The sequence below is a fragment of the Streptomyces sp. CB00455 genome, assembly GCF_001905445.1.
In the GTDB taxonomy this organism is placed as follows: Bacteria; Actinomycetota; Actinomycetes; order Streptomycetales; family Streptomycetaceae; genus Streptomyces.
On the sequence record NZ_LIVQ01000002.1, the window covers coordinates 57,672 to 113,420 of the forward strand.

General features: G+C 72.0%; 58 protein-coding genes and 1 pseudogene (2 of these 59 running past the window's edge). 20 read left to right on the forward strand and 39 right to left on the reverse strand.

What is annotated here, in order from left to right; all coding sequences use genetic code 11:
• Positions 1-1,361: the 5' portion of an ATP/GTP-binding protein gene (locus AMK16_RS07690; protein WP_073913353.1), read on the reverse strand. Its footprint begins 1,012 nt before the window's first position; the window shows 1,361 of its 2,373 coding nt (coding positions 1-1,361); its start codon is at positions 1,359-1,361; its stop codon lies off the left edge, out of view.
• A gap of 236 nt (positions 1,362-1,597) precedes the next feature.
• Here AMK16_RS07690 and gabT point away from each other — a divergent pair, with 236 nt between their 5' ends.
• Together gabT and AMK16_RS07700 are read left to right on the forward strand one after the other, a co-directional pair.
• Positions 1,598-2,932, forward strand: coding sequence for a 4-aminobutyrate--2-oxoglutarate transaminase (gene gabT, locus AMK16_RS07695; protein WP_073910917.1), 1,335 nt, complete (start codon positions 1,598-1,600; stop codon positions 2,930-2,932).
• A gap of 396 nt (positions 2,933-3,328) precedes the next feature.
• The gene (locus AMK16_RS07700) at positions 3,329-3,904 is read left to right on the forward strand and encodes a phosphatase PAP2 family protein (protein ID WP_338014421.1); all 576 of its coding nucleotides are present in this window, start codon (positions 3,329-3,331) and stop codon (positions 3,902-3,904) included.
• On the opposite strand, the gene AMK16_RS07705 is transcribed toward AMK16_RS07700, so the two are convergent.
• The 8 genes from AMK16_RS07705 to AMK16_RS07740 form a co-directional block, all read right to left on the reverse strand.
• Positions 3,861-5,696, reverse strand: a complete 1,836-nt coding sequence (locus tag AMK16_RS07705) for a chitinase (protein WP_073910925.1) — start codon at positions 5,694-5,696, stop codon at positions 3,861-3,863. The genes AMK16_RS07700 and AMK16_RS07705 overlap by 44 nt on opposite strands.
• 85 nt (positions 5,697-5,781) lie before the next feature.
• The gene (locus AMK16_RS07710; protein WP_443333540.1) at positions 5,782-6,270 is read right to left on the reverse strand and encodes a hypothetical protein; all 489 of its coding nucleotides are present in this window, start codon (positions 6,268-6,270) and stop codon (positions 5,782-5,784) included.
• Positions 6,271-6,501: 231 nt separating this feature from the next.
• On the reverse strand, positions 6,502-7,920 hold the full coding sequence (locus AMK16_RS07715) for an NAD(P)/FAD-dependent oxidoreductase (protein WP_073910928.1): 1,419 nt from the start codon (positions 7,918-7,920) through the stop codon (positions 6,502-6,504).
• 23 nt (positions 7,921-7,943) lie between these two features.
• Positions 7,944-8,750 (reverse strand): ABC transporter permease, encoded by an 807-nt coding sequence (locus AMK16_RS07720; RefSeq protein ID WP_199885384.1) that lies wholly within the window; start codon positions 8,748-8,750, stop codon positions 7,944-7,946.
• A complete protein-coding gene (locus tag AMK16_RS07725) occupies positions 8,750-9,679 on the reverse strand; it encodes an ABC transporter permease (RefSeq protein ID WP_073910932.1) in 930 nt (309 codons plus the stop codon). Before AMK16_RS07725 ends, AMK16_RS07720 begins: the two co-directional genes overlap by 1 nt.
• The gene (locus tag AMK16_RS07730) at positions 9,676-10,824 is read right to left on the reverse strand and encodes an ABC transporter ATP-binding protein (RefSeq protein ID WP_073910935.1); all 1,149 of its coding nucleotides are present in this window, start codon (positions 10,822-10,824) and stop codon (positions 9,676-9,678) included. Before AMK16_RS07730 ends, AMK16_RS07725 begins: the two co-directional genes overlap by 4 nt.
• Before the next feature lie 117 nt (positions 10,825-10,941).
• Positions 10,942-12,192 (reverse strand): polyamine ABC transporter substrate-binding protein, encoded by a 1,251-nt coding sequence (locus AMK16_RS07735; RefSeq protein WP_073910939.1) that lies wholly within the window; start codon positions 12,190-12,192, stop codon positions 10,942-10,944.
• 100 nt (positions 12,193-12,292) lie between these two features.
• Positions 12,293-13,819, reverse strand: a complete 1,527-nt coding sequence (locus tag AMK16_RS07740; RefSeq protein ID WP_073910943.1) for a gamma-aminobutyraldehyde dehydrogenase — start codon at positions 13,817-13,819, stop codon at positions 12,293-12,295.
• Between the two features lie 193 nt (positions 13,820-14,012).
• Between AMK16_RS07740 and AMK16_RS07745 the strand changes: the two genes are divergently transcribed.
• The 3 genes and pseudogenes from AMK16_RS07745 (at position 14,013) to AMK16_RS37090 (ending at position 14,976) form a co-directional block, all read left to right on the forward strand.
• Entirely contained in the window at positions 14,013-14,567 is a 555-nt protein-coding gene (locus AMK16_RS07745) for an NADAR family protein (RefSeq protein ID WP_073910946.1), read from the forward strand.
• 50 nt (positions 14,568-14,617) lie between these two features.
• Positions 14,618-14,677: pseudogene (locus tag AMK16_RS37085) on the forward strand (NUDIX hydrolase); the annotation flags it as partial.
• An 89-nt stretch (positions 14,678-14,766) separates the two neighbouring features.
• Positions 14,767-14,976 (forward strand): hypothetical protein, encoded by a 210-nt coding sequence (locus AMK16_RS37090; protein WP_242438712.1) that lies wholly within the window; start codon positions 14,767-14,769, stop codon positions 14,974-14,976.
• A 726-nt stretch (positions 14,977-15,702) separates the two neighbouring features.
• Here the strand turns inward: AMK16_RS37090 and AMK16_RS07755 are convergent.
• Positions 15,703-16,461: a DUF4190 domain-containing protein gene (locus tag AMK16_RS07755; protein WP_073910950.1), complete on the reverse strand. Its 759-nt coding sequence runs from the start codon at positions 16,459-16,461 to the stop codon at positions 15,703-15,705.
• 111 nt (positions 16,462-16,572) lie between these two features.
• Here AMK16_RS07755 and AMK16_RS07760 point away from each other — a divergent pair, with 111 nt between their 5' ends.
• The 4 genes from AMK16_RS07760 to AMK16_RS37100 all read left to right on the forward strand — a co-directional run bounded on the left by AMK16_RS07760 (position 16,573) and on the right by AMK16_RS37100 (position 18,978).
• A complete protein-coding gene (locus tag AMK16_RS07760; RefSeq protein WP_073910953.1) occupies positions 16,573-17,598 on the forward strand; it encodes an adenosine deaminase in 1,026 nt (341 codons plus the stop codon).
• A 22-nt stretch (positions 17,599-17,620) separates the two neighbouring features.
• A complete protein-coding gene (locus AMK16_RS07765) occupies positions 17,621-18,310 on the forward strand; it encodes a glycerophosphodiester phosphodiesterase (RefSeq protein ID WP_079191466.1) in 690 nt (229 codons plus the stop codon).
• A gap of 132 nt (positions 18,311-18,442) precedes the next feature.
• Complete coding sequence (locus AMK16_RS37095; protein WP_073910961.1) at positions 18,443-18,637, forward strand: hypothetical protein; 195 nt, start codon at positions 18,443-18,445, stop codon at positions 18,635-18,637.
• On the forward strand, positions 18,634-18,978 hold the full coding sequence (locus AMK16_RS37100; RefSeq protein ID WP_073910964.1) for a serine hydrolase: 345 nt from the start codon (positions 18,634-18,636) through the stop codon (positions 18,976-18,978). Before AMK16_RS37095 ends, AMK16_RS37100 begins: the two co-directional genes overlap by 4 nt.
• Positions 18,979-18,984: 6 nt before the next feature.
• Here the strand turns inward: AMK16_RS37100 and AMK16_RS07780 are convergent, their stop codons facing one another.
• The 3 genes from AMK16_RS07780 to AMK16_RS07790 all read right to left on the reverse strand — a co-directional run bounded on the left by AMK16_RS07780 (position 18,985) and on the right by AMK16_RS07790 (position 22,336).
• Entirely contained in the window at positions 18,985-19,548 is a 564-nt protein-coding gene (locus tag AMK16_RS07780) for a hypothetical protein (RefSeq protein ID WP_242438662.1), read from the reverse strand.
• Positions 19,549-19,625: 77 nt separating this feature from the next.
• The gene (locus AMK16_RS07785) at positions 19,626-20,804 is read right to left on the reverse strand and encodes an ABC transporter substrate-binding protein (protein WP_073910967.1); all 1,179 of its coding nucleotides are present in this window, start codon (positions 20,802-20,804) and stop codon (positions 19,626-19,628) included.
• Between the two features lie 92 nt (positions 20,805-20,896).
• A complete protein-coding gene (locus AMK16_RS07790; protein WP_073910970.1) occupies positions 20,897-22,336 on the reverse strand; it encodes a gamma-aminobutyraldehyde dehydrogenase in 1,440 nt (479 codons plus the stop codon).
• A 169-nt stretch (positions 22,337-22,505) separates the two neighbouring features.
• On the opposite strand from AMK16_RS07790, the gene AMK16_RS07795 reads away from it, so the two are divergent.
• The 10 genes from AMK16_RS07795 to AMK16_RS07840 all read left to right on the forward strand — a co-directional run bounded on the left by AMK16_RS07795 (position 22,506) and on the right by AMK16_RS07840 (position 32,338).
• Positions 22,506-23,009 (forward strand): Lrp/AsnC family transcriptional regulator, encoded by a 504-nt coding sequence (locus AMK16_RS07795; RefSeq protein WP_073910973.1) that lies wholly within the window; start codon positions 22,506-22,508, stop codon positions 23,007-23,009.
• Between the two features lie 3 nt (positions 23,010-23,012).
• A complete protein-coding gene (locus AMK16_RS07800; RefSeq protein WP_073910976.1) occupies positions 23,013-24,374 on the forward strand; it encodes an aspartate aminotransferase family protein in 1,362 nt (453 codons plus the stop codon).
• Positions 24,375-24,554: 180 nt separating this feature from the next.
• Positions 24,555-25,358 (forward strand): ABC transporter ATP-binding protein, encoded by an 804-nt coding sequence (locus tag AMK16_RS07805; protein ID WP_073910979.1) that lies wholly within the window; start codon positions 24,555-24,557, stop codon positions 25,356-25,358.
• A complete protein-coding gene (locus AMK16_RS07810) occupies positions 25,340-26,410 on the forward strand; it encodes a hypothetical protein (protein WP_073910982.1) in 1,071 nt (356 codons plus the stop codon). Before AMK16_RS07805 ends, AMK16_RS07810 begins: the two co-directional genes overlap by 19 nt.
• 26 nt (positions 26,411-26,436) lie before the next feature.
• A complete protein-coding gene (locus tag AMK16_RS07815) occupies positions 26,437-27,528 on the forward strand; it encodes an LOG family protein (protein WP_073910985.1) in 1,092 nt (363 codons plus the stop codon).
• Positions 27,529-27,608: 80 nt separating this feature from the next.
• Positions 27,609-28,514, forward strand: coding sequence for a hypothetical protein (locus AMK16_RS07820; protein ID WP_073910988.1), 906 nt, complete (start codon positions 27,609-27,611; stop codon positions 28,512-28,514).
• Positions 28,515-28,675: 161 nt separating this feature from the next.
• Positions 28,676-29,299, forward strand: a complete 624-nt coding sequence (locus AMK16_RS07825) for a hypothetical protein (RefSeq protein WP_073910991.1) — start codon at positions 28,676-28,678, stop codon at positions 29,297-29,299.
• A gap of 128 nt (positions 29,300-29,427) precedes the next feature.
• Positions 29,428-29,658, forward strand: coding sequence for a ferredoxin (locus AMK16_RS07830; protein ID WP_073910994.1), 231 nt, complete (start codon positions 29,428-29,430; stop codon positions 29,656-29,658).
• Positions 29,648-31,054, forward strand: a complete 1,407-nt coding sequence (locus tag AMK16_RS07835; RefSeq protein WP_073910997.1) for an NAD(P)/FAD-dependent oxidoreductase — start codon at positions 29,648-29,650, stop codon at positions 31,052-31,054. The genes AMK16_RS07830 and AMK16_RS07835 overlap by 11 nt, the downstream gene beginning before the upstream one ends.
• A 39-nt stretch (positions 31,055-31,093) precedes the next feature.
• A complete protein-coding gene (locus AMK16_RS07840; protein WP_073911000.1) occupies positions 31,094-32,338 on the forward strand; it encodes a cytochrome P450 in 1,245 nt (414 codons plus the stop codon).
• Positions 32,339-32,428: 90 nt separating this feature from the next.
• On the opposite strand, the gene AMK16_RS07845 is transcribed toward AMK16_RS07840, so the two are convergent.
• The 9 genes from AMK16_RS07845 to rpsB all read right to left on the reverse strand — a co-directional run bounded on the left by AMK16_RS07845 (position 32,429) and on the right by rpsB (position 42,313).
• Positions 32,429-33,469 carry an ABC transporter ATP-binding protein gene (locus tag AMK16_RS07845; RefSeq protein WP_073911003.1) on the reverse strand — a complete coding sequence of 347 codons (1,041 nt, stop codon included), beginning with the start codon at positions 33,467-33,469 and terminating at the stop codon, positions 32,429-32,431.
• The gene (locus AMK16_RS07850; RefSeq protein ID WP_073913366.1) at positions 33,469-35,085 is read right to left on the reverse strand and encodes an ABC transporter permease; all 1,617 of its coding nucleotides are present in this window, start codon (positions 35,083-35,085) and stop codon (positions 33,469-33,471) included. The genes AMK16_RS07845 and AMK16_RS07850 overlap by 1 nt, the downstream gene beginning before the upstream one ends.
• Positions 35,086-35,180: 95 nt before the next feature.
• Complete coding sequence (locus AMK16_RS07855; RefSeq protein ID WP_073911006.1) at positions 35,181-36,281, reverse strand: thiamine ABC transporter substrate-binding protein; 1,101 nt, start codon at positions 36,279-36,281, stop codon at positions 35,181-35,183.
• A gap of 251 nt (positions 36,282-36,532) precedes the next feature.
• A complete protein-coding gene (rlmN, locus tag AMK16_RS07860; protein ID WP_073911009.1) occupies positions 36,533-37,645 on the reverse strand; it encodes a 23S rRNA (adenine(2503)-C(2))-methyltransferase RlmN in 1,113 nt (370 codons plus the stop codon).
• 93 nt (positions 37,646-37,738) lie between these two features.
• Positions 37,739-38,815, reverse strand: coding sequence for a phosphatidate cytidylyltransferase (locus AMK16_RS07865; RefSeq protein WP_073911012.1), 1,077 nt, complete (start codon positions 38,813-38,815; stop codon positions 37,739-37,741).
• The gene (frr, locus tag AMK16_RS07870; protein ID WP_030016386.1) at positions 38,815-39,372 is read right to left on the reverse strand and encodes a ribosome recycling factor; all 558 of its coding nucleotides are present in this window, start codon (positions 39,370-39,372) and stop codon (positions 38,815-38,817) included. The genes AMK16_RS07865 and frr overlap by 1 nt, the downstream gene beginning before the upstream one ends.
• A 94-nt stretch (positions 39,373-39,466) precedes the next feature.
• Complete coding sequence (gene pyrH, locus AMK16_RS07875; protein WP_073913371.1) at positions 39,467-40,246, reverse strand: UMP kinase; 780 nt, start codon at positions 40,244-40,246, stop codon at positions 39,467-39,469.
• A 162-nt stretch (positions 40,247-40,408) separates the two neighbouring features.
• The gene (gene tsf / locus AMK16_RS07880) at positions 40,409-41,245 is read right to left on the reverse strand and encodes a translation elongation factor Ts (RefSeq protein WP_073911015.1); all 837 of its coding nucleotides are present in this window, start codon (positions 41,243-41,245) and stop codon (positions 40,409-40,411) included.
• Between the two features lie 135 nt (positions 41,246-41,380).
• Positions 41,381-42,313, reverse strand: a complete 933-nt coding sequence (gene rpsB / locus AMK16_RS07885) for a 30S ribosomal protein S2 (protein WP_073911018.1) — start codon at positions 42,311-42,313, stop codon at positions 41,381-41,383.
• 249 nt (positions 42,314-42,562) lie between these two features.
• Here rpsB and AMK16_RS07890 point away from each other — a divergent pair, with 249 nt between their 5' ends.
• Complete coding sequence (locus tag AMK16_RS07890; RefSeq protein WP_073913375.1) at positions 42,563-43,039, forward strand: M23 family metallopeptidase; 477 nt, start codon at positions 42,563-42,565, stop codon at positions 43,037-43,039.
• Between the two features lie 94 nt (positions 43,040-43,133).
• Here AMK16_RS07890 and AMK16_RS07895 read toward each other — a convergent pair whose 3' ends face one another.
• The 17 genes from AMK16_RS07895 to AMK16_RS07975 form a co-directional block, all read right to left on the reverse strand.
• Complete coding sequence (locus tag AMK16_RS07895) at positions 43,134-43,691, reverse strand: TetR/AcrR family transcriptional regulator (RefSeq protein WP_073911021.1); 558 nt, start codon at positions 43,689-43,691, stop codon at positions 43,134-43,136.
• Between the two features lie 52 nt (positions 43,692-43,743).
• Positions 43,744-44,580, reverse strand: coding sequence for an RNA polymerase sigma factor WhiG (whiG, locus tag AMK16_RS07900; RefSeq protein WP_073911024.1), 837 nt, complete (start codon positions 44,578-44,580; stop codon positions 43,744-43,746).
• Between the two features lie 227 nt (positions 44,581-44,807).
• Complete coding sequence (gene dprA / locus AMK16_RS07905) at positions 44,808-46,043, reverse strand: DNA-processing protein DprA (RefSeq protein WP_073911027.1); 1,236 nt, start codon at positions 46,041-46,043, stop codon at positions 44,808-44,810.
• Complete coding sequence (locus AMK16_RS07910; protein WP_073911030.1) at positions 46,040-47,674, reverse strand: YifB family Mg chelatase-like AAA ATPase; 1,635 nt, start codon at positions 47,672-47,674, stop codon at positions 46,040-46,042. Before AMK16_RS07910 ends, dprA begins: the two co-directional genes overlap by 4 nt.
• Entirely contained in the window at positions 47,674-48,045 is a 372-nt protein-coding gene (locus AMK16_RS07915) for a YraN family protein (protein ID WP_073911032.1), read from the reverse strand. Before AMK16_RS07915 ends, AMK16_RS07910 begins: the two co-directional genes overlap by 1 nt.
• Positions 48,046-48,160: 115 nt before the next feature.
• Positions 48,161-48,469, reverse strand: a complete 309-nt coding sequence (locus AMK16_RS07920) for a DUF2469 domain-containing protein (protein WP_005311352.1) — start codon at positions 48,467-48,469, stop codon at positions 48,161-48,163.
• A gap of 55 nt (positions 48,470-48,524) precedes the next feature.
• Positions 48,525-49,031, reverse strand: coding sequence for an NUDIX hydrolase (locus AMK16_RS07925; protein WP_073911035.1), 507 nt, complete (start codon positions 49,029-49,031; stop codon positions 48,525-48,527).
• Positions 49,021-49,818 (reverse strand): signal peptidase I, encoded by a 798-nt coding sequence (lepB, locus tag AMK16_RS07930; RefSeq protein WP_073911038.1) that lies wholly within the window; start codon positions 49,816-49,818, stop codon positions 49,021-49,023. The genes AMK16_RS07925 and lepB (AMK16_RS07930) overlap by 11 nt, the downstream gene beginning before the upstream one ends.
• 43 nt (positions 49,819-49,861) lie before the next feature.
• Complete coding sequence (gene lepB / locus AMK16_RS07935) at positions 49,862-50,764, reverse strand: signal peptidase I (protein ID WP_073913379.1); 903 nt, start codon at positions 50,762-50,764, stop codon at positions 49,862-49,864.
• Between the two features lie 114 nt (positions 50,765-50,878).
• Positions 50,879-51,739 carry a signal peptidase I gene (gene lepB, locus AMK16_RS07940; protein WP_079191405.1) on the reverse strand — a complete coding sequence of 287 codons (861 nt, stop codon included), beginning with the start codon at positions 51,737-51,739 and terminating at the stop codon, positions 50,879-50,881.
• Complete coding sequence (lepB, locus tag AMK16_RS07945) at positions 51,732-52,481, reverse strand: signal peptidase I (RefSeq protein WP_073911041.1); 750 nt, start codon at positions 52,479-52,481, stop codon at positions 51,732-51,734. Before lepB (AMK16_RS07945) ends, lepB (AMK16_RS07940) begins: the two co-directional genes overlap by 8 nt.
• A gap of 44 nt (positions 52,482-52,525) precedes the next feature.
• Positions 52,526-52,876, reverse strand: a complete 351-nt coding sequence (gene rplS, locus AMK16_RS07950) for a 50S ribosomal protein L19 (protein ID WP_073911044.1) — start codon at positions 52,874-52,876, stop codon at positions 52,526-52,528.
• A gap of 132 nt (positions 52,877-53,008) precedes the next feature.
• Positions 53,009-53,830, reverse strand: coding sequence for a tRNA (guanosine(37)-N1)-methyltransferase TrmD (trmD, locus tag AMK16_RS07955; RefSeq protein WP_073911047.1), 822 nt, complete (start codon positions 53,828-53,830; stop codon positions 53,009-53,011).
• Complete coding sequence (rimM, locus tag AMK16_RS07960; RefSeq protein WP_073911049.1) at positions 53,830-54,381, reverse strand: ribosome maturation factor RimM; 552 nt, start codon at positions 54,379-54,381, stop codon at positions 53,830-53,832. The genes trmD and rimM overlap by 1 nt, the downstream gene beginning before the upstream one ends.
• 82 nt (positions 54,382-54,463) lie before the next feature.
• Entirely contained in the window at positions 54,464-54,703 is a 240-nt protein-coding gene (locus AMK16_RS07965; protein WP_030708535.1) for an RNA-binding protein, read from the reverse strand.
• A gap of 2 nt (positions 54,704-54,705) precedes the next feature.
• A complete protein-coding gene (gene rpsP / locus AMK16_RS07970; RefSeq protein WP_073911052.1) occupies positions 54,706-55,143 on the reverse strand; it encodes a 30S ribosomal protein S16 in 438 nt (145 codons plus the stop codon).
• Positions 55,144-55,448: 305 nt separating this feature from the next.
• On the reverse strand, positions 55,449-55,749 hold the 3' portion of the coding sequence (locus tag AMK16_RS07975) for a hypothetical protein (protein WP_073911055.1). Its footprint extends 296 nt past the window's final position; only the last 301 of its 597 coding nucleotides appear in the window; its start codon lies beyond the right edge, outside the window — the gene reads right to left on this strand; it ends in the stop codon at positions 55,449-55,451.

The window sequence follows — 55,749 nt, forward strand, 5'->3', positions numbered from 1 at the left end:
CCGCCGTAGAGGTCGAGGTCGTAGACGGACTCGGGGTCGCCGACGCGGACCACGACGTCGAAGGCGCCGTCCGGCCCGAGCTGGGCCCCGGTCCCGGCCGCGCCGACGGCGACGACGGCGGCCTGGCCGGCGAGCGCCTGGAGCGCGAGGGATTCGACGACGGGCCGGACCAGGCGGCGGGTCTTGCCGGTGCCGGAGGGGCCGACGGCGAGCAGGGAGGTGCCCAGCACGTCGGGGTCGAGCGCGAGGGAGGTGCCGCGGCGGGCGTAGGGGTTGCGCGGACCGTCCTCGACGGTGCCGAGCAGCACCTGGCGGGCGAGCAGGTCGTGGCGGGCGGCGCGCACGGGCAGGTCGCGCGCGCCCGACGGGTGCGCGCAGGCCCCGGCGCCCTTGTCCCGCACGGCCTCGGCGAAGGCGCGCAGCCGGGAGGGGTCGACCCGCACCGAATCCCAGGCGCGCCGGATCCGCGCGTAGTCCACGTCGTTCATCCGCCCGGCCCCGGCCTCCCCCTCCAGCCGGTCGGCCACCTCCCCGAGCCCGGCCTGCCGCACCTGCGGCCACCGCACGGGGTCGTCGGCCGGGTCCTCTGACGCGGCGTTCCGCGCGGGATCCGATGCGGGGGCGACAGGGGTAGTGGTCGGCAGCAGGCGGCGTAGCAGCCGGAACGCGCCGCCGAGCCAGGCGAAGGCCAGGACTACAGCGGCGTCGATGACGGTCTTCGCGGTGTTGTCGAGTTGCAGGTTGGCCACCTGGTCGTTCGTGTACGGCAGGAACGCGAAGACCAATTGGCGGACGGGCAGCTGGTGGTTGTCGACCAGCAGGAGGGTGACATAGGCGAAGGGAACGACAGCGATGGCCCGCACCAAGGGGCCACGCGCCACGACCAGGCGGCCCCAAGCGGCCCTCCAGCTTCCCAGTCGACCGAACCCGTAAAGGAGCGCCGCCACGAAGAGCAGCTCGTAGATCGGCTTCGCCTTCATCCCGCCCGTCCCCATCACGGGCTCCCCGTTGGCGGAGTACCAACTGTCGGGGGTGAAGAGGTTCAGCGGGGCGTCCCAGAACGGGATGTATGTGTTGCGCATGAGCGACCACACCAGGACACAGGCGAGGAAGGAGATGGCTGCGCCGCTGGCGAGCGCCCGATCCGGGGTCTGGGCGGGCTCCGCCGACTTGCGCGGGATGTGTCCGTAGCGCCAGACGCCCGGCTCGGCCCCTGGACGCTCCACGTGCAGCCAGTCGACGAGGGTCGGCCCCGATCCGGGAGCGTGCCGGGGTTTCGGAGGATGCGCGGGAGGCCCGGCAGGGCGCGGTACGCGATCAGCGCGGGTCTCCTGCCCGTCGTGCGTGCCCTCGGTGTCCATGAACCCCTGCCCCCTGACCGTGCCGTGCGATGCGGCGTTCAATCTAGTGCCCGGTCCTGGCTCGGGCCCCGTACCCGGCATGATCGGCGAGATGCGTGCCGCGCCGCTCCTATGGCCGTCGCGGACAAGGACACGCGGGGACCACTCCCGAACGGAGCATGACCTACCCGCTCCCCCGGGCCTAGCCTGCGGACAAAGACACGAGTGCGTCCGAAAACACCCCCCAGGAGCCCCCTATGACCGCTGTCCCGCAGGAGCGCCGCATCGTCACCGCGATCCCCGGCCCCAAGTCGCAGGAGCTGCAGGCCCGCCGCCTCGGCGTGGTGGCCGGCGGCGTGGGCTCCGTGCTCCCCGTCTTCACGGCCCGCGCGGGCGGCGGCATCGTCGAGGACGTCGACGGCAACCGCCTGATCGACTTCGGTTCCGGCATCGCCGTGACCTCCGTCGGCGCCTCCGCCGAGGCCGTCGTGCGCCGCGCCTCCGCGCAGCTCGCCGACTTCACCCACACCTGCTTCATGGTCACCCCGTACGAGGGCTACGTCGAGGTGTGCGAGGCGCTCGCCGAGCTGACCCCGGGCGACCACGCCAAGAAGTCCGCGCTGTTCAACTCCGGCGCCGAGGCCGTCGAGAACGCCGTCAAGATCGCCCGTTCGTACACCAAGCGCCAGGCCGTCGTCGTCTTCGACCACGGCTACCACGGCCGCACGAACCTCACCATGGCGCTGACCTCGAAGAACATGCCCTACAAGCAGGGCTTCGGCCCGTTCGCCCCCGAGGTCTACCGCGTCCCGGTCGCCTACGGCTACCGCTGGCCCACCGGCGCCGAGAACTGCGGCCCCGAGGCCGCCGCCCAGGCGATCGACCAGATCACCAAGCAGATCGGCGCCGACAACGTCGCCGCGATCATCATCGAGCCGGTCCTCGGCGAGGGCGGCTTCATCGAGCCGGCCAAGGGCTTCCTGCCGGCGCTCGTGAAGTTCGCCAACGACAACGGCATCGTCTTCGTCGCCGACGAGATCCAGTCCGGCTTCTGCCGCACCGGCCAGTGGTTCGCGTGCGAGGACGAGGGCATCGTCCCCGACCTGATCACCACCGCCAAGGGCATCGCGGGCGGTCTGCCGCTCGCCGCCGTGACGGGCCGCGCCGAGATCATGGACTCCGTCCACGGCGGCGGCCTGGGCGGCACCTACGGCGGCAACCCGGTGGCGTGCGCCGGCGCGCTCGGTTCCATCGAGACCATGAAGGAGCTCGACCTCAACGCCGCGGCGAAGAAGATCGAGTCCGTCATGAAGGCCCGCCTGACGGCCATGCAGGAGAAGTACGAGATCATCGGCGACATCCGCGGCCGCGGCGCCATGATCGCGATCGAGCTGGTCAAGGACCCGGTCTCCAAGACCCCCTTCCCGGAGGCGGCCGGCGCGCTCGCCAAGGCCTGCCACGCCGAGGGCGTGCTCGTCCTCACCTGCGGCACCTACGGCAACGTGCTCCGCTTCCTGCCGCCGATCGTCATCGGCGAGGACCTGCTGAACGAGGGCCTGGACGTCATCGAGGCCGCGTTCGCGGCCATCTGATCGAACGACTAGAACGTCCGAACGCAGCGCACGGCTCCGCTACCGGCGGTAACGGGCGGGCGCTGTGAAGAAGGTGTGGGGGGCCGATGGCGGGAGCGCGTTCCCGCTGTCGGTCCCCTTTCCGCTGCCGTACGGTTTCTGCAGATGAGTGAGACACCCCGCTCCCGGGAAACCGTGGGCGACACCGGTACCGGGCTTCCCCAGCGCCGCGCCGGGCATGCGTTCGCGCACACTCCTCACCGATCGGACAGCCGTCCGCCCCAAACCCCCCGGGGCGTACGGCGACCCGGTCCGGGCGGCCGTCCCGGAACCATCCCCCCTGTCCCGGGACGGCCGGCCACTCTCCCGGGCGCCGGTCCCCGCCGCGCCGCCCTGCACAGGGCCGCCCTCCAGGCCGTGTTCAGCCTGAGCGCCGTCGCCCTGATCACCTGGCAGGTCCTGGTCCGCGGCCCGCTGCTGGCCCCCGACGCCCGCCTGAGCCGCGCCCTCGTGCGCACCGTCCCCGACGCCGTCACCGAACGCCTCTCGGACCTCGGGAACGTCCCGGTCGCCGTGCCCGTGCTGCTCCTCGCCGTGGCGTACGCCGTCCGCCGCGGCGACCGGCTCGGCGCCGCGGCCGCCGCACTGGCCATGGCGCTGGTGCCGGCCCTGGTCGTCCCGCTGAAGGAGTGGACCGCCCGGCCCGGCCCGCTGGAGCCCTGGGCCGCCGGCTACTTCCCCTCGGGCCACACCGCCACCGCGGCGGTCGCCTACCTCGGCGCGGCCCTGCTCCTCTCCCCCTACACCCGCCGGCCGTGGCCGACGGCCGCGGCCCTCGTCCTCACGGGGGCCACGGCCGCCGGTCTGGTGCTGCGGGGCTTCCACTGGCCGCTGGACGTGGTGGCCAGCCTGCTGGTGTGCGCCCCGCTGCTGCTGGGGGTGCGGTGGTTCAGCCGCCCTGACCCGCGAAGTACGCGTCGAAGTTCCGGCTGAACTCCCAGCCTGCGAAGCGGTCCCAGTTGACCGACCAGGTCATCAGGCCGCGCAGGGCGGGCCAGGTGCCGTGGGTCTGGTAGGAGCCGCAGTCGGTCTTCTTCGTCAGGCAGTTCAGTGCCTCGTCCACCTCGGCGGGCGGGATGTGGCCGTTGCCCGCGTTCGTGGTGGCGGGCAGCCCGATGGCGACTTGTTCGGGGCGCAGCGGCGGGAAGGGGCGGGCGGTGTCGCCCGCCACCGGGAAGCCGGTGAGCAGCATGTCGGTCATGGCGATGGGGAAGTCCGCGCCGCCCATGGAGTGGTACTGGTTGTCGAGGCCCATGATCGAGCCCGAGTTGTAGTCCTGGACGTGGAGCAGGGTGAGGTCGTCGCGCAGGGCGTGGATGACGGGGAGGTACGCGCCGGCGCGGGGGTCCTGGCCGCCCCAGGGGCCCGATCCGTAGTACTGGTAGCCCAGTTGGACGAAGAAGGTCTCGGGCGCCATGGTCAGGACGAAGTCCGGGCCGTACCAGGCCTTCAGCGTCTTGACGGCCGAGATCAGGTTGACGATCACCGGGGTGGTGGGCGCGCGGAAGTCGGTGTCCCCGGTGGCCAGGGACAGGGAATGGCCCTCGAAGTCGATGTCGAGTCCGTCGAGTCCGTACTCGTCGATGATCCTGCCGACCGAGGAGACGAAGGTGTCGCGGGCGGCGGTGGTGGCGAGCTGGACCTGGCCGTTCTGGCCGCCGACGGAGAGGAGCACCTTTTTGCCGGCGGCCTGCTTGGCCTTGACGGCCGCCTTGAACTCGGCCGGGGTCTCGACACCCGGGCACTGGGCGACGGGGCAGAGCTGGAAGCGGATGTCGCCCGAGGTCACGGAGGTCGGTTCGCCGAAGGCCAGGTTGATGACGTCCCAGGAGGCGGGCACGTCGGCCATGCGCAGGTGGCCGGCGCCGTTGGCGAAGCTGGTGTGCAGGTAGCCGACCAGCGCGTGCGCGGGCAGGCCGGGGCTGCCCGGGCTGCCGCCCGCGCTGCGGGTGGTGGCGGAGACGGGGGCGCTCTTCGCGGACTCGCCCACCGCGTTCACCGCGCCGACCTGGAAGGTGTAGGTGGTGGAGGCGGCCAGTCCCGTGACGGTCGCGGAGGCGGCGGTGACGGTCAGGGGCGCCGCGCCGTCGCGGTAGACCTTGTACGAAGTGGCGCCGGCGGCCGCCGACCAGGACAGGGCGACGGAATCGGCGGAGGTCGCATTCGCCGTCAGGCCGGTGGGGGCGGCCGGGGGCCTGGGCCCGCCGGGCCCGGTGCCGCCGGGATCGGGGCCGACCAGGGTGAGGTCGTCGGTGTGGTGGGCCGGCTGGCCGTACCAGCCGTGGGTGTAGAGCGTCACCTCCGTGGTGGCGGGGCCGGTCCGGAAGGTGGTGGCCAGCTGCTTCCACGCGCCCGGGGACTGCGTCCAGACCGACACGTCGGTGGTTCCGGTGCCGCTCGCGCCCAGGTAGACGTAGGCCCCCTGCACCCAGGCGCCGAGCGTGTAGGTGGAGTCGGGCTTGACGGTGACGCTCTGGGCGCAGCGGGCGTTGTCCTGGCCGGCCGGCGTGGCCTTGAGGGCGTGGCCGCCGCCGTGCACGGGCGAGGTGACGACGGCTCCGCTGCCGCCTGAGCAGCTCCAGCCGTCGAGGCCGGCTTCGAAGCCGCCGTTGCGGGCGAGGTCGGCGTCGGCCGCCGCGGCCGGCGGGCCCGCGGCGAGGAAGGCGGCTACCGCGAGGGCGACGGCCGTGAGGACGGAGGTGGCTCTGTTTCCGGCGGGGCGCACAACTGCCTCCGGGGGGTGGGGGGATGGAGCCGGACCGCTGGCGAAGGAGGAGCGGCGCCCAAGATGGTCCAGACCAATGCCCTTGTCAAGGCTTCCGTCTCTCCGGCGCCGCCACGCGGGCCGCCGCCTCGTGCATGGCCAGTTCCAGTACGGCCGGATCGGTGAGGGTGCCCCGCCCGTCGGGCAGCACCAGCCAGCTCACCGGCCCGGCCGGCCGGCCCGGGTACGGGAGCACCATCCAGGTCCCGCGTCCGGCCCCCCGGACGCCCGTGCCGATCCAGCGGGAGGCCGTGCCCGGCGGCACGAAGAACCCGAGGCGCGGCGAGGGGGTGCGGCTTCGCCGGCCGCCGCCGGAGTCGGCGAGCACGGGGCCGGGCCGGTCGAGGAGCAGGTCCAGGACGTCGAAGGTGACCTGCCCCAGTGCCCCGGGCAGGATCAGCACGTCCCAGCGCCGCCCGGCGGGCAGCAGCGCGACTCCGAGGGGGTTGCGCTCCCACTCCCGCCGGCAGGTGTCGGGGTCCGGCGCCGCCGACACCAGCCAGTCCACCGCCGTCTTGGCTCCCGGGATCGTCATGACCCGGCCTCGCTTCCCTGTAGGTGAGGGGTTCTCACCTGGAGAGAGCGGGGCCGGGCCCGGTGATGACGCGGGTTTCGCCACCCCGTTGCGGTGAGGCGGGTCGCGGCCGCCACGGGGTGCGCCGGGGCGGCCGCGCCACGATCAGCGGACGGGCCGGCCGGGGAGGGACCGGCCGGCTGCGGACGGACCGGCCGGGCGGACGGCTGCGGACGGCTGCGGACGGACCGCTCAGCTGTCGAAGCCGAGGCCGAGGCGGTCCAGCGTCCTGAGCCACAGGTTGCGCTGCCCGCCGCGGCGGTCGGCCCGGGCCAGCGACCACTTGGTGAGGGTGATCCCGGTCCAGGCGAACGGCTCGGGCGGGAAGGGCATCGGCTTGGACCGCACCATCTCCAGCCGGGTGCGTTCGGTGTCGAGGCCGTCGAGCAGGTCCAGCATCACCTCCGCGCCGAAGCGGGTGGCGCCCACCCCGAGCCCGGTGTAGCCGGCCGCGTAGGCCGCCTTCCCCGCGTGCGCGGTGCCGAAGAAGGCCGAGAAGCGCGAGCAGGTGTCGATCGCCCCGCCCCAGGCATGGCTGAACTTCACGCCCTCCAGCTGCGGGAAGGCGGTGAAGAAGTGCTCCGCGAGCTTGAGGTAGGTCTCAGGACGGTGGTCGTACTCGGAGTCGAGCTTCCCCCGGTAGGGGTAGATCGCGTCGTAGCCGCCCCACAGGATCCGGTGGTCGGGGGTGATCCGGAAGTAGTGGAACTGGTTGGCGCTGTCGCCGAGGCCCTGCCGGTTCTTCCAGCCGACGGCGGCGAGCTGCTCCCCGTTCAGCGGTTCGGTCATCAGGGCGTAGTCGTAGACCGGCACGGTGAAGGGGCGGATGCGGCGGACCAGCGACGGGAAGATGTTCGTGCCGAGGGCGACCCGGCGCGCGAGGATCGTGCCGTAGGGGGTCTGTACGGTCATCCCGGCCCCGGCCGGGGCGAGCTTCAGCCCCCGGGTGTTCTCGTAGATCCGCACCCCGAGGTCCAGGCAGGCCCGCTTCAGGCCCCAGGCCAGCTTCGCCGGGTTGAGCATGGCGACGCCCTCGCGGTCCCAGAGGCCCGCGAGGAAGGTCGGGGAGTCGACCTCGGCGCGCAGCGCGTCGCGCTCCAGCCATTGGGAGCCGTCCGCGAGACCGAGCCGACGCGCCTGCTCGTGGAGTTCGCGCAGCTCCTCGACCTGATGGGGTTCGGTGGCGACGTCGATCTCGCCGGTGCGCTCGAAGTCGCAGTCGATGCCGTAGCGGGCGACGGCCTCCTCGATGGCGTCGAGGTTGCGGGCGCCCATCTCCTCCAGTACGGCGAGCTCCCGCGGCCAGCGGGCGATCCCGTTGGAGAGGCCGTGGGTGAGGGAGGCGGCGCAGAAGCCGCCGTTGCGGCCGGAGGCGGCCCAGCCCGCCTCCTTGCTCTCGATCAGCACCACGTCCCGGCCGGGGTCGCGCTCTTTGGCCAGGAGCGCCGTCCACAGCCCGCTGTAGCCGCCGCCGACGACCAGCAGGTCGCAGCGCTCGTCGGTGGTGAGGGCCGGCTGCGCGGCGGGCTTGCCGGGGTCGTCCAGCCAGTACGACACCGGCTTCGCTTCGGAAAGGGATTTCGCAACACTACGCATGGCGACTGGGGCCATGGCTTCCAACTCCCTACAGGGGTCTACTTCGGTTGTGCCTTCTTGCGGCGGTTGCCGACCGTCTGGGCGGCGAGGACCACCAGCACCGCGATGACGAACATCGCCGTGCCGATGACGTTGATCTGCACGGGCGTGCCGCGCTGGGCCGATCCCCACACGAACATGGGGAAGGTCACGGTGTTGCCCGAGTTGAAGTTCGTGATGATGAAGTCGTCGAAGGAGAGCGCGAAGGACAGCAGCGCTCCCGCGGCGATGCCGGGCGCCGCGATCGGCAGGGTGACCCGCAGGAAGGTCTGCACCGGGCCCGCGTAGAGGTCGCGGGCGGCCTCCTCCAGCCGGGGGTCCATGGACAGGACCCGCGCCTTGACGGCCGCCACCACGAAGCTGAGGCAGAACATGATGTGGGCGATCAGGATCGTCCAGAAGCCGAGCTGGACGCCCATGTTGAGGAAGAGCGCGAGCAGCGAGGCCGCCATCACGATCTCGGGCATGGCCATCGGCAGGAAGATCAGCGAGTTGACGGCGCCGCGGCCGCGGAAGCGGTAGCGGACCATCGCGAAGGCGATGGCGGTGCCCAGGGCGGTGGCGGCGATGGTGGCCCACAGGGCGATCTGGAGCGAGAGCGAGAGCGAGCCGCACAGGTCGGCGACCCCGCAGGGGTCCTTCCACGCGTCGAGCGAGAACTGCTGCCAGGCGTAGTTGAACCGTCCGGTGGGGTTGTTGAAGGAGAAGACGGTCACGACCACGTTCGGCAGGATCATGTACGCGAGCGTGCCGAGGCCGGCGATGACGACGAGGTTGCGCCGCAGCCAGGTCAGGGAAGTACGCATCAGACCAGGTCCTCCGTGCCCGCTCGGCGGATGTAGACGGTGACCATGATCAGCACGATGGCCATGAGGATGAAGGACAGCGCGGCCGCGGTCGGGTAGTCCAGGATCCGCAGGTACTGCGACTGGATGACGTTTCCGATCATCCGGGTGTCCGTGGAGCCGAGCAGCTCGGCGTTCACGTAGTCGCCGCTCGCCGGGATGAAGGTGAGCAGGGTCCCGGAGACCACGCCCGGCATGGAGAGCGGGAAGGTCACCTTGCGGAAGACGGTGGCGGGGCGGGCGTACAGGTCTCCGGCCGCCTCGTGGAGGCGGGTGTCGATGCGCTCCAGCGAGGAGTACAGCGGCAGGATCATGAAGGGCAGGAAGTTGTACGTCAGACCGCAGACGACCGCGAGCGGGGTGGCGAGCACCCGGTCGCCCTGGGTCATGCCGAGCCAGCTGGTGACGTCCAGGACGTGCAGGGAGTTCAGGGCGCCGACCACCGGGCCGCCGTCCGCCAGGATCGTCTTCCAGGCGAGCGTGCGGATCAGGAAGCTCGTGAAGAAGGGGGCGATGACCAGGACCAGCAGCAGGTTGCGCCAGCGGCCCGCCTTGAAGGCGATCAGGTAGGCCAGCGGGTAGCCGAGCAGCAGGCACAGCACGGTCGCGGTGCCCGCGTAGAGCAGCGAGCGCAGGAACTGCGGCACGTACTCGGTGAGGGCGTCCCAGTAGGTCTGGAAGTGCCAGGTAACCTTGAAGCCCTCTTCGAGGGAGCCGGTCTGCACCGAGGTGGACGCCTGGTAGACCATCGGCAGCACGAAGAAGACCAGCAGCCACAGGATGCCGGGGAGCAGCAGCCAGTACGGGACCATCCGCTTGCGCAGGGACGCCGTGTGCACCGGCGGCTCGGTGGCGGCGGGCGTCCGGGGCGGCGCCGCGGTGGCGCTCATGCGCCCTCCTCCACCGTCTCGATGCCGGCGTCGATGGCCTGGGCGGCGTCGAGTCCGAAGCTGTGCTCCGGGTTCCAGTGCAGGACCACCTCGGCGCCCGGGACCAGGCGGGTGTCCCGCTCGATGTTCTGCGCGTACACCTCCAGCCCGGGGCAGACCCGGCTGTCGACGACGTACTGGGTCGAGACACCGATGAAGGAGGAGGCCGCTATCCGGCCGGAGACCTTGTTGCGGCCGGGGCCGATGGTGTGCTCCTCATCGGCGTGGACCAGCGATATCTTCTCGGGGCGCACTCCGACCAGCAGCTTTCCGCCGGTGACGGGTGTGGTCGAACATCGGGCCGCGGGCAGTTGGAGCCTGGTGCCGGAGGCGGAGACGACGACCTGCGCGCCCGCGGCCTCGACGGTGGCCTCGATGAGGTTCGAGGTGCCGAGGAAGTTGGCGACGAAGGTGGTGCCCGGGTTCTCGTACAGCTCGGCGGGGGCGCCGAGCTGCTCGACGCGCCCGCCGTTCATCACGGCGACGGTGTCGGCCATGGTCATGGCCTCCTCCTGGTCGTGCGTGACGTGCACGAAGGTGATGCCGACCTCGGTCTGGATCCGCTTGAGCTCCAGCTGCATCTGGCGGCGCAGCTTCAGGTCGAGGGCGCCGAGCGGCTCGTCGAGGAGCAGTACCTGGGGGTGGTTGATCAGGGCGCGGGCGACGGCGACGCGCTGCTGCTGGCCGCCGGAGAGCTGGTGCGGCTTGCGCTGGGCGAACTGGCCGAGCTGGACCAGCTCCAGCATGTCGTCGACCTGCTTCTTGACCGACTTGATGCCGCGGCGGCGCAGGCCGAAGGCGATGTTCTCGAAGATGTTCAGGTGCGGGAAGAGGGCGTAGCTCTGGAAGACCGTGTTGACCGGGCGCTTGTACGGCGGCAGGTCGGTGACCTCCCGGTCACCGAGGCTGACCGTGCCGGTGGAGGGCTCCTCCAGGCCGGCGATCATGCGCAGGGTGGTGGTCTTCCCGCAGCCCGAGGCGCCGAGCAGGGCGAAGAAGGAGCCCTGGGGGATGGTGAGGTCCAGCGGGTGCACGGCGGTGAAGGTGCCGTAGTGCTTGCTGATCCCGGCGAGGCGGACGTCGCCGCCCGCGGTCTTGTCAGTCATGGGTGGGTCCCGGGGTTGGGTGGGGAAGATGTCGGGGGCTCGGCGGAGCCGGCCGGGATGCGCCGTCCGGGGATGGCCCGGGGGGCGCGTCGGTCCTCCAGGGCTCGCCGCGGTGCGCTACGCGCCGATGAGCTTGGCGAACTTCTCTTCGTACGCCGTCTCTTCCTCGCTGCTGAGCGAGCGGAAGGCGTGGGACTTGGCGGTCATCTCCTTGTCCGGGACGATCAGGGGGTTGTCGGCGAGCTCGGAGTCGATCTTGCCGAGCTCCTCCTTGACGCCCTCGACGGGGCAGACGTAGCTGATGAAGGCGGCGAGCTGGGCGGCGACCGGCAGCTCGTAGTAGTAGTCGATCAGCTTCTCCGCGTTGGCCTTGTGCCGGGCCTTCGCGGGGACCAGCAGGTTGTCGCTGGAGATGAGGTATCCGGCGGCCGGGATCGCGTACTTGATGTCCGGGTTGCCGGCCTGGAGCTGGACGACGTCGCCCGCCCAGGCGAGACAGGCGGCGAGGTCGCCCTTGTCGAGGTCCGAGGTGTAGTCGTTGCCGGTGAAGCGGCGGATCTGCCCGGTGTCGACGCCCTTCTGGAGCCGGCCCACGGCGCCGTCGAAATCGGCGGTGGTGAAGTTCGCCGGGTCCTTGCCCTGGTCGATCAGGGTCATCCCCACGCTGTCGCGCATCTCGGTGAGGAAGCCGACGCGGCCCTTGAGGGTGGGGTCGTCGAGCAGCTGGGTGACCGAGTCGACCTTCTTGCCGCCGGTGGCCTTGGAGTTGTAGGCGATGACGGTGGAGATGCCGGTCCAGGGGTAGCTGTAGGCGCGTCCCGGGTCCCAGTCGGGGGTGCGGAACTGCGCGGACAGGTTGGCGTAGGCGTGCGGCAGGTGGGAGGGGTCCAGTCTCTGCGCCCAGCCCAGGCGGATGATGCGGGCGGCGAGCCAGTCGGTGACGACGATCAGGTCGCGGCCGGTGTCCTGGCCGGCTGCGAGCTGCGGGCGGATCTTCCCGAAGAACTCGACGTTGTCGTTGATGTCCTCGCTGTACTTGACGTCGATGCCGGTCCGCCTGGTGAATTCCTCCAAGCTCGGACGGGACTTCTCGTCATCGCCGGTGTCCATGTACTCGGTCCAGTTGGAGAAGGCGATCTCCTTCTCCCGGTCCGAGTGGTCGTCGGAGGCCACCGCCGTGTCCCCCGCCCGCTTGGCGGGCGGGATGCCGCACGCGGCGAGGGTGGACAGGCCGCCGAGGGTGAGCGCTCCGACTCCGCAGGCGCGCAGCAGCGAGCGGCGGGTGAGGGCGCCGCGCCCGCTGTCAAGGCTGCGCCGCATCGCGGCGAGTTGCGCCGCCGAGAGGCGGTCGGGCTCGAACTGCTCCATGCGCGTTGCCCTTTCGGGATGGGTGCGTGGCCGCCGGGTCGGCGGCAGGGATGCCACGCGGCGGCCGCCGCATGTGTCTGGTGCCGGTGAACCCTTCCGGTCACAGCACTGGGCTGCGGTCCCCGAAGATCGTGCGGTGCCAGTCCTTCGCGGCCACCGCGGTGTTGTCGTACATCACGTGCTTGACCTGCGTGTACTCCTCGAAGGAGTAAGCGCTCATGTCCTTTCCGAAGCCGCTGGCCTTGTAGCCGCCGTGGGGCATCTCGCTGATGATCGGGATGTGGTCGTTGACCCACACGCAGCCCGCCTTGATCTCGCGGGTGGCGCGGTTCGCCCGGTAGACGTCGCGGCTCCAGGCCGAGGCGGCGAGGCCGTAGGGGGTGTCGTTGGCCAGGGCGATGCCTTCGTCGTCGGTGTCGAAGGGCAGCACGACGAGGACCGGGCCGAAGATCTCGGACTGGACGACCTCGCTGTCCTGGGCGGCGCCGGCGATGAGGGTGGGCCGGTAGTACGCGCCTGCGGCCAGTTCGCCGGCGGGGATCTCACCGCCGGTGACGACGGTGGCGTAGGCACGGGCGCGCTCGACGAAGCCGGCGACGCGGTCGCGCTGGGCGTGGGAGACCAGCGGGCCGAGGTCGGTGGTCGGCGCGAAGGGGTCGCCGAGGCGGACGGACTCCATCAGCTGCGCGACGCGGGCGACGAAGGCGTCGTGCAGGGGGCGCTGGACGTAGGCCCGGGTGGCGGCGGTGCAGTCCTGGCCGGTGTTGATGAGGGAGGCGGCGACGGCGCCGTGCGCGGCGGCCTCCAGGTCGGCGTCGTCGAAGACGAGGAAGGGGGCCTTGCCGCCGAGCTCCAGGTGCAGCCGCTTGACGGTGGCGGTGGCGATCTCGGCGACGCGCCGGCCGACGGCGGTGGAGCCGGTGAAGGAGGTCATGACCACGTCGGGGTGGCCGACCAGGTGCTCGCCCGCTTCGCGGCCGGCGCCGGTGACGATGTTGACCACCCCGTCCGGGAGGCCCGCCTCCTTGGCCGCCTGGGCGAACATCAGCGAGGTCAGCGGGGTGAGCTCGGCGGGCTTGAGGACGATGGTGTTGCCCGCGGCGATCGCCGGGAGGATCTTCCACGCGGCCATCTGGAGCGGATAGTTCCAGGGAGCGATGGAGCCGACGACGCCGATGGCCTCGCGGCGCACGTAGGAGGTGTGGTCGCCGGAGTACTCGGCGGCCGCCTGCCCCTGGAGGTGGCGCGCGGCCCCTGCGAAGAAGGCGGTGTTGTCGATGGTCCCCGGCACGTCGAACTCCGTGGACAGCTTGATCGGCTTGCCGCACTGGAGGGACTCGGCGTATGCGAAGTCCTCGGCCTGCTCGGCCAGTACGGCGGCCAGCCGGTGCAGGGCGTCCGAGCGTTCCCCGGGGGTGGCGCCGGACCAGCCGGGGAAGGCCCGCCGGGCGGCGGCGACGGCCTCGTCGACGTCCGCGGTGCTCGCGAGCTCGTAGGTGAGGACCTCGTCGCCGGTGGCCGGATCGACCACCGTGTGTGACTGCCCGGAGGTGCCGCGCCGGAGCCGGCCGTCGATGTACTGCGCGCCGTCCGCGAAGCGGTCCTTGACCTGGAAGCGGTTGCCCATCACGCTCTCACGCTTTCCGTAGCTACAGTTCGAGTACAGCTCGAATTGAGTGCCGATCCTGACAGAGGTGGTGCCCTCGGCCAAGGGATTCCGTTGTTGCCTTTTGATTACGCGACGGAATCGGTCGACCATGTGTCGAGGCACACCCTAAAACCCGTACGAAGTGTCAGTGGCGGCTGCCAGACTCGCGTGCATGGAGATGATCGATGACCTGATCAAGCAGGTCAGCCGCGGTGAACGGGTGAAGTACCTGCCGTTCTGGGGCCACCGCCCGAGGCCGGACGGGAGCCTCGGCCCGAGCTGCCTCAGCCAGTGGTGGCCGTCCGAATTCACTGTGGGTGACACCCGGTACGCCACGGCCGAGCACTGGATGATGGCCGCCAAGGCCCGGCTGTTCGGGGACGCGGAGGCCGAGGCCGCGGTGCTGGCGGCGGCGAGCCCGGCAGCCGCGAAGAAGGCCGGCCGGCTGGTGCGCGGCTTCGACGAGGCCGTGTGGAAGCGCGAGCGCTACGGGATCGTGGTCGAGGGCAGCATGCACAAGTTCGCCTCCGACCCGGCGCTGCGCTCGTACCTGCTGTCCACCGGCGACCGGGTCCTGGTCGAGGCCAGCCCGCTGGACCGGATCTGGGGCATCGGGCTGCCGGCCGACGACGCCCGCGCCCTGGACCCCGCCCGCTGGTGCGGCCTGAACCTCCTGGGCTTCGCCCTGATGGAGGCCCGCGACCGCATACGGACGGCCGGCGCGTGACGGAACGCCGCCGGGTGGCGGCGGTGATCATCCGGGAGGGCGACGTGCTGATGGTGCGCGAGCGCGGCAGGGGGCCCACCGGCCGGCACGACGCGGCGGAGTACTGGACCTTGCCGGGCGGCGGAATCGAAGCCGGGGAGGACCCGCAGGAGGCGGTCCGGCGCGAGGTGCCGAGGAGGTCGGCCTGCGCGCGCTGGAGGTGCGGTTCGCGTGCGAGTCGCCCTACCCCTCCGGCTGGACCGCCTGCTACCGCGTCGACGTCGAAGACGGAGAGCCGCGGCTGGGGGTGGACACCGACCTGGAGTGCGACTGCCCGCGCATGGTCGGCCTCGTCTGGGTCCCGCTCACGCGCGGCCTCGCCGGCGACGACGTGATGGTACCGACGCTCCTGATGCCGGCGCAGGCCTGAGGGACCGACGCGAATCGGCCACGGACAAGGCGGCCCCAGGGCCCGCCCGGGCGGGGCGGGCGCAGGCCGGGGGTGCCGGCAAGGCCGACGCAGGCCGGGGGTGCCGGCAAGGCCGCCGCAGGGCCCGCACGGGCGGGGCCGGCGCAGGCCGGGCCCGGGCGAGGCCGCCGCAGGGCCCGCACGGGCAAGGCGGGCGCAGGGCCGGGCGCGGGCGAGCCGGGCGCGGCACCCGCACGGGCGAAGCCGGCAGATGCCGGGTCCGGGCGAGGAGACGCAGGGCCCGTACGGGCAAGACCCCCGCAGCGGATCCGCACAAGGTCCCGCGCAGGCCCGCCGGGGCAAAGCCGGCGGAGGCCGGGTCCGCGCAAAGCCGCCGCAGGGCCCACACGGGCAGAGCCAGCGCGGCAGGTCCGGCAGGGCCCGCGCAGGTCGGGTCCAGGCGAGGCCGATGCGGGGCCCGTCCGGGCTGGGCGCGCGGGTGCGTGCGAGGCGGGTGCGGGTGGGGGGACCCTGCCGGGGCTCCGACGTCGCGTCGGCCTTCCCCGACCCGGCGGGGCTCCCGGCAGCGGCGGGGCGAGGTGTTGCGCCACGCTGGTCCGCCGGCTCAGCCGCAGAGGGCGCGGGGCCCGGCCACGGCACCCCGGCCGACTGCCCGCTGCCGGGCCCCGCCTCCGCCCCTTCCGGGGGCGTCGCCGGCCGGGCGCGGCCGGGCCGTCTGCGCTGCCGTCAGATCTTCTCGTGCATGCGGGAGTTGGAGTACGGGCTCTCGTAATCGGAGCTGTCGTCCCAGCCGTTCGCGAGCGGGCCGAATATGGCGGCGAGCACGAGGCCGCCCAGCACGATGCCGATCGCACCGAGGATGATCCCGGCCAGTGCCATCCCGCCGTTGTCGGCCTCGCCCCTGGTCGCCTTGCCCTTGCCGAGGGCGCCGAAGACGACCGCGCCTATGCCGAGGGCTATCGCGAAGAAGCTGGTGATACAGCCGACGACGGACAGGATGCCGAGGACGAGGGCGGTGATGCCGAAGCCGTTGCTCCTGGGGGCCGCGTAGAGCGGGTATCCGCCAGGACCGGGATATCCGCCGTGGCCCGGGTGTCCGGCGTTGCCCGGGTATCCGGGATACCCCGGCCCGCCCGGGTACCCGGCGTCGCCGGGGTAGCCGTAGCCCGGCGCGGGCTGCGGCGGCGCGGGGTACCCGTAGGCGCTCGCGTCGGGCTGGGCCGGGTACCCGTACGCGGGCGCCGACCCGGGCGACGGCTGCGGCTGGGCGTGGGGCTGGGGCTCGGTGTGGGGCTGCGGCTGGGCGTGGGGCTGGGCCTGGGGTATCCCGGCCCCCGGCATCCCGGCGACCGTCGGCTGGTCGTGCACCGGCGGCGGCCCCGACGCACCCGGCGCAGCCGGTGTGCCCCCGCGCTTGCCCAGGTCCACCGCCGGCCGCTCCGGCGGCGCCCACGGATCCCTCGGCTCAGGGCTCTGGTCGGTCATGCGGCGCCCCCCTCTCGTACAGCCATGCTAAGCGCTGCCACCGACAGTCACGGGCGTGCCTACGATGAAGCCCGACCCGACCGCACCCGCACGCTCCCGGAAGGCACCTCCATGACCGACCTGCACCCCTTCATCGCCGGGCTGCCCAAGGCCGAACTCCACGTCCACCACGTCGGCTCGGCCTCACCGCGCATCGTGGCCGAGCTCGCCTCCCGGCACCCCGACTCGAAGGTCCCGACCGATCCCGAGGCCCTCGCCGACTACTTCACCTTCACCGACTTCGCGCACTTCGTCGAGGTCTACCTGTCGGTGGTGGACCTGGTCCGCACCCCCGAGGACGTGCGGACCCTGACCTTCGAGGTCGCCCGCGACATGGCGCGGCAGAACATCCGCTACGCCGAACTGACCATCACCCCGTACTCGTCCACCCGCCGCGGCATCGACGAGAAGGCCTTCATGGAGGCCATCGAGGACGCCCGCAGGGCCGCCGAGTCGCAACTCGGCGTCATCCTGCGCTGGTGCTTCGACATCCCCGGCGAGGCCGGTCTGGAGGCGGCCGCGGAGACCGCCCGTCTCGCCGTGGACCTGCGCCCCGAGGGACTGGTCTCCTTCGGCCTCGGCGGCCCCGAGATCGGCGTCCCGCGCCCGCAGTTCAAGCCGTACTTCGACCAGGCCCGCGCCGCCGGCCTGCACAGCGTGCCGCACGCCGGCGAGACGACCGGCCCGCAGACCATCTGGGACTCCATCCGCGAGCTGGGCGCCGAGCGCATCGGCCACGGCACGAGCGCCACCCAGGACCCGGAGCTCCTCGCCTACCTCGCCGAGCACCGCATCGCCCTGGAGGTCTGCCCGACGTCCAACATCGCCACCCGCGCGGTCTCCGACCTCGACCTCCACCCGGTCAAGGAGATGGTCGCCGCCGGCGTGCTCGTGACCATCAACAGCGACGACCCGCCGATGTTCGGATCCGACCTCAACAACGAGTACGCGGTCGCGGCGCGCCTGCTCGGTCTCGACGAGCGCGGTCTCGCCCGGCTCGCCAAGAACGCCGTGGAGGCCTCCTTCCTCGACGAGGCGGGCAAGGCGAAGCTCAACACGGAGATCGACACGTACACCTCGCAATGGCTCGCGCGCTGAGATCCCGCCGAGAATGGGGGTCATGCGCACCCTGACTGCCGTCGGCCACCGCGGCGATCCCTACCGAGTCCGCGAGAACACCCTGGCCTCGATCCGCTCCGCCTTCGCACGGGGGGCGGACGCGGTCGAGATCGACGTACGGCTCACCCGCGACGGGGTCCCGGTCCTGCTCCACGACGAGACGCTCCAGCGGCTGTGGGGCCATGACGTGCGCCTCGACGCCGTCACGGCCCCACAGCTGCGGGAACTGACGGGGGGTGGCATCCCCACCCTGCGCGAGGCCCTGACGGCGGCCGGGGCGGGGCGGGTCATGCTCGACCTGCCCGGTGCCTCCTACGAGGCGGTGCGCACCGTCGTGGACCTGGTCCGCGAGTGCGGGGCGCGCGAGCGCGCGTACTACTGCGCGGGCCCCAGGACCATGCTGGCGGTCCGCGCCGCCGATCCGGCCGCGGAGATCGCCCTGACCTGGACGACGCTGTCGCCGCCGCGCCGGGTCCTGATCGACGCGGTGGAGCCGCGGTGGCTCAACTACCGTTTCGGCCTGGTCGGTCCGGAGCTGGTGGAGGCGCTCCACCGGGACGGCCTGCTGGTGTCGGCCTGGACCGCGGACACCAAGTGGGCGATGCGGGGGCTCGTCGCGGCCGGCGTCGACTCGATCACCACGAACCGGGTGGACGCGCTGGCCGCGGTGCGGGCCGAGTCCGGCCGGTGAGACCCGGGCGCGCGGTCGTCGCCCGGGTACGCCGGGCCCGGCCGTGGACCTGGGCCCGGTCCGGCTGGAGGTGCTGACGGTCCGGGAGCGGGAGACGCTGCTGCACCTGGGGCGGGGCTGTCGAATGCGGAGATGGCGGCGGCGATGGTGGAGAGCGAGCACACGGTGCCGGCGGACGGGCCGGGTGACTCCTTCGAGGCGCAGTGGGAGCACCGCTTCGATGTGACCGATCCGCGCCGGCAGATCGCCAACGCCCTGTGCAAGGGGCCGGAGTTCGCGGCCGGTGACGCCCAGCACTACCTGAACATCAGGCGGCGGGCGACATGATCTCGACGACGGCCGATCTGGAGCGGTTCACCCTCGCCCTGTTCGCCGGGCGGGTCGTGCTGAAGCCGCTGTTGAAGGAGACCATGTTCGCGGTGCCGGCGGTGGCGGACTTCACGAGCGGCAAATCCGCCACGCTCACCGCCGGCTTCTCCCGGATCGTCCTGCCCCACGGCACGGAGGCCTGGGGCAAGACCGGCGGCCGGCACGGCTACAACACCGCGACAGGCGGGACGATCGACGGATCGCGGACCTTGGTCTACTCGGTGAACTCCACGGACGCGAAGGGCGAGGAGACGAATCCGGTCGCCTTCGGCATCGTCCTGGCGGCCTTCGCCAAGTAGCAGCGCTCAGGCATGGACCGGGGTGGCCGCCCCGCCACCGGCCCCACCACCGCCCCCGGCGTCGGCCCCACCACCGCCCCCGGCTTCGGGAAGGGTTTCGGGCAGGGCTTCGGGCAGGGCTTCCAGTCGCTTGATCATGCGGCGCAGGATCAAGAGGGGGACCACCCCGAAGACGCCGAAGGACATGTCGATGACGCTCCACCAGAAGGGGATGCCGCGGATCGGGCCGCAGATCAGGGCCAGCGGGACGATGCCGGCGCAGGCGATCATGCCCGCCTCGACGATCCAGATGTTGCGGACGGGGTCGCGGTGGACGCCGTAGAAGAAGACGGCGATGACGAGGTGGGCGAAGGCGAGCCAGTCGGTGCCGTAGAGGAGGAAGGGGTACGCGGCGTCGGCCTGGTCAAGTCCGTCCCCCACCCGCCGCAGCCACTCGTTGTCGATCAGGGCGTTGGCCCAGCGGAGCTCGCTGACGAGGGGGAAGGCGGTCAGGCCGCTGAGCACGAGGCAGACGAGGAACAAGGTCAACCAGGCACGGACCCGCCGCTGAAGGGCGCTTCTCTCGTTCATGCAAGGAAGCCTACCCGCCCTTTTGAACATGTTCAGCCAATTCCCTGAACATGTTCAACTCATGGTTCGCGAAGGGGTCAGAGCCCGACGATGGCGTTCCACCGGCGGGCGAGGGAGCGGCGCTGCGCCGAGGAGATGTCGCGGGCGACGACCAGCCGCTTGCGCATGTCGTCGTCGGGAAAGATCAGCGGGTTCTCGGCGAGTTCGGCGGTCTCCCTCTCCTCGGAGCGGGCCAGGACCTCGCGGGCGGCGGGCACCGGGCAGACGTAGTTGACGGAGGCGGCGAGCGCCGCGGCCACCTCCGGCGCGTAGTAGTGGTCGATCAGGGCTTCGGCATTGGCCTTGTGCCGGGCCAGGTTGGGCACGAGCAGGCTCTCCGCCCACAGCTCGGCCCCCTCTTCGGGGACCACGAATTCGATGTCGGGGTTGTCGGCCCGGAGCTGGATGGCGTCGCCGGAGTAGGCCTGGCAGGCCAGGACGTCGCCCTTGCTCAGATCGGAGGTGTAGTCGTTGCCGGTGAAGCGGCGGATGTGCTTCTTCTTCACCATGGCCTCGACCTGGTCGCACATCCGGTGGAAGTCGGATTCGGTCCAGCGGGTGACGTCCACTCCGTCGCCCTGCATCAGGAGGGCGAAGGATTCGTCGAGGCCGGAGAAGAGGGTGACCCTGCCCGCGAGGTCCGGCTGCCACAGGTCCTTGACCGACCTGATCTCGCGCCCCAGGGCCTTGCGGTTGTAGGCGATGCCGGTGATGCCCGACTGCCAGGGGACGGTGTGCAGCCGGCCGTCGTCGAAGGCGGGGGAACGCAGCTGCGGGTCGAGGTGGCGGGCCACGTTGGTCTGCGCCGAGCGGTCCATCTTCTGGGCCCAGCCCAGGTGGACGAAGCGGGCTGCCATCCAGTCACTGACCACGACCAGGTCGTGGCCGGTCTCCTGGTGGTTCATCAGGGCCGGGCTGACCTTGCCGAAGAACTCGTCGTTGTCGTTGATCTCCTCGGTGTACCGGACCTCGATGCCGGTCTGCTCCGTGAAGGCGTCCAGCGTCGGGCGGCGCGCCTCGTCCTCGTCATCGGTGTCGATGTAGAGGGGCCAGTTGGAGAAGGAGACGCTCCGGTCCCGCCCCGAGCGGTCGGGGCCTTCGCGCCGGTCCTGCGGGACGTAGGCGGCCGGCACCCCGCAGCCGGCGAGGGCGGCCAGCAGGCCCGTGGAACCGAGGCCGCGCAGCGCGGCGCGGCGGGAGAAGGCGAGTTCAGGCATGGGCACAGCCTGGGCGAACGCCGAAGGGCGGGCAATAGACATGATGTCTACCGCCCGCCCCTTCAACGCTGTGCTGTGACCGGTGCGGCCGATCAGCCGTCGAGCGAGGTCATCACGTGCTTGATGCGCGTGTAGTCCTCGAAGCCGTAGGCGGAGAGGTCCTTGCCGTAGCCGGACTTCTTGAAGCCGCCGTGCGGCATCTCGGCGACGAGCGGGATGTGGGTGTTGATCCACACGCAGCCGAAGTCGAGGTTCTTGGACATCCGCATCGCGCGGCCGTGGTCCTTGGTCCACACCGAGGAGGCGAGGGCGAACTCGACGCCGTTGGCGTACTCCAGGGCCTGGGCCTCGTCCGTGAAGGACTGCACGGTGATGACGGGGCCGAAGACCTCGTTCTGGATGATCTCGTCGTCCTGGTTCAGGCCGGAGACCACGGTCGGGGCGTAGAAGTAGCCCTTGTCGCCGACCTGGTGGCCGCCGGCCTCGACCTTGGCGTGGGCGGGGAGGCGCTCGATGAAGCCCGCGACCTGCTTGAGCTGGTTCGGGTTGTTCAGCGGGCCGTACAGCACGTCCTCGTCGTCCGGCAGGCCGGTCTTGGTGTCGGCGGCGGCCTTGGCGAGCGCCGTCACGAACTCGTCGTGGACCGATTCGTGGACGATCACGCGGGTGGCGGCCGTACAGTCCTGGCCGGCGTTGAAGTAGCCCGCGACCGCGATGTCCTCGACGGCCTTGGCGATGTCGGCGTCCTCGAAGACCACGACCGGCGCCTTGCCGCCGAGCTCCAGGTGGACGCGCTTGACGTCCTTCGAGGCGCTCTCCGCGACCTGCATGCCCGCGCGCACCGAGCCGGTGATGGAGGCCATCGCCGGGACGGGGTGCTCGACCATGGCCCTGCCGGTCTCGCGGTCGCCGCAGACGACGTTGAAGACGCCCTTGGGGAGGATCGAGTCGATGATCTCGGCCATCAGGACGGTGGAGGCCGGGGTGGTGTCCGAGGGCTTGAGGACCACGGTGTTGCCCGCGGCGATGGCCGGGGCGAACTTCCACACGGCCATCATCATCGGGTAGTTCCACGGCGCGACCTGGGCACAGACGCCCACCGGCTCACGGCGGACGATGGAGGTCATCCCCTCCATGTACTCGCCGGCCGAGCGGCCCTCCAGCAGCCGGGCGGCGCCCGCGAAGAAGCGGATCTGGTCCACCATCGGCGGCAGCTCCTCGCTGGCCGTGAGGCCCAGCGGCTTGCCGGTGTTCTCCGACTCCGCGGCGACGAGCTCCTCCGCACGCGCCTCGAAGGCGTCCGCGATCTTCAGCAGCGCCTTCTGGCGCTCCGAGGGGGTGGTGTCGCGCCAGCCCGGGAAGGCGGCCGCGGCGGCGGCCATGGCGGCGTCGACATCCGCCTGGCCCGAGAGCGGGGCGGTGGCGAAGGCCTCGCCGGTGGCAGGGTTGACCACCTCGGTGGTCCGCCCGTCGGCGGCGTCCTTGAACTCTCCGCCGATGTAGTTGCGCAGACGACGCAGTTCGGTGGTCACTACAGCCACTCTCCTGATCACATGTCCAATGGTTGAGACGATTCCCAAGCCTAGCCTCTCGGCGGACGCTTTCGACAGAGCCAGACACGACGACCTACGAAATCAGTGAGATCGGAGCTGCCAAACAACGAATTTCATCGGTTCCGTCTTGCGGAACAGACGACTCCTCGTGCACAGTGAGGTCGTGGTCAGTCGAAGCGCAGATTCCAGGAACAGACAACCGTCCCCGTCGGTCGATGCTGTGTCCCTGGCGATCATCGAGCAACTGCAGGAGGACGGGCGCCGTCCCTACGCAGCGATCGGCAAGGCCGTCGGCCTGTCGGAAGCGGCCGTGCGCCAGCGCGTGCAGAAGCTGCTCGACCAGGGCGTCATGCAGATCGTCGCCGTCACCGACCCGCTCACCGTGGGCCTGCGACGCCAGGCCATGGTCGGCATCAACGTCGAGGGAGACCTCGACCCGGTGGCGGACGCCCTGACCGCCATGGCCGAGTGCGAGTACGTGGTGATGACCGCGGGGTCGTTCGACCTGATGGTGGAAATCGTCTGCGAGGACGACGACCACCTGCTCGAAACGATCAACAAGAAGATCCGCGCGCTCCCCGGCGTGCGATCAACAGAGAGCTTCGTCTACCTGAAGCTGAAGAAGCAGACCTACATGTGGGGAACTCGATAACCCGTGAGCCAGGACCTCTCCAAGACCGCGTACGACCACCTGTGGATGCACTTCACCCGCATGTCGTCCTACGAGAACGCACCCGTCCCCACCATCGTGCGCGGTGAGGGCACCTACATCTTCGACGACAAGGGCAAGCGCTACCTCGACGGTCTCGCCGGGCTGTTCGTGGTCAACGCCGGTCACGGCCGCAAGGAACTGGCCGAGGTCGCCTACAAGCAGGCGCAGGAACTCGCGTTCTTCCCCATCTGGTCGTACGCCCACCCCAAGGCCGTGGAGCTCGCCGAGCGCCTCGCCGACTACGCCCCGGGCGACCTGAACAAGGTCTTCTTCACCACCGGTGGCGGCGAGGCCGTCGAGACCGCCTGGAAGCTCGCCAAGCAGTACTTCAAGCTCCAGGGCAAGCACACCAAGTACAAGGTCATCTCGCGTGCGGTCGCCTACCACGGCACCCCGCAGGGCGCCCTGTCGATCACCGGTCTCCCGGCCCTGAAGGCCCCCTTCGAGCCGCTGGTCCCCGGCGCGCACAAGGTGCCGAACACCAACATCTACCGCGCCCCGATCTACGGCGACGACCCCGAGGCCTTCGGCCGCTGGTGCGCCGACCAGATCGAGCAGGAGATCCTCTTCGAGGGCGCCGACACCGTCGCCGCCGTCTTCCTGGAGCCGGTGCAGAACGCCGGCGGCTGCTTCCCGCCGCCGCCCGGGTACTTCCAGCGGGTCCGCGAGATCTGCGACGAGTACGACGTGCTCCTCGTCTCCGACGAGACGATCTGCGCCTTCGGCCGCCTCGGCACGATGTTCGCCTGTGACAAGTTCGGCTACGTCCCGGACATGATCACCTGTGCCAAGGGCATGACCTCGGGCTACTCCCCGATCGGTGCATGCATCATCTCCGACCGCCTCGCGGAGCCGTTCTACAAGGGCGACAACACCTTCCTGCACGGCTACACCTTCGGCGGCCACCCGGTCTCCTCGGCCGTCGCCCTGGCCAACCTCGACATCTTCGACAAGGAGGGCCTCAACCAGCACGTGCTGGACCACGAGGACGCCTTCTTCTCGACGCTGAAGAAGCTGCACGACCTGCCCATCGTCGGCGACGTCCGCGGCAACGGCTTCTTCTACGGCATCGAGCTCGTCAAGGACAAGGCCACCAAGGAGTCCTTCACCGACGAGGAGACGGAGCGCGTGCTCTACGGCTTCCTCTCCAAGGCCCTCTTCGAGAACGGCCTGTACTGCCGTGCCGACGACCGTGGCGACCCGGTCATCCAGCTGGCCCCGCCGCTGATCGCGGACCAGGGCACCTTCGACGAGATCGAGGGGATCCTGCGCTCGGTGCTCACCGAGGCGTGGACCAAGCTGTAAAGAGCCGCCGGCCCGGGCTGCACCTCGTCCGACCACACGGCCCGGATCCTCCGTTCGAGTGACAACGGAGGGTCCGGGCCGTGTGCTGTCACCATCCAAGACGTTCATCTCTTTACATCTCATTGCGGCGCCAGTGACCGATGGGGCTCCGCTTCGTTCCCCCGGACGGAGGTGTACGCCATGGCGGTTCCACCGGACACTGCTGCCCCACCTGACAATGACGTCCTTTGGGCACGGTCCCTTCACTACGCGCACGGTGGTTCCCCGGGCCTCGTCGGGGTCTCGGTGGGAGTGCGCCAGGGCGAGATCCTGGCCCTGACCGGCCCCCGGGGCAGCGGCAAGACGACCCTGCTGCGCTGTCTGTCCGGACAGCTGTCGCCCGGGCAGGGCGAGATCTGGTTCAACAGCGTCCCCGTGCACACCATGGGCGCCCTGGCCCGCGAGCGGCTGCGCCGCGACCGGTTCGGCTGGATCGGCCCCGAGCCGCAGCTGCTGCCCGAACTGAAGGTGTGGGAGAACGCGGCCCTGCCGCTGCTGATCGCCGGAGCCTCCCACCGCGCCGCCAAGCACGCCGCCTGCGAATGGCTGGAGCGCCTCGACATCGGCGCCTTCGCCGGCAAGCGCCCCGGCGCCCTCACCCGCGGCGAGTGCCAGCGCGTGGCGCTGGCCCGGGCCCTGGTCAACGAGCCCGCGGTGATCTTCGCCGACGAGCCCACGGCACCCCTGCACCGGGCCGAGCGGGCCCTGCTGCTGCGCACCCTGACCACCGCGGCGCGCTCGCACGAGATCACCGTGCTGGTGGCCACCCACGACGAGGAGACCGCGGCCGCCGCCGACCGCCGCCTGGCCCTGCTCGACGGCCGGCACGCCGCCGCCGAGAACGAGACCGGGAACGAGACCGGGAACGAGGCCGAGGCCGGCTCGCCGGAGCCCCCCGCCGCCGAGACGACGGAGGACCAGGCAGCGTGCTCGCTCTCCGCCTAGTCCGAGGCTCCCGCCCACTGGTCCAGCTGCGCCGGCTCCTCGTCGCCGCCGCATCCGCCGGCACCGGGTTCCTGTTCCTGTACGTCCTGGCCGACGCGGTGGACCGGCCTGCCGGATCGTTCCCGCGCCTGCTGTGGGCGCTGGTCCCGCTGGCCGCCACCGTCCAGCTCGCCGTCGCGGTGGCCCGGACCGACCCGGCGACGCGGCCCCGCGAAGGACTGGACGCCGCCGGGCTCGGGCCCGTGCGGCTCGGCCTGATCGCAGCCGTCTCCACGGCCGTCGCCTGCACCCTGGGCAGCGCCCTGGCCCTGGCCGTCTTCCTCCACCTGCGCGGGAACCTCGCCGGGCTGCCGTTCGACGGGGCGGGAGCCGGCCTGCTCCACGCCGACCAGCCGCTGCCCCCCGCCGCCGCCCTCACGCTCCTGGCCGTGCTGCCGCTGACCGCGTCGGGCGCCGTCCTCGCGATGCGCCGCGCCCCGGCGCCCGCCCCGCAGACCGGGCTGCCCTGGGGCATCACCCTGACCGCCTGCGGACTCGCGGTGGAGGCGTACGCGGGACGGGGCGGGCCCGGCATGCCGGCCGGCTGGTCGCTGACCGCGGCCGGCCTCGCCCTCGCCGGGCCCGGGCTCGCGTACGCCCTCGGCACGCTGGTCCAGGCCGTCCGCCCCGGCGGACTGCGGCTGCTGGCCGGGCGGGCCCTCCAGGAGGAGGCGCCCCGGGTCGGTCCGCCCCTCGGCCTGCTGTGCGCGGTCTGCGCGGGCGCCCTCACCGCGCTGGCCCTGCGCGACCGGGGCGGCCTGCACGTCCCCCTGGGTCCGCTGACCGGACCCGCCGCGGCCCTGGTCGCGCTGTGCGCCGCCGCGACCCTTCTCACATCCGCGGTGGAATCCCGCCAGAACCGCAGCGCCGGCCGGCAGGCTCTGCTCGACCTCGGCGCACCCGCCAAGGTCCTTCGTACGGCCGCCGGTTTGCGCGCCGCCGCCCTGCTCGCCGTGTGCGTACCGATCAGCTGGGGTGTGGCGCAGCTGACGTCACTGGCGTTGACCCGCTGATACGGGCAGCCCTTAGGGTGGGCCGAATGGTCAACGCAGACATCGAGATCGAGACGCTCGCCGAATTCGACCAGGTCGTGGCCCGCGGCTCGCTCAGCGGCTACCGGATCCAGTCGGTCAACCTGCTGGAGCGGACCTTCGCGCTGCTGTCCGCGGACACCTCCGCCGCCGTGTTCCTGGGCTGTGCGATGGAGCCCGACGCGTCGGCGAAGGTCCGCGCCGACGGCGCCCTGGTCTTCCCGCCGGTGCCGGACCTGCCGTTCAACCCGTACCGGGGCCTGCTGTACACGCCCGAGGAGCTGTACGCCGGGCTGCCCGGCGACTACGAGGCGACCCCGGACGCGCAGGCCTACGCCTGGTTCCAGGAGACCCGGGCCGACGGGGACGTCTTCTCCTCGATGCTCCGCTCCCTCCACGACGACGCCGTCTCCGACGCCCTCGACGAGCACCTGACAGGTGCCCGCGTCGTGGGCGTGATGGGTGGCCACGCCATGTCCCGCGGCGGTGCGGACTACCGCGGCGCGGCCGAGCTGGGCCGTACGCTCGCCCGCTCCGGGCTGACCGTGGCCACCGGCGGCGGTCCCGGTGCGATGGAGGCCGCGAACCTGGGCGCCTACCTGGCGCCGGCGCCGGACGGCGCCCTGCCGGAGGCGCTGGAGATGCTCGCCAAGGCCCCGTCCTTCGTCCCCTCGGTGTCCGACTGGGCGCGCGCGGCCTTCGCCGTACGCGAGCGGTGGCCGGCCGGCGGCGACTCGGTGGGCATCCCGACGTGGTTCTACGGCCACGAGCCGCCGAACGCCTTCGCTCAGCACATCGGCAAGTACTTCGCGAACGCCACCCGGGAGGACGGACTGCTGGCCCGGTCCACGGCCGGGGTGGTCTTCCTGCCGGGCGCCGCGGGCACGGTCCAGGAGGTCTTCGACAGCGCGACGCCGAACTACTACTCCTCCCGGGGCGAGCCGGCCCCGATGGTCCTGGTCGACCGGACCCACTGGACCGAGCACCTCCCGGCGTGGCCGCTGCTGCGGGCGCTGGCGCGCGGCCGGGCGATGGAGTCCCGTATCGCCCTGGTGGACTCGGTGGACGAGGTTCCCGGCGCGCTCGCGGCAATGGCCTGACGTCCGGAGGCAACTTTCCGCCCCTTTCCGACGTCTGGCAGAGGTACCGCAAAACCTGCCAGACGTGAACGGAGCCCTCGGTGCTCATAGGCCTGCTGACCGCTGTCGCGGCGTCCATCTGCTACGGCACGGGATCCGTCCTGCAAGCCGTCGGATCGCGCCGCGCCGCCCGGATGTCCCCGCCGGCCGCCGGGGTGACGGCGCACGGCGGCCCCAACCTGTCGTCCACCGCGAAGGCGGCGATGACCTGGGAGTTCATCGTCGGGACGATCCTGGACTTCGTGGGCTTCGGCCTGGGCGCGCTGGCCGCGCGGCTGCTGCCCCTCTTCCTGTCCCAGACGGTGATCAGCGCCAATCTGGTGATCACGGCGGTGCTGAGCGTGCGGCTGCTGGGCATCCGCCTGTCCCGCAAGGAGTGGACCTCGATCGGCGTGGTCTGCACGGCGCTGGTGCTGCTGGCCACCGCGGCGGGCCACGAGGGCGGCCACCACGCGCCGCTGTCCACGCACTGGTGGCTGCTGGGGATCACCGTGCTGCTGATGGCGGGCGGCACGGTGGCCGTGCGCCTCCTCGGCGCAGGGGCGGCGATCCTGGCGGGCCTGCTGTCGGGCCTGGGCTTCGGCGCGCTGGGCGTCGGCGTGCGGATCCTGGACGGGATCGACCCCTTCGACCCGGGCACGCTGCTCACCGACCCGGCCCTGTACGCCATCCTCGTGGCGGGCATCGGCGGCATGTACCTGCACACGGTCGCCCTGCAGATCGGTTCGGTGAACGGGGCGACGGCGGCCCTGGTGGTCGGCGAGACGGTGCTGCCGGGCGCGATCGGCGTCCTGTGGCTCGGCGACGCCTCCCGTCCGGGCCTGGCCTGGCTGGCGGTCCTGGGCTTCGTCCTGGCGGTCACCGGCGCCGTGGCGGTCGCCTGGTACGGCAAGCACGAGGGAGCCGAGGAGGACGCCGCGGCTCCGCTCCCGGCGCCCGTCGCCTGAGGTGAGCGGTCGCGGGTCGCACCCACCGGTCCCCGCGACCGGTGGGTGCCCGCGGTACCCGCGCCTGGGGGGTGCCACCAGGTACTCACCCTCCCGGCTTCTCCCGGTGGCGGCGGCGCGGCGGCTGCCGCTTGCTGGACCAGGGGAGAGAGCGAGGGTCCATGGAGTCCACGAGCGAGCGGATGGAGACGCCGCGGGCGGCCGGCGCGGCCGGGCTCGCCTTCGCGGTGCTGCTGGCGGCGGCGATCGTGCTGATGCGCCTGGCCGTCCCGGCCGCGGACGCCGCCGACGCGCCCGTCGATCCGGATCTGCGCTGGGCTGTGCGGACCGCGCTGGAGATCGTGCCCTTCGCGGGGATCTTCTTCCTGTGGTTCATGGGCGCGCTGCGCGCCCATGCGGGCGAGCGCGAGGACCGTTTCGTCTCCACCGTCTTCCTCGGCAGCGGGTTCGTCTTCGTCGCCACCCTGTTCGTCGCCGCCGCGGCGGCGGGCACCGTGCTGGACGAGACGACGCCCTCCGGCTTCGGGCGCCATTACGCCTACACCGTCCTTGCGACATACGGCATGCGGATGGCCGCCGTGTTCGTCTTCACGACCTCCACCATCGGGCGCAGGCTCGGCGTCTTCCCGCGGCCCCTGACCCTGCTGGGCTACGCAGCGGGCCTGATCCTGCTCGTCGTGGGATCGAGCGTCCCGTGGTCAGAACTGGTCGTTCCGGTCTGGGCCTTCACCATTAGCCTGCACATCCTGCGCACCGGCATGCGGCAGTCGGCCGGTCCCCCGTAGCGTGCCTGGCCTGCCGCCTTGCGGCCCGGCAGGCGACAGCGGGCTCCCGCGTGCATCCTGGAAAGGAGCCGGCGGCGGGGTGGGCGGGAAAGACGGGGGTGATCGGGGAACGGAAGGGCTGATCCGACATGAGGCTTGTCGTCGACCTCAACCGCTGTCAGGGGTACGCGCAGTGTGCCTTCCTCGCTCCCGACGTCTTCGCCATGCACGGCGACGAGTCGCTGCTCTACGACCCCGAGGCGGACGAAGCGCGCCGCGCGGAAGTGGCGCGCGCCGTCGCCGCCTGTCCCGTGGGAGCGATCCTTCTGGAAGCCGCGGACCAGCCCGTGCCGGCAGCGGAGGCGCGCAGTGAGCGTTGACGGAGCGCACGACGGAGCGCTGGAGCGACTCAAGCGTCACGGCCGCATCGTGGTCGTCGGTGCCTCGCTGGCCGGTCTGCGGGCCGCGGAGACCATGCGGGAGCGGGGCTTCGCCGGTTCGCTCACCATGATCGGGGACGAGCCGTACGAACCGTACGACCGGCCCCCGCTGTCCAAGCAGGTGCTGCTGGGCAAGGCGACGGCGGACCGTACCGCGCTGCCCCGCCGGCGCCCGCTCGACGCGCAGTGGCGGCTCGGAGTGCCCGCGGTGGGCCTGGACATGGCGGCCCGGCGGGTGCTCCTCGCCGACGGCGGGGAAGTGGAGTACGACCGGCTGCTGATCGCGACCGGGGTCCGGGCGCGGCCCTGGCCCAACGAGGAGGAGGGCGCGCTCGACGGGGTGTTCGTCCTGCGCACCCGCGACGACGGGGCCGCGCTGGAGCGGGCGTTGGCGGCCGGTCCGCGCCGGGTCCTAGTGATCGGAGCGGGCTTCACCGGTTCCGAGATCGCCTCCGCCTGCCGGGAGCGCGGCCTGGCCGTCACCGTCGCCGAGCGGGGCGCCGCGCCCCTGGTCGGCGCGCTCGGCGGGGTCGTCGGGGAGGTCGCGGCCGAGATGCACCGCGAGAACGGCGTCGACCTGCGCACCGGCGTCATGGTGACCGCGCTGGAGGGCGATCCCTCCGGGCGGGTCCGCGCGGCCCACCTCTCCGACGGTGAAACCGTGGAGGCCGAGGTGGTGGTCGTCTCGCTCGGCGCGCAGCGCAACACCGAGTGGCTGGCCGGGTCCGGGCTGGGCGCGGGCCCCCGGGGCATCGCCTGCGACGCGGGCTGCCGGGCCTTCGACATCCGGGGCATCGTCACCGACGACATCTACGTGGCGGGTGACGTGGCGCGCTCCCCGCACGCGCTCTTCGGCTACCAGTTCCTGTCGCTGGAGCACTGGGGCAACGCCGTCGCACAGGCCGAGACGGCGGCGCACAACATGCTCAGCGAGAGCGCGGACCGCCGCCCCCACCTGTGGGTGCCGGCCTTCTGGTCCTCCCAGTTCGGCGTGAACATCAAGTCCGTCGGGGTGCCCCCGATGGGCACCGAGATCATGTTCACGCAAGGGTCGCGGGACGAGCGGCGCTTCGCCGCCGTGTACGGCTACCAGGGCCGCGTCATCGCGGCGGTGACCTTCGACAACTGCCGCTGGCTGCCCTTCTACCAGCAGCAGATCGAGTCGGGAGCGCCGTTCCCGGTGCCTTTCCCCACGGTGGACCGCAGGCCGGACGGGCGCAAGCCGATGCCGGCGGACTTCCCGGACCCGTCGGTGCCGACGCACGGTCCGACCATCACCCTCAGCGGATACTCGCCCGCCGACAAGAAGATGACCTTCATCCCGGCGCATCACTGACCCCTGCGCGCCCTCCCCCGAGGACCACGAGGACCTGTCATGACACAAGCCATCCTGCGGGAGATCATCGACTACTCGAACCGGGCGGATCCGTATCCGCTGTACGAGGAGCTGCGCAAGACCCCGGTGTCCCACGACGGCGACGGCCCGTACGTGGTCAGCACGTACTACGAGATCCAGAGCCTGCTGCACGACCCCCGGATCAGCTCCGACGCGCGCAACCTGAAGTCCACGGCGGACGATCCGCTGGGCCAGGGCGAGGAGGAGCAGACGACCCTGCCGCCGTCCTTCCTCAAGCTCGACCCGCCGGACCACGACCGGCTGCGGCGGATGACGAACCGGCCGTTCGGGCCGCCGGATTCCCCGCGCCGGGTCCACGACATGCGCGGCGAGTTGAGCGGCATCGTCTCCGGCCTGGTCGACGGCATCGTCGCGGACGGCTCCCTGGACCGGATCGATTTGGTCGACCAGTTCGCCTACCCGTTCCCGGTCACGGTGATCTGCCGGCTGCTCGGTGTGCCGCCCCAGGACGAGCCGCGCTTCCACGTGTGGGCCGAGACCCTCGCCGCCGGCCTCGATCCCGACCCGGACGCGGACCCGGCACGGCGTCACCAGGGCACTACCGACGCCCGGATGGAGCTCGGCATGTACCTGGCCGGGCTGATCGAGGAGCGCCGCAAGGATCCCCGCGACGACATGCTGTCCCAACTGGCCACCGCGGACGGGCCGGACGGCGCCATGACGACGATGGAGGTCCTCAGCACCGCGGCCCTCCTGCTGATCGCGGGCCACGAGACCACCGTCAACCTCATCACCAACGGGATGCTCACCCTGCTGCGCAACCCGGACGTCCTGCGGCGGCTCCGCGAGGACCCGGAGCTGTCCGTGCCCGTCGTGGAGGAACTGCTGCGCTTCGAACCGCCGGTGCAGCTGCTGCCCCAGCGCAGCACGCTCACCGACATCGAGGTCGACGGGGTCACGATCCCCAAGGGTGCGTCCCTGTGGCTGATCCTGGCGTCCGGCAACCGCGACCCCCGGCGCTTCCAGGATCCCGACCGCTTCGATCCGGACCGCAGGGACATCCAGCACCTGGGCCTCGGCAGCGGGATCCACAGCTGCTTCGGAGCGCCGCTGGCCCGGCAGGAGGCGCAGCTGGCGCTGAGCGAGCTGGCCCGCCGGCTGGAGAACCCGCGCCTGCTGGAGGACCCGCCCCCCTACCGCCAGAACGCGGTGCTGCGCGGCCCCCGCCACCTGCCGATCGCCTGCGACGGCATCCTGGCCTAGTGCCGCGACCCGGCAAACCCTTCCGGTCACAGCACCAGCCGGTGCCAAGCCGGATCCGCCCCGGGCCCGGCGGGACGGCGGCGACAGGGGTCAGGGGCGCCGGTCAGCCGGGAGGACGACCACCTCGGCCGGAGCGAAGGTCACCGCGACCCGTTCGCCGACGGCCGGCGCCCCCGCAAGGGTGCACTCCGCCTCCAGCTGCGGACCGGCCTCCGGGCGCAGCAGCAGGGCGACGTGCGTGCCCCGGAAGGTGCGGGAGACCACCTCGCACCGCAGTCCGTCCGGCCCCAGGAGGACCCCCGCCGGGCGGATCAGCAGCCGCCGCTCCCCCTGCGCGGTCTCCGGTGGAACCGGCACCTTGCCCCACGGGGTCCCCGCCGTCCCGGCCGACACCACGGCCGGGACCACGTTCTCGAAGCCCAGGAACCGTGCGACGAACTCGCAGGCGGGCCGCTGCCACACCTCCAGCGGGGTCCCGGTCTGGGCGATGCGCCCGTCCCGCATCACCACCACCCGGTCGGCCAGCGCGAAGGCCTCGCCCTGGTCGTGCGTGACCGCGAGCACGGTCGTGCCCAGCCGGGAAAACAGGTCCCGCAGCTCCACCACGAGGCGCTCGCGCAGCCCCCGGTCCAGCTGTCCGAGCGGTTCGTCCAGCATCAGCAGCCGCGGTGAGGGAGCCAGCGCCCGGGCCAGCGCCACCCGTTGCTGCTCGCCGCCCGACAGGGAGGCCACGGGCCGGCCCTGCGCTCCGGGGAGCCCGACCAGGTCCAGCAGTTCGGCTACCCGGGCCTCGTACGACGTGCGGCCGGCGCCCCGCATCCGCAGGCCGAAGGCGACGTTCCCGCCGACGTCCCGGTGCGGGAAGAGCTGGTGGTCCTGGAACATCAGGCCGACGCCCCGCCGGTGCACGGGCACACCTGCCTGGTCCGCCCCGCCCAGCAGCACCCGGCCCGCGGACACCGGCTGGAGCCCGGCGACGGCCCGCAGCAGGGTCGACTTCCCGCTGCCGCTGGGCCCCAGCACGCACACGGTCTCGTGCTCGGCGACCGCGAGGTCCACACGGTCCAGGGCGTCCGCCGCGGCGCGTTCGCCGAAGCGGACGGACACCCCTTCCAGCTGGAGCAGCGTCATCAGAACTCTCCGGAGGTCTTGTCGGGTCGCAGTCGCTCCAGCGCCAGCAGGGACACCGCGCACACGAGCATCAATATCGTGCTCAGGGCCATCGCCTGGCCGTAGTTCATCTCCCCGGCCCGCCCCAGCAGCCGGGCCACGGCCACCGGGAGCGTGGGCCGGTCCGGGCGGGCGATGAAGACCGTCGCGCCGAACTCCCCCAGGGAGACGGCGAAGGCGAACCCGGCCGCGATCAGCAGGGCCCGGCGCACCAGCGGCAGGTCCACTTCGCGCCACGCCCGCAGCGGGGACGCACCGAGCACGGCGGCGGCCTCCCGCAGCCGGCCGTCGACGGCCCTCAGCACCGGCAGCATCGTCCGTACGACGAACGGCACCCCCACCAGCGCCTGCGCGAGGGGAACCAGGATCCACGAGGTCCGCAGGTCCAGCGGCGGCTCGTCCAGGGTGATCAGGAAGCCGAAGCCCACCGTCACGGCCGACACTCCCAGCGGAAGCATCAGCAGCGCGTCGAAACCGCGGACGAAGCGGCCCGCGCGCCGGGTCAGCGCGGCGGCCGCGAGACCCCCGATGAGCAGGGCGATCGCGGTGGCCGCCAGCGCGTACTGCAGGGAGTTCCCGATGGCCTCCAGCGGAGGTACCAGGAAGGTGCCGCCGCCCGCGCCCGCGTCCTGCAGGGCCCGGTAGAAGCCGAGGCCGTACCCGCCGGGGGCGTCGAAGGACCGCTCCACCAGCACGCCCAGGGGCAGCACGATCAGCAGCGCCACCGTCGCCAGCACCGCGCCCAGCAGGGCGCGCTGCACCCGCCCGCGCGGCCGGTGCGCCGTGCCGCCGGGATCCACCAGCCGCAGCGCGGTCTCCCGGCGGCGCACCGTGCGGGCGTGCACCGCGAGGACCGCGCCGACCGCCGCGAACTGCACCATCGTCAGCACGGCGGCCGTGGGCAGGTCCAGGAGCTGGGCGGTCTGCCGGTAGACCTCCACCTCCAGGGTGGAGTAGGAGGGCCCGCCGAGGATCTGCACGACGCCGAAGGAGGTGAAGGTGAAGAGGAACACCATCAGCGAGGCGGCCGCCACGGCCGGGGCCAGCGCCGGCAGCGTCACCCGCCGCCAGGCGGCGAACCGCCCGGCTCCCAGCACCCGGGCGGCCTCCTCCTGGCGCGGGTCGAGCTGCGCCCACAGCCCGCCGACCGTGCGGACGACGACGGCGTAGTTGAAGAAGACGTGCGCGAGCAGGATCGCCCACACGGTGGTGTCCAGCCGCACGCCCCACAGCTCGTCCAGCAGCCCGCCCCGCCCGACCAGCGCCAGGAAGGCGGTTCCGACGACCACGGTCGGCAGCACGAACGGGACGGTCACCACTGCCCGCAGCACCTGCTTGCCGGGGAACTCCAGGCGTGCGAAGACGTACGCGCCGGGCAGCGCGATCAGCAGCGTGAGGGCCGTGGAGGCGAACGCCTGCCAGGTGGTGAACCACAGAACGCCGGCGATGTCGGGGCGGGCGAGCACCTCGCCGATCCGGCCGAACTGCCAGCCACCGCCCGTCCGCAGCCCGCGGCCGACGATCGCCGCGACGGGATAGGCGAAGAACACCCCGAAGAAGAGGAGGGGCACGGCCATCAGGGCGAGCCGCACCGCGGTCGCCCGCCGTCCCCCGTGCGGGCCGGAGCCCGGCGCGGCGCCCCCCGGCGCCGCGCCCGGTTCCGTGGTACCGCTTACTTCACGACGAGCGAGGTCCATGCCTTGACCCACTGCTCACGGTTCTTGGCGATGGTCTGCGGAGCGACGTTCTCCGGCTTCTCGACGACCACGCCGTGCTTGGTGAACAGCTCCGGCAGCGCCGCGTCCTTCGTCACCGGGTTGACGAACATCTGCAGGGGCATGTCCTCCTGGAACTTCTTGCTGATCAGGAAGTCCACGAGGGCCTTGCCGCCCTCCTCGTTCTTCGCGCCCTTGAGCAGGCCGGCGAACTCGGTCTGGCGGAAGCAGGTGCCCGTGGCCACGCCCGTGGGGGCCTCGGCCGGCTGCGGCTCGGCGTACAGCACCTCGACCGGCGGGCTGGAGGCGTAGGAGACCACCAGCGGGCGGTCTCCCTTGGCCTTCTTGCCACCCGCGGAGCCGGAGAAGCGCTCGTTGTAGGCCTGCTCCCAGCCGTCGACGACCTCGACGCCGTTGGCCTTGAGCTTGCTCCAGTAGTCCTTCCAGCCCTCTTCGCCGTACTTGCCGACGGAGGCGAGCAGGAAGCCGAGGCCGGGCGAGGAGGTGGCCGCGTTCTCGGTGACCAACAGGTCCTTGTACTCCGGCTTGACCAGGTCGTCCAGCGTCTGCGGCGGGGCGATCTTCTTGTCGGCGAAGTACTGCTTGTCGTAGTTGACGCAGATGTCGCCGGAGTCGACCGGGGTGACCCGGTGCTCCTTGTCGAGCTGGAACTCCGGCTTCACCTCGCCGAGGCCCTTGGCCTCGTACGGCGTGAAGATGCCGTTGTCGAGGGCGCGCGAGAGCAGCGTGTTGTCCACGCCGAAGAAGACGTCGCCGCGCGGGGAGCCCTTGGTGAGGATCTCCTGGTTCAGCGCCGCGCCCGCGTCCCCGGACTTCAGGACCTTGACGGTGTAGCCGCTCTCCCGCTCGAAGTCCTTGAGGACCGCTTCGGTCACGTTGAAGGAGTCGTGGGAGACGAGCGTGACGGTCTTGGACTTCGGGGCGCCGCTGGTGCCCGCGCTCTCGTCCTTGGCGTCGCCGCCGCCGCAGGCGGCGAGCGTGCTCACGCCCAGTGCGGCGGCGAGCGCTGCGCCCGCCACCTTCTTGGTGGTGCTCACTGGTGTATTCCTCCTGGGATGACCAGGAGAAGACGCGGCCCCGCCCGGCGCTCTGCGGAGCGGACGCCGGGCAGGGCGCAACAGCTTGAGTGGTGACCGAACTTCCTACCCCGAATGACCGGGGCGAGGTTCAGAGGGTCTGCGGTGACGGTTACCGCACTCTCAGCGCTGTGGCGCTCCCCTGTCGGAATATGAAATTGGTTCGGCCACAGGGTACCCCGTGGCCGAATATGACCGACCGGAGCCGGAATCTAGCGCTCCGAAGCCGCCAGCTGGCCGCAGGCGCCGTCGATCTCCTGGCCGCGGGTGTCCCGTACGGTCACGGGCACGCCGTGCCGCGCGATCGCCTCGACGAAGGCCTTCTCGTCCTCGGGGCGCGAGGCGGTCCACTTGGAGCCCGGGGTCGGGTTCAGCGGGATCAGGTTGACGTGGACGCGCTTGCCCTTGAGCAGCTTGCCCAGCAGGTCGCCGCGCCAGGCCTGGTCGTTGATGTCGCGGATCAGGGCGTACTCGATGGAGATCCGGCGGCCGGACTTCTCCGCGTACTCCCAGGCCGCGCCGAGCACCTCGCGGACGTTCCAGCGGGTGTTCACGGGGACCAGGGTGTCGCGCAGCTCGTCGTCGGGCGCGTGCAGGGACACGGCGAGGCGGCACTTGAAGCCCTCGTCCGCGAAGCGCAGCATGGCCGGGACCAGGCCGACGGTGGAGACGGTGATGCCGCGCTGCGACAGTCCGAGGCCGTCGGGCTCCGGGTCGGTCAGCCGGCGGATGGCGCCGACCACGCGGTTGTAGTTGGCCAGCGGCTCGCCCATGCCCATGAACACGATGTTCGACAGCCGGGCCGGGCCGCCGGGGACCTCGCCGTCGCGCAGGGCGCGCATGCCGTCGACGATCTGGTGCACGATCTCGGCGGTGGACAGGTTGCGGTCGAGGCCGGCCTGGCCGGTCGCGCAGAACGGGCAGTTCATGCCGCAGCCGGCCTGCGAGGAGATGCACATGGTGACGCGGTCGGGGTAACGCATCAGCACGGACTCGACGAGCGTGCCGTCGTGCAGCTTCCACAGGGTCTTGCGGGTGGTGTCGTCGTCGCACGAGATGTGCCGGATGACGTTCATCAGGTCCGGCAGCAGCTCCTGCTGGAGCTTCTCCCGCGAGCCGGCCGGGATGTCGGTCCACTCGGCCGGGTCGTGCGCGTACCGCGCGAAGTAGTGCTGCGAGAGCTGCTTGGCCCGGAACGGCTTCTCGCCGATCGCGGCGACCGCCTCCCGGCGCTCGGCCGGGGTCATGTCGGCGAGGTGCCGGGGCGGCTTCTTGGCTCCGCGGGGGGCGACGAAGGTGAGCTCTCCCGGAACGGGGCGGGCCATGGCAGGTACTCCTTGTAAGACGAAAGGCGCGCCGCAGAAGCAGCGCGCCCTCCAAGAGTAACCGCCCGGCGTGTCGTGGCGCCTTTTCGCAGGTCAGCCGGTACCGACGAAGGCCGCGAGCAGCAGCCACACCACGGGCGCCGTCGGCAGCAGCGAGTCGAGCCGGTCCATGATGCCCCCGTGGCCCGGCAGCAGGGTGCCCATGTCCTTGATGCCCAAGTCCCGCTTGATCATCGACTCGCCGAGGTCGCCGAGGGTGGCACTGACCGCGACGGCCAGGCCCAGCAGCAGGCCCTGCCACCAGGAGCCGCCGTCGATCATGAACTCCATACAGAGCGCACCGGCGGCCATCGCGAAGGCCACGGCGCCGAGGAGTCCCTCGCGGGTCTTCCCGGGGCTGATGCGCGGGGCGAGCTTGGTCTTGCCGAACCGCCAGCCCACCGCATAGGCCCCGGTGTCGCTGACCACGGTCAGGACCAGGAAGGTGACCACACGCTGGGGGCCGTCTTCGGCGGTGAGCAGCATCGCGACGAAGGTCGCCAGGAACGGCACGTAGAACGCCGCGAAGACGCCGGCGGTGACGTCCTTGAGGTAGTCCTCGGGCGGTTCCGTCATCCGCCAGACCAGGACCGCCAGCGCGGTCAGGGCCATGGCGACCCAGGCGCCCTCGGCTCCCCGGACGTATCCGGCGATGACCATGGCGGCGCCGCCGACCGCGAGCGGGACCAGCGGGGCCTTGATGCCCTTCTGCTCCCGGAGCCGGGAGGTAAGCTCCCACAGGCCCACGACGACCGCGACGGCGATGACGCCGACGAAGACCGCCTTGACGATGAAGAGCGAGGCGACGATGACCGCGCCCAGGCCGACGCCGACCCCTATGGCGGCACGCAGGTCCCGCCCGGCGCGCTTCTTCGGCGCCGGGGGTGGGGGGTCCTGCGGCTGCGGGGCATGCGGAGGCGGGGGGCTGGGCATGGGCTCCTGCGGCGGCGTCTCGGCGCGGAAGAAGGGGCCGCCGTCGGCGGCGGCCCCCCGATCGCGTGCTTCCCGGTCGTCGAAGTCACGGCCGGCGGCATCGGGCACGATGGGCATGGGCCGAGTGTGCGGGCCCACCTGCGCATCGTATGCGGGACCCGCCGGAACCGGCTCCGGCTGCCAGGAAGAGTCGTTCATCAGACTTCGAGGAGCTCGGCTTCCTTGTGCTTGAGCAGCTCGTCCACCTGCGCGACGTACTTCGCGGTGGTGTCGTCGAGCTCCTTCTCGGCGCGGCGCACCTCGTCCTCGCCGGCCTCCTTGTCCTTGACGAGCTTGTCGAGGGCGTCCTTGGCCTTGCGGCGAACGGCGCGCAGCGAGATCTTGGAGTCCTCGGCCTTGGTGCGGGCGACCTTGATGTACTCCTTGCGGCGGTCCTGCGTCAGCTCGGGGAAGGTCACCCGGATGATGCTGCCGTCGTTGCTCGGGTTGACGCCGAGGTCGGAGTCGCGGATGGCCTGCTCGATGTTGCGCAGGGCGCTCTTGTCGAACGGCGTCACGATCGCCATGCGCGGCTCGGGCACCGAGAAGGACGCGAGCTGGTTGATGGGCGTGATGGCGCCGTAGTACTCCGCCACGATCTTGTTGAACATCGCCGGGTGCGCACGGCCGGTGCGAATCGCGGCGAAGTCTTCCTTGGCGACGACGACGGCCTTTTCCATCTTCTCCTCGGCCTCGAGGAGGATCTCTTCGGTCACCACGTGCTCCTGCATGTCTTGAATGGATGGTTCAGGCGGGCGGGGCGGGCGGGGCGGGCGGGGCATGCCCGGGCGCGGTCCGGCAGCGGACTGCTCAGGCCCGGGTCCCCTGGTCGCTGACGAGCGTCCCGATCTTCTCACCCTTGACGGCGCGGGCGATATTGCCCTCGGCGAGCAGTTCGAAGACGAGGATGGGGAGCTTGTTGTCACGGCACAGCGTGATGGCGGTGGCGTCCGCGACCTTGAGGTCGCGGGAGAGGACCTCGCCGTACTCCAGCGCGTCGAACTTCACCGCGTCCGGGTTCTTCTTGGGGTCGGAGTCGTAGACCCCGTCGACGCCGTTCTTGCCCATGAGCAGGGCTTCTGCGTCGATCTCCAGCGCGCGCTGGGCGGCCGTGGTGTCGGTGGAGAAGTAGGGCATGCCCATGCCGGCGCCGAAGATGACGACGCGGCCCTTCTCCAGGTGCCGCACGGCGCGCAGCGGGATGTACGGCTCGGCGACCTGGCCCATGGTGATGGCCGTCTGCACGCGGGAGTCGATGCCCTCCTTCTCCAGGAAGTCCTGGAGGGCGAGGCAGTTCATGACCGTGCCGAGCATGCCCATGTAGTCGGACCGGGCCCGGTCCATGCCGCGCTGCTGGAGTTCGGCGCCGCGGAAGAAGTTTCCGCCGCCGATCACGACGGCGATCTCCGCGCCGTCACGGACCACCGCGGCGATCTCGCGCGCGATGGCGTGGACGACGTCGGGGTCGACGCCCAGTCCTCTGCCACCCGAGAAGGCCTCGCCCGACAGCTTCAGCATGAAGCGGCGGCCCTTCTTGTCCTGGTCGCTCTTGTCGTCGGATGCGGTGTGGGGGTCCACGCCCTGATTCATGGAGATCTCCTCGTGCACATACGAAGAAGGCCATTGCCGGTGGGTCCTCGCGGTTCCCTCTGCGGCAATGGCCTCCTCGTCAGATCTGCGGTCGTCTCGCGCGAGCGCGGGCGACTGCTTCAGACCCTACCGGGGTCCGGTGTCCGTCGCGTACGGACGGACTCAGATGCCGACCTTGATGCGGCTGAAGCGCTTCAGGGTGACACCGGCCTCGTCCAGGACCTTCTGGACGGACTTCTTGTTGTCCAGGGCGTACGGCTGGCCGAGCAGCGTGGCGTCCTTGAAGAAGCCGTTGATGCGACCCTCGACGATCTTCGGGAGGGCGGCCTCGGGCTTGCCCTCCGCGCGGGTGACCTCTTCGGCGATGCGACGCTCGGACTCGACCTTCTCGGCCGGGACGTCTTCCTTGGAGAGCCACTGCGGGGCGAACGCGGCGATGTGCTGCGCGACGCCGCGGGCGACCTCGGCGTTCTCCTTGTCGAGCTCGACGAGGACACCGATCTGGTACGGCAGGTCGGGCATCGTACGGTGCATGTACGACGCGACGTAGCCGCCGGTGAACTGCGCGAAGCGGTCCAGGACGATCTTCTCGCCGAGGTTGGCGTTGGCCTCGTCCACGAACGCCTGGACCGTCTTGCCGGGCTCGATCTCGGACGCGAGGAGCGCCTCGATGTCGGCCGGGGAGGTGGCGGCGACGTGGGCGGCCAGCTGGTTGGCGACGGCCAGGAACTTGTCGCCCTTGGCGACGAAGTCCGTCTCGCACTTCAGCTCGACGAGGACACCGGAGGTGTTGTCGTCGGCGATGAGGTCGACGACGGCGCCGTTCTCGGCAGAACGGCCCTCGCGCTTGGCGACGCCCTTCTGGCCCTTGATACGGAGCGCTTCCATGGCCTTGTCGACGTCACCGTCGGAGTCCACCAGCGCGTTCTTGCAGTCCATCATGCCGGCGCCGGTGAGCTCGCGGAGCTTCTTGACGTCAGCGGCGGTGTAGTTCGCCATGAGTCTGTGATTCTCTCTCGAAGTCGTGGATCTACGGGTGAACGGCGGAGGCGCCGCGCTCGTGGCGCGGCTCCCCCGCCGTCATCGTCCGTGCTGCGAGTGCCCGGCGGGTGAACGCCGGACGCTCCCCGTGGGTCAGGCCTGCTCGGCGTCGGCGTCGGCGGCCGGGGCCTCGGCGGCGGGGGCCTCGGCGTCGGCGGCCGGGGTGACCTCGGCAGCGACCTCGGCGGCGGCGTCGGCGTCGACCTTGGCGGCGTCGACATCGGCGGCCGGGGCCTCGTCAGCCTTCTTGTCGCCCTCGAGCAGGTCGCGCTCCCACTCGGCGAGCGGCTCGGCGGCGGCCTTCTCGCCCGGCTTCGAGTCGCCGGTCGCAGCGCCGGAGCGGGCGATGAGGCCCTCGGCGACGGCGTCGGCGATCACGCGGGTGAGCAGGGTGACGGAGCGGATCGCGTCGTCGTTGCCCGGGATCTTGTAGTCGACCTCGTCGGGGTCGCAGTTGGTGTCGAGGATCGCGACGACCGGGATGTGGAGCTTGCGCGCCTCACCGACGGCGATGTGCTCCTTCTTGGTGTCGACGATCCAGACGGCGCTGGGGACCTTCGACATCTCGCGGATACCACCGAGGGTCTTCTCCAGCTTGGTCTTCTCGCGGGAGAGGACCAGGAGCTCCTTCTTGGTGAGACCCGAGGCGGCGACGTCCTCGAAGTCGATCGCCTCAAGCTCCTTCAGACGCTGGAGGCGCTTGTAGACGGTGGAGAAGTTGGTGAGCATGCCACCCAGCCACCGCTGGTTGACGTACGGCATGCCGACACGGGTCGCCTGCTCGGCGATGGCCTCCTGGGCCTGCTTCTTCGTACCGACGAACATGATGGAGCCACCGTGCGCGACGGTCTCCTTCACGAACTCGTAGGCGCGGTCGATGTACGACAGCGACTGCAGGAGGTCGATGATGTAGATGCCGTTGCGCTCCGTGAAGATGAAGCGCTTCATCTTCGGGTTCCAACGGCGGGTCTGGTGACCGAAGTGGACGCCGCTTTCCAGCAGCTCCCGCATCGTGACGACGGCCATGGCCATCTCCTTGGTTTCTCGGTTTGGTTCCTGACGCCCCGCCGCGTCCTGCCCCTTGGAGGGACCGAGAGACGCTTTCACCTGGCCCTTCCGGGCTGGTGCTGGGGCGTGCGAAGTCGACCCGGTGACCCGGATCGCCACAAGAAGTGTACGGGACCCGGTGGTGTGCCGGGTGACGTCGTTGTCCACATCGCGCCGCCCGTCCACAGCGCGGCGCGGCCCCCGGGCGGACGCGGGACGCTGTCGGCCATGACGACACTGCTGATCAGCCTGCTGCTGTCCTTGGCCCAGGCCGCCCTGCCCGGGGTCCGGCCACTGCCCGCGCCGCTTTCGGTGGCCCGCTGGTGGGACCCGCCGCCCACGCCGTACGCGGCCGGGCACCGCGGGGTGGACCTGTCCGCGCCGGTGGGCGCGGAGCTGCGCGCGGTCGCCTCCGGGCGGGTGCACTACGCCGGTCCGGTCGCCGGCCGCGGGGTCCTGTCGGTCGCGCTGGCGAACGGCCTGCGCACGACGTACGAGCCGGTGCGGCCGCTGGTCTCGGAGGGCGAGGAGGTCACGGCGGGCCAGGTGGTGGCGGTCCTCACGGAGGGCTCGCACTGTCCGGGCCCGTGCCTGCACTGGGGCCTGCTGGCGGGCGAGGCCTACCTCAACCCGCTCGTCCTGGTGCCCCGCGCGACGCCGCGGCTCCTCCCCGTCCCGCCCGAAGCACCGGGCCGCACTCCGTGAGCCGCACCGGCGTACCGGCGCACCGGCCCGCCGCACGGGGGCCGGGGGCCGGGACCGGCGCGGGCCGGCCCCCACGGCCCCGAGGGCGCGCGGGTCAGCCCCGTACGCCCCGCAGGGCCATGGCGACGGCGGCCTCGGTGACCACGGCGGGGTCCTCGGCGGCGCCCAGCTCGATGCGCCGGACGGCGGCGTCCACCACGCCCTGGAGCAGCATCGCCGCGAGCCGGGGCTCGCGCTGCCCCAGCGAGTCCAGCGCCTCGACGATCATCGCCACCAGCCCGCCGTGCGCCGCCCGGATCTTCTCCCGGGCCCCGGCGTCCAGCTCGCTCGCCGAGATGGCCACCACCGCACGGTGGCGGCGGTCGCCCACCAGGGCCAGCTGGCTCCGGACGTAGGCCTCGATCTTGGCCGCCGGATCCGGGGCCTCCTGCATGGCCGCCTCGATCTCGGCGGCCCAGACGGGGAAATCGACCGCGCACAGCTCTTCGACCACGGCGGCGCGGGAGCGGAAGTACTCGTACACGGAGGACCGGGCGAGCCCGGTGCGCTCCGCGAGGGCGGGGAAGGTCAGCGCTTCCGTACCGCCTTCGGACAACAGGGAGCGCGCGGCGTCCAGCAGGGCGTCGCGCTGCATCGACCGGTGCTCGGCCACGGAGGCCGCTCGAATCCTGGGCACGTCCCCACTTTACGGAGGTGCCGCGGGCTCACCGCCCCACATCGGCGAGCTTTGCCCGCAGTTGGAGCACGGACTTGGTGTGGATCTGGCTGACCCGGCTCTCGGTGACGCCCAGCACGTTGCCGATCTCGGCCAGGGTGAGGCCCTCGTAGTAGTAGAGCGTGACGACCGTCTTCTCGCGCTCGGGAAGGGTGTTGATGGCCCGTGCCAGCAGGCGCCGCAGCTCCCGGTTCTCCGCCACCTCCACCGGGTTGTCGGCGGCGGTGTCCTCCAGGGTGTCCATCAGCGACAGGCGGCCACCGCCCTCCCCGCCGGCGTGCAGGAGCTCCTCCAGGGCGACGACGTTGGCCAGGGACAGCTGGCTGAAGACCGCGTGGAGGTCTTCCACGCCGATCCCCATCTCGCCGGCGACCTCGTTCTCGGTGGGGGTGCGCCGCAGCTGCGCCTCCAGGGTGGCGTAGGCCCGTTCCACGGCCCGCGCCTTCTGCCGCACCGAGCGCGGGATCCAGTCCAGGGCCCGCAGTTCGTCGATCATCGCGCCGCGGATCCGGGTGATCGCGTACGTCTCGAACTTGATCGAGCGGTCGATGTCGAACTTCTCGATGGCGTCGATCAGGCCGAAGACCCCGGAGGAGACGAAGTCGGCCTGCTCCACATTGGGCGGCAGGCCCACGCTGACCCGTCCGGCGACGTACTTCACGAGCGGCGAGTAGTGCAGGATCAGCTGCTCCCGCAGGCGCTCGTCACCGGACTCCTTGTATGAGCGCCAGAGGACCTCCAGGGACGAGGGCGCGGTGGACCGCACGCTGCCTCGGGCAGCGGGGGGCACCGCAGCGCGGTCGGACCCTGAGGTGTGCTGGGGCATGCTTCGCCTTTGCCGGAGCCGGATTCCTTGGGAGCGTAGCGTGACGGGAGTGTCGCGGTGCGCGAAGAGTACGGGATCGCGCGGGGGCCCAGGGGCGACCAGGCTCGCGCGGGCGACCCGGGACCGGCGCCTCGCGCACGGTCCCGGCGACTGCCACCGGGAGGACCGCGTCTCTCATCGGTTTCACTCTTTCACCGCAGCGCCCCAGGTCAACGACCGCCTCGCCGTCAGGAGCCGGTTTCTGTGCCTCCTTGCGGTGTCCGTCTGCTCAACTGCCAGCCGTCGCCCTGCCGTTCGACGAACCCCAGAGAGTGAAGTTCGTACAGCCTGCCGATGACGTCATCGGTGGCATTGCCGCTGGCACGTGCCACGTCCCCGGCGTGCACGGCGCGTCCGGCCGGGAGTGCTTCGAGCACCCGGGCGCTCTCCGGATCCAGCAGGTCCCTGGGAAGTACCGGTCCGCGCCGCTCGGGGGCCAGTTCGCCGATGGCGCCGACGAGTTCGACCACCTCCGCGGCGTCGGTGACGAGGGCGGCCTCGCCCCGCAGCAGCTCGTGCACCCCGGCCGAGAGCCCGCTGGTGGCTGGGCCGGGAACGCCCATCGTCAACCGGCCGAGCTGTTGCGCCCGCCGGGCGGTGACCAGGGAACCGCTGCGGTGGGCGGCCTCCACCACGACCGTGCCCCGGGTGAGGGCGGCGATGACCCGGTTGCGCAGGACGAACCGGCTGGGGGTCGGGTGGCTCCCGGGCGCCAGCTCCCCCAGCACCAGGCCCTGGCCGGCGATCCGGTCGAGCAGCCCGGCGTGCCCGCGGGGGTAGGCGACATCCACCCCGCAGGCCAGCACCGCCGCGGTGGCCCCGCCCGAGGCGAGGGCCCCGCGGTGGGCGGCGGCGTCGATGCCGTACGCGGCCCCGGAGACGACGACCCAGCCCAGCTCGGCGAGCCCGGCGGCAAGGGTCTGGGCCATGTGCGCCCCGTACGGGGTACAGGCCCGGGCCCCCACGACGGCGACCGAACGCAGCGCCCAGGTCCGCAGGTTCGTGCCGCCCCGCAGCCACAGCCCCACGGGCCGGGCGTCCCCGAGGTCGTCGAGCTGGGTCGGCCACTCGGCCGCTCCCGGGCACACGAACCGGCTCCCCGACGCGGCGGCCAGCTCCAGGTCCCGCCGGGGGTCGGCGAGCGCGGCCCGTCTGCGGTAGCCGGCGAGCCGCTCCGCCCCCACCCCGCCCGGAGCCCGGCTCCGCCCCTCGCGCCCGGTCAGCAGTCGTATCAGCCCGACGGCGCCGTACTCCCGCAGCCAGCGCCCGCCGTGCTCGTCCCCCGGCTCCAGCACCCGCGTGAGCGCCGCCCGCGCCACGACCTCCGGGTCGCCTTCCCCGGCCGCCGGCGGCGCGGCGCCCCGCTCCCGGCCCCGCCCGGTGTCCGTGTCCCGCGCCGGCGGCTCGGGCCCCGCCGCCGTCACGGTCCGGCCCCCGTGGCCAGCGCCGCCCCGCGGGCGATCCCGGTGCGCAGTTCCAGGGCGACGGCCACGTCCGCCGCTTCCGGGCGCCCCGCACCCCGCAGGTCGGCGACGGTCCAGGCGACCCTCAGCACCCGGTCCAGCCCCCGGGCGGTGAGCAGTCCGCGCTCCAGGTCCCGCTCGGCCGGTGCCAGCGCGCCGGGGCCCGGCTGCCACCGCGTGCGCAGCTCGTGCCCGGGGACCTCGGAGTTGAGCCGCCACGGGGTGTCGGCGAACCGGGCGGCGGCCCGGTCCCGCGCTTCGCGCACCCGGTCGGCCACCGCCGCGGTGGCCTCTCCGCGCCCGCCGCGCCCCAGCAGGTCGGAGCGGGTGACGGGCAGCACCTCCACCCGCAGGTCGACCCGGTCGAGCAGCGGCCCGGACAGTCGCGCCTGGTAGCGCCGGATCACCGAGGGCGGGCACTCGCAGCCGGCCCCGTGCAGGGTGTGCCGCCCGCACGGGCACGGGTTCGCGGCGAGGACCATCAGGAAGCGCGCGGGCAGCCGCACCACCCCGGCGGCGCGGGCGATGACGACGTGCCCCGATTCGAGCGGCTGGCGCAGCGCGTCCAACGCCCGGCTGTGGAACTCGGCGGCCTCGTCCAGGAACAGGACGCCCCGGTGGGCCAGGGAGACCGCCCCGGGCCGGGGGATGCCGTTGCCGCCGCCCACCAGGGACTGCATGGTCGCCGAGTGGTGGGGTGCGCAGTAGGGGGGCCGGGAGACGAGCGGCTCCCCGGGCGGCAGGATTCCCGCGACCGAGTGGACGGCCGTGACCTCCACGGAGTCGCGCCGGGTGAGCGGCGGCAGGATCCAGGGCAGCCGCTCGGCGAGCATCGTCTTGCCCGCCCCGGGGGGTCCGTTGAGGAAGAGGTGGTGGCCGCCCCCGGCCGCCACTTCCAGTGCCCGGCGGGCGCCGTGCTGCCCGGCCACGTCGGCCAGGTCGGGGTGGTCCGCGCGGTCCGGGGGCCCGGACCGGCCCTGGGACAGGCCGGCGCCCAGCCCCGCCCCCGGGACGAGGAGGCCCGCCAGCATCGGGTCCGGGCGGCCCGGCGGGTCCGGTGGCGGCTCCTCGGGGACCTCGCCGTCGGTCAGGACCGCGATCAGCTGGCGCAGGCTGCGCACGCCGAGCACGGACACCTCCGGCACGAGCGCCGCCTCGGCGGCGCACTGCTCGGGCACCACGACGTGCCGGTAGCCGGCTTCCGAGGCGGCGAGGACCGCCGGGAGGATCCCCCGGACCGGGCGCACCCGGCCGTCGAGTCCCAGCTCGCCGATGAGGACGAGGTCGGCGATCACCCCGGGGTCGAGGACCTCGGCGGCGCCGAGCACCGCCGCGGCCACGGCGAGGTCGAAGCCGGCGCCGGATTTCGGTACGGAGGCCGGGCTGAGCCCGACCGTGAGCTTCTTCTGCGGCCATGCCGCGCCGGAGTTGACCACGGCGGCCCGCACCCGGTCCCGGCTCTCGACCAGCGTCTTGTCGGGCAGTCCTACCAGGGTGAAGGCGGCGACACCCGGCTCCAGATCGGCCTGGACCTCCACCACCACGCCCTCGACGCCCACCAGGGCGACGGAGCAGGCCCGCGCGAACCCCATCAGGCCGCCCCCCTGACGTGCTCCACCACGGGCGCACCGCGCCGCGGCAGGAGGACCCCGACGAGGTCGATGCGCACCCCGCCCGGCGGCGGCCCGCCGTGGTCGGCGAGCCAGCGCCCGGCCAGGCCGCGCAGCCGCTCGGCCTTGCCGGGGCGCACCGCGGCCATGGGATGCTCGAAATCGCCCGCCCGGCGGGTCTTCACCTCGCACACGACGAGGGCGTCACCGTCCCGGGCGACGATGTCGATCTCCCCGCCGCGGCACCGCCAGTTGCGTGCGATCACGCTCATCCCGGCCTCGGCCAGGGCCCGCGCGGCGAGCTCCTCGCCGTACCGCCCCAACGCCTGTCGTGCCACGCTCTTCGCGTTCATTCGGCACCACCTCCGGTACCGACGGTCCCGCGCCCCCGCCCACCCTGTGGATCTTGGTGGACAACTCCGCCGTTGTGGACAACCCGGTCACCCACACGGCGGACGAGCCGGGCGGCTAGCTGCCCGGCAGTTCGAGGTCGCTCTTGTTGAGCTCCTCGATGTTCACGTCCTTGAAGGTCAGCACGCGCACCTGCTTCACGAACCGGGCCGGCCGGTACATGTCCCACACCCAGGCGTCGGCCATCGAGACCTCGAAGAAGACCTCGCCCTGGACGGAGTGCACCTGCATCTCGTAGTCGTTGGTGAGGTAGAAACGGCGTTCGGTCTCGATCACGTACTTGAACAGCCCGACGACGTCGCGGTACTCCCGATAGAGCTTCAGCTCCATCTCGGTCTCGTACTTTTCGAGGTCCTCGGCACTCATGGCATGTTCCCCTTCAGCCGTGCGTCCCCCTATTGTGCGCCAGGCCCTTGCGCCCCTAAACGATTTCCGGCGCCAGGACCACCGGCGCACCCGGGGGGCCGTCGTCGAGCAGCGTACGCAGCAGCTCGGCGAGTCTGGTCGGGTACACCGTCTCACGGGCCGAGAGAAGTTCCTCGGAGGTCCACCACCTCGCTCCGCTGACGCTGCGCCGTTCCAGCTCGGTCAGGCCGCCCATCCGGGTCGCGGTCTGGGCGGTACGCGCCAGGAAGTACCACTCGTCCTGCTCCCAGCGGCGTCCGTCGAAGGGGAAGGAGCAGTACCGGCGCCACAGCACCGGCCCCAGCTCCACCTGTGTGATCCCGGTCTCCTCCGCCAGTTCCCGCAGCGCGGCCTGCTCCCGGCTCTCGTCGCCCTCCAGTCCGCCGCCGGGGGTGAACCACCAGCTGTCCCCGGGATCGGCCGGTTCGAAGCCGTGCAGCAGCAGGATCCGGTCCGCGGGGTCCAGCAGGACCAGCCGCGACACCTTCCTGGGGCCCGGCGCCGGGGCCGCTTCAGCGGGCACCGGCCCGCTCCCGCCGCCGCCCGCGCCCCAGGACCCGCGCCAGGGGGCCGTAGGCGGCCCCCAGCACGACCAGGGCGGCGCCGGCGGCCACCGCCACCAGCTGCAGTTTCAGCGGGCCCGGGCGGGAGGTTCCACCGGGCAGCGCCTCGTAGGTCCCGGGGCGCTCCAGCATGGTCATCGAGGGCCAGGCCAGGGCGTCGACACGGGCGCTGACGGTGGACCGGGGCACGGTGCCCTGCCCGGCCTCCTGGAGGTGCGCCCGGGAGTCGAGCGAAGCCGCCCGGCGGTCGCCCATCAGGAAGAGGTTGCCTTCGGGAACCGTCACCTCGAAGGGGGTCCCGGGGGCGGGAGCCTGTCCGGGCGGCATGGCCAGCCCCGAATCGGGCGGGGTGGCGTCGATGTAGGGCTCGGCCAGGGCCTTGCCGTTCACGGTCAGCTCGCCGCCGGCGCCGCAGCACTTCACGGTGTCACCGCCGATGGCGACGACCCGCTTGACCATGGGCGAATCGCTCCAGGCGGTGTCGGTGAAGATGACCACGTCGCCGCGGCGCACCTCGGCGCCCTCGATGCGCTGCGCCAGCACCCGGTCCCCGGGCATCACCGTCGGCATCATCGAGTCGGTGGGCACCGTGTAGGGCTGGTACACGAGCGCCCCCCACACGAAGCCGCCGAGGAAGAGGGCGAAACCGATGGCCACGGCGATGCCCGACAGCACGTTGCCGAGACCACCGTGGCCATTCCCGCCACTGCGTATGTGATGCGTACCGCTTGTCACTGTTCCGCCCATGACGGCGCCCCCACACTTCGGAGATCTCGACCTGGGCGGCACCCTACCCGGCGGTAGGGCCGCTGGTCAGCCTCCGCCGCCGCCACATGACGAGCGGAACGGCTCCCGTGAGGCCCAGCGCGGCCGGACCCAGCCCCACCGGGGCCAGCCCGGAGGCGCCGAGGCCGAGCGCGGCGGCCGCGGCCTGGGTGCCGATGCCCGGCTGGTCGAAGGTGTCGGGGACCGGCAGCGTGGCCCAGCGGTTGACCGGCCAGGCGATCACCACGGCGCGCCCGACGACATCGGTGACGGGCACGAAGCCCTGGGTGGAGTCCTGCATGTGGTAGCGGGAGTCCTGGGAGTTCTGCCGGTGGTCGCCCATCACCCAGATCTTCCCCTTGGGGACGGTGATCGGGCCGAAGGGGGCGTCGTCACAGGCGGTGTTGCCGGGGTAGATGTACGGCTCGTCCAGGGGCTTGCCGTTGACGACGACCGGACCGCCCTTCTTGCACTCGACCGTGTCCCCGCCGACGGCGATGGTCCGCTTGATCAGGTCCTTCTCCTCCGCGGACGGCATCAGGCCGATCCAGCTGAGGGCCTTCTGAGCGACGTTGGGCTCCGGAGTGGGCTCTCCGGACAGCCAGTTCGCGGGGTCGTGGAAGACCACGACCTCACCGCGCTCGGGCTCGGAGCCGAACCAGGGGGTCAGCTTGTCGACCAGGACCCGGTCCCCGCGCTGCAGCGTGTTCTGCATCGAGTCGGAGGGGATCGAGAACGCCTGCACCAGGAAGGTCTTGATCAGCAGGGCCAGCAGCAGGGCGATACCGATCAGGAGCGGGAGCTCCTTCCAGAACGAGCGGTGCGGGCGCGCCGCGGCGCCGCTGTCCTCGGCCTCGGTCTCGCGCTCGACGGCGTCGTCCGGCCGTTCCTCGCCCTCGTCGCGTCCGGATCGCGCGCCTACCGCCACGTCCCCCACATCCACTCCTCACTCGCGAATCGCCGCCCGTTCCGGAACCGGACACGGGCCCTCCCCTCCCCTAACGAGCGGGAGTTCCCTAAGGCGCGGGAGACCGAGGACACACTATGCGAACGCCGGGCCGCGGCGGCGCCGACGCCGCCCGCGCCCCCCGCGCCTCGCCTGATCGGGAACCAACCGGAAGGTGGCGGGCTGCTCCAGCCTGCGCCAGTGTCCGTACGGCCAGGCGATCACCACGGCTTCTCCCACGACGCCGTTCTCGTCGATGGTGCCGTCGAACGCCTCGTCGAGGTGGTAACGGGAGTCCGCCGAGTTGGCGCGGTGGTCGCCCATCACGAAGAGCCGGCCTGCCGGTACCCGCACCTCGAAGCGGATCTCCGAGGGCGCGTTGCCCGGGTTCACGTACGGCTCGTCCAGCGGCGCGCCGTTGACGGTGATCCGCCCCTTGGCGTCGCAGCACGCGACGGTGTCCCCGCCGACGCCGATGACGCGCTTGATCAGGTCCTGCTCGTCGGCCGAGGGCAGCAGCCCGATGAAGGTCAGGGTCTGCTTGACCTGCTTGACGCCGACCGGGTCCGGGGCGGGCCGGGCCGCCTCGCCCTTGAGCCAGCCGCCGGGATCCCTGAAGACGACGACGTCGCCGCGCTCGACCTTCGAGCCGAACCACGGGGTCAGCTTGTCCACGAGGACCCGGTCGCCGATGCGGATGGTCTGCTCCATCGAGCCCGACGGGATGAAGAAGGCCTGCACCAGGAAGGTCTTCAGGAGCAGGGCGATGCACAGCGCCACGACGACCAGCGCCGGCAGCTCGCCCGCCCTGCGCGTGCGCCGCCGCCGCCGCACCCGGCGCGCCAGTCGGCGCCGGTCGGCGCGGCCGCCCTCCACCACCGGCGCGACCGGTTCCGGCTCCGGCTCCGGCTCCCACTCGGGCTCGCGCCCGCCGCGCGGGCGTCCGTGGCTACCCATGGCCACCGCCGGTAGCGCCCCAGCGCGAGGCGGGCCAGCCGATCCAGTCGGCCCGCCCGATCACCTTCTCCACCGGCACCATCCCCCCGCCCGGCTCCCCCAGATGGTCCCGGGAGTCCCGGGACTGGGACCGGTGATCACCCATCACCCACAGGGTCCCAAGGGGCACGACGATACGGAAGGGCACCTTGGAGGGTTCGTCCCCCGGGTAGAGGTAGGGCTCCTGCGCCGGGGCGCCGTTGACCTCGATGCGGCCGGCGGCGTCGCAGCACACCACCTCGTCACCGCCGACGCCCACGACCCGCTTGACGAAGTCGGTGTCGGACGGCTCCGCGAGCCCGAGGGCCGAAGCCGCCCCGTGCAGGAGCTCGCCCACCGGATTGCCCTCGGGACGCTCCCGCACGAAGGAGCCTGTGCCGTCGAAGACCACCACGTCCCCGCGGCGCGGCTGGTCGCCGAAACGGTACGCCAGCTTGTCGACCAGCACCCGGTCCCCGACTTCGAGCGTCGGTTCCATCGAGCGGCTGGGGATCAGGAAGGGCTGCACCACGAAGTTGGCGACCAGCAGCAGGAAGACGGTGCAGACGATGCCGAGCAGCCCGGCCCGCCGCCAGGTCAGCAGCGGCCGCCCCGACCGTGCGCGCGGCGACCGCTGTCCGCGCGGGAACGCGAAACGCGACCCCTCCTCCCCCTCGCCGGGGGAAGAGTGGCCGCGTTGTGTGTGAGGTGCTTCGGTGTCCATCGGGGGCGAGCCTATCCGGCCGCCCCCGGACCCCGGAGACGACCTCAGTTGTCGCGCTTCTCCTTGATCTTCGCGGCCTTGCCGCGGAGCTCACGGAGGTAGTACAGCTTGGCGCGGCGCACGTCACCGCGGGTGACGAGCTCGATCTTCTCGAAGATCGGGGAGTGGACCGGGAAGGTACGCTCCACACCGACGCTGAAGGAGACCTTGCGCACGGTGAAGGTCTCGGAGACGCCGGCGCCCTGACGGCGGATGACGACACCCTTGAACTGCTGGATACGGGAGCGGTTGCCCTCGATCACGCGGACGTGCACGTTGATCGTGTCACCCGGGCGGAAGGCCGGGACGTCCGAGCGGAGCGCGGCGGCGTTGACGCCATCGAGCAGGTGAGACATGTTCTTCGTCTGCTTTCTTCGCACGACGCCACAGGTCGCCGGTGCGGGTTTCCGGAGAGAATTCGGGTGCTGTGCGACCCTCGGACGACGGTCCCCCTGTGGCAGGGGCGCCCGCGAGCAGACAGCAGCGGCCTATTCTTCCACGGCCCGCGGCCTGCGCCAAAATCGGCCGTCGGCGGCGGGCGCCCAGCCCAGGACGGACAGGATCTCCCGGTCCTTCTTGTCGAAGGCGGCGGCCTCGCAGCGCTCGATCAGGTCCGGGCGGTGCAGCGCCGTCCGGCGGAAGGCCTCGTCCCGGCGCCAGCGGGCGATCTTCCCGTGGTGGCCGCTGAGCAGCACCTCCGGGATGCCCCGGCCGCGCCACTCGGGGGGCTTGGTGTAGACGGGCCCCTCCAGCAGGTTGGCCATCTCGCCGGGGGCGAAGGAGTCGTCGCGGTGGGATTCGGCGTTGCCGAGGACCCCGGGCAGCAGCCGGGCCACGGCCTCGGTGACGACCAGGACGGCGGCCTCGCCGCCCGCCAGGACGTAGTCGCCGATGGACACCTCGTACACCGGCATCCGCGTCGCGTACTCGTCCATGACGCGGCGGTCGATGCCCTCGTACCGGGCCGGCGTGAAGATCAGCCAGGGGCGCTCGGAGAGCTCGACGGCCAGTTCCTGCGTGAAGGGGCGGCCACTGGGGGTGGGGACGACCATGACCGGCCCGTGCGCACCCGCCTCGTAGCCGTCCGCCAGCGCGGCGTCCAGGGCCTCGCCCCACGGCTCGGTCTTCATGACCATGCCGGGGCCGCCGCCGTAGGGGGTGTCGTCGACGGTGTTGTGCCGGTCGTACGTCCAGTCCCGCAGGTCGTGCACGTGCACGCCGAGCTGCCCGCGGGCGCGGGCCTTGCCGACGAGGGAGACGTTCAGCGGCTCCAGGTACTCGGGGAAGATCGTGACGACGTCGAGACGCATCAGGCTTCTTCCCCGGCGTCGCGCGCCGACGCGACCTCCGCGCGGTCGTCGATCAGGCCGGGGGGCGGCGTGATGACGCAGCGCTGCTCCTCCAGGTCGATCTCGGCGACGATCTCCTCCACGAAGGGGATCATCACCTCGGAGCCGTCCGGCCGCTCGACGATGAAGAGGTCCTGCGAGGGCAGGTGGGAGATCTCGGTGATCCGGCCGACCTCGGTACCGTCGGCGAGCACGACGTCCAGGTCCATCAGCTGGTGGTCGTAGTACTCGTCGGGCTCCTGCGGCATCTCGGCCGGGTCGACCTCGGCGATCAGCAGGATGTTGCGCAGGGCCTCGGCGCCGGTGCGGTCCTTGACGCCCTTGAAGCGCAGCAGCAGCCTGCCGCTGTGCACGCGGCCGGTCTCGATGGTCAGCGGTCCCGCCGAGGCCGGCTCGGTCCGGAGCACGGCGCCGGGGCCGAGCCGCTGCTCGGGCTCGTCGGTCCGTACCTCGACGGTGACCTCACCCTTGATGCCGTGGGCGCGGCCGATCCGCGCGACTACCAGCTGCACTGTGCATCTCTCCTGTTCAGACGACGACGGGCCGGGGCGGGCGACCAGCGCCCTCCCCGGCCCGTGCCGGTGGTTCTACTTCTCAGCGGACCTGGTCCACGTCGACGAGGTCGACACGGATCCCGCGGCCGCCGATGGCACCCACGACGGTACGCAGAGCACGCGCGGTGCGGCCGTTGCGGCCGATCACCTTGCCGAGGTCGTCGGGGTGGACCCTGACCTCCAGCACCTGTCCGCGGCGCAGGTCGCGCGAGGCGACCTGCACTTCGTCGGGGTTGTCCACAATGCCCTTCACGAGGTGCTCAAGAGCCTCCTCGAGCATGATCAGGCCTCGGTCGACTCAGCGGAGGCCTCGGCCTCGTCCGCCTTCTTGTCGGCCTTCTTCGCCTTCTGGGTGATGGCCTCGCCCTTGGCGTCGCCACCTTCCAGAGCCTTGGCGAACTCGTCGAAGGAGCGACGCTTGCTCTCCTTCGTCACCGGCTGCAGGAGCGGCGCGGGGGCGGGGAGGCCCTTGTGGGCCTGCCAGTCACCGGTCAGCTTCAGGATGGCGAGCACAGCCTCGGTGGGCTGGGCGCCGACGGACAGCCAGTACTGCGCACGCTCGGCGTTGACCTCGATGCGCGACGGGTTGTAGGTCGGGTGGTAGATACCGATCTCCTCGATCGCGCGACCATCCCGGCGGGTGCGGGCGTCGGCGACGACGATGCGGTAGTGCGGCTGGCGAATCTTGCCGAGGCGCTTGAGCTTGATCTTGACTGCCACTGGAGTGGTGTCTCCTGAACTTGACGTGGTTGGGCACATGAGATGCCACGTGGGGTTGCGGTACTCGGGTGCCCGATGGACGCGTCAGCCGGAGGAGAGAGGGGTCCTATGCGACTGTCGAGTACAGCTAGCCATTGTGCCATACGCCTGCGGCGGCGCCGCCCGGGGAGGGCGGTCCGGGCCGGCGGCCGGCCCGCGTCGGTGTTCCGGGCGCCGCGCCCTCCCGGGGCCCGCTCGTACGCCGCGGTGCGCCCGGCCCGCCGGCGACGGTCCCGGGGGGCGGCGCGGCCGGTCGGATCCGCGGCTCAGGACGCCGCCGCGATGGTGACCTCGGGGATGCGGAAGGGCTTCATGCAGCCGCCGCACACGATCGGCGCCTGTGCCAGCACGGAGGGGACCACCCGTACGTTGCGCCCGCAGTCGCAGACCGCCTTGACGCGCACGCCGCCGCCGGAGGAACCGTGCCGGGCGGCCGGTCCGCGGAAGCTCCGCTTGGTGTCGGCGGCCGTGGCGGCCGTGTGCGCCTTCAGCGCGCGCTGGAGCCGCTCGCTCGTGGGGCGGTAGCGGCGCTTGGCCTCGGGGTTGAGCGTGACGAGTGAGAAGCCG

Coding starts and splice junctions, on each gene's coding strand:
- gabT (WP_073910917.1), top strand. CDS start 1,598: ATGACCGCTGTCCCGCAGGAGCGCCGCATCGTCACCGCGATCCCCGGC.
- AMK16_RS07710 (WP_443333540.1), bottom strand. CDS start 6,270: ATGACGATCCCGGGAGCCAAGACGGCGGTGGACTGGCTGGTGTCGGCG.
- AMK16_RS07715 (WP_073910928.1), bottom strand. CDS start 7,920: ATGGCCCCAGTCGCCATGCGTAGTGTTGCGAAATCCCTTTCCGAAGCG.
- AMK16_RS07720 (WP_199885384.1), bottom strand. CDS start 8,750: ATGCGTACTTCCCTGACCTGGCTGCGGCGCAACCTCGTCGTCATCGCC.
- AMK16_RS07725 (WP_073910932.1), bottom strand. CDS start 9,679: ATGAGCGCCACCGCGGCGCCGCCCCGGACGCCCGCCGCCACCGAGCCG.
- AMK16_RS07730 (WP_073910935.1), bottom strand. CDS start 10,824: ATGACTGACAAGACCGCGGGCGGCGACGTCCGCCTCGCCGGGATCAGC.
- AMK16_RS07735 (WP_073910939.1), bottom strand. CDS start 12,192: ATGGAGCAGTTCGAGCCCGACCGCCTCTCGGCGGCGCAACTCGCCGCG.
- AMK16_RS07740 (WP_073910943.1), bottom strand. CDS start 13,819: ATGGGCAACCGCTTCCAGGTCAAGGACCGCTTCGCGGACGGCGCGCAG.
- AMK16_RS07745 (WP_073910946.1), top strand. CDS start 14,013: ATGGAGATGATCGATGACCTGATCAAGCAGGTCAGCCGCGGTGAACGG.
- AMK16_RS07755 (WP_073910950.1), bottom strand. CDS start 16,461: ATGACCGACCAGAGCCCTGAGCCGAGGGATCCGTGGGCGCCGCCGGAG.
- AMK16_RS07760 (WP_073910953.1), top strand. CDS start 16,573: ATGACCGACCTGCACCCCTTCATCGCCGGGCTGCCCAAGGCCGAACTC.
- AMK16_RS07765 (WP_079191466.1), top strand. CDS start 17,621: ATGCGCACCCTGACTGCCGTCGGCCACCGCGGCGATCCCTACCGAGTC.
- AMK16_RS37095 (WP_073910961.1), top strand. CDS start 18,443: ATGGCGGCGGCGATGGTGGAGAGCGAGCACACGGTGCCGGCGGACGGG.
- AMK16_RS37100 (WP_073910964.1), top strand. CDS start 18,634: ATGATCTCGACGACGGCCGATCTGGAGCGGTTCACCCTCGCCCTGTTC.
- AMK16_RS07780 (WP_242438662.1), bottom strand. CDS start 19,548: ATGAACGAGAGAAGCGCCCTTCAGCGGCGGGTCCGTGCCTGGTTGACC.
- AMK16_RS07785 (WP_073910967.1), bottom strand. CDS start 20,804: ATGCCTGAACTCGCCTTCTCCCGCCGCGCCGCGCTGCGCGGCCTCGGT.
- AMK16_RS07805 (WP_073910979.1), top strand. CDS start 24,555: ATGGCGGTTCCACCGGACACTGCTGCCCCACCTGACAATGACGTCCTT.
- AMK16_RS07815 (WP_073910985.1), top strand. CDS start 26,437: ATGGTCAACGCAGACATCGAGATCGAGACGCTCGCCGAATTCGACCAG.
- AMK16_RS07825 (WP_073910991.1), top strand. CDS start 28,676: ATGGAGTCCACGAGCGAGCGGATGGAGACGCCGCGGGCGGCCGGCGCG.
- AMK16_RS07830 (WP_073910994.1), top strand. CDS start 29,428: ATGAGGCTTGTCGTCGACCTCAACCGCTGTCAGGGGTACGCGCAGTGT.
- AMK16_RS07840 (WP_073911000.1), top strand. CDS start 31,094: ATGACACAAGCCATCCTGCGGGAGATCATCGACTACTCGAACCGGGCG.
- AMK16_RS07845 (WP_073911003.1), bottom strand. CDS start 33,469: ATGACGCTGCTCCAGCTGGAAGGGGTGTCCGTCCGCTTCGGCGAACGC.
- AMK16_RS07850 (WP_073913366.1), bottom strand. CDS start 35,085: ATGGCCGTGCCCCTCCTCTTCTTCGGGGTGTTCTTCGCCTATCCCGTC.
- rlmN (WP_073911009.1), bottom strand. CDS start 37,645: ATGGCCCGCCCCGTTCCGGGAGAGCTCACCTTCGTCGCCCCCCGCGGA.
- AMK16_RS07865 (WP_073911012.1), bottom strand. CDS start 38,815: ATGAACGACTCTTCCTGGCAGCCGGAGCCGGTTCCGGCGGGTCCCGCA.
- pyrH (WP_073913371.1), bottom strand. CDS start 40,246: ATGAATCAGGGCGTGGACCCCCACACCGCATCCGACGACAAGAGCGAC.
- tsf (WP_073911015.1), bottom strand. CDS start 41,245: ATGGCGAACTACACCGCCGCTGACGTCAAGAAGCTCCGCGAGCTCACC.
- rpsB (WP_073911018.1), bottom strand. CDS start 42,313: ATGGCCGTCGTCACGATGCGGGAGCTGCTGGAAAGCGGCGTCCACTTC.
- AMK16_RS07890 (WP_073913375.1), top strand. CDS start 42,563: ATGACGACACTGCTGATCAGCCTGCTGCTGTCCTTGGCCCAGGCCGCC.
- whiG (WP_073911024.1), bottom strand. CDS start 44,580: ATGCCCCAGCACACCTCAGGGTCCGACCGCGCTGCGGTGCCCCCCGCT.
- AMK16_RS07910 (WP_073911030.1), bottom strand. CDS start 47,674: ATGGGGTTCGCGCGGGCCTGCTCCGTCGCCCTGGTGGGCGTCGAGGGC.
- AMK16_RS07915 (WP_073911032.1), bottom strand. CDS start 48,045: ATGAACGCGAAGAGCGTGGCACGACAGGCGTTGGGGCGGTACGGCGAG.
- AMK16_RS07920 (WP_005311352.1), bottom strand. CDS start 48,469: ATGAGTGCCGAGGACCTCGAAAAGTACGAGACCGAGATGGAGCTGAAG.
- lepB (WP_073911038.1), bottom strand. CDS start 49,818: ATGGGCGGAACAGTGACAAGCGGTACGCATCACATACGCAGTGGCGGG.
- lepB (WP_079191405.1), bottom strand. CDS start 51,739: ATGGGTAGCCACGGACGCCCGCGCGGCGGGCGCGAGCCCGAGTGGGAG.
- lepB (WP_073911041.1), bottom strand. CDS start 52,481: ATGGACACCGAAGCACCTCACACACAACGCGGCCACTCTTCCCCCGGC.
- rplS (WP_073911044.1), bottom strand. CDS start 52,876: ATGTCTCACCTGCTCGATGGCGTCAACGCCGCCGCGCTCCGCTCGGAC.
- trmD (WP_073911047.1), bottom strand. CDS start 53,830: ATGCGTCTCGACGTCGTCACGATCTTCCCCGAGTACCTGGAGCCGCTG.
- AMK16_RS07965 (WP_030708535.1), bottom strand. CDS start 54,703: ATGCTCGAGGAGGCTCTTGAGCACCTCGTGAAGGGCATTGTGGACAAC.